Annotated in this window: 45 protein-coding genes; 18 read left to right on the top strand and 27 right to left on the bottom strand. The window is 70.1% G+C overall.

Annotated elements, in window-relative coordinates:
- The first annotated feature begins 88 nt into the window (after positions 1-88).
- Both VFQ84_RS12450 and VFQ84_RS12455 read left to right on the top strand, forming a co-directional pair.
- Positions 89-652 carry an ECF-type sigma factor gene (locus VFQ84_RS12450; RefSeq protein ID WP_034212732.1) on the top strand — a complete coding sequence of 188 codons (564 nt, stop codon included), beginning with the start codon at positions 89-91 and terminating at the stop codon, positions 650-652.
- A gap of 13 nt (positions 653-665) precedes the next feature.
- Positions 666-3,476, top strand: coding sequence for a serine/threonine-protein kinase (locus VFQ84_RS12455; protein ID WP_325131958.1), 2,811 nt, complete (start codon positions 666-668; stop codon positions 3,474-3,476).
- 93 nt (positions 3,477-3,569) lie between these two features.
- On the opposite strand, the gene VFQ84_RS12460 is transcribed toward VFQ84_RS12455, so the two are convergent.
- The 7 genes from VFQ84_RS12460 to VFQ84_RS12490 all read right to left on the bottom strand — a co-directional run bounded on the left by VFQ84_RS12460 (position 3,570) and on the right by VFQ84_RS12490 (position 8,650).
- Positions 3,570-4,277: a hypothetical protein gene (locus VFQ84_RS12460; RefSeq protein WP_325131959.1), complete on the bottom strand. Its 708-nt coding sequence runs from the start codon at positions 4,275-4,277 to the stop codon at positions 3,570-3,572.
- 687 nt (positions 4,278-4,964) lie between these two features.
- Positions 4,965-5,387, bottom strand: a complete 423-nt coding sequence (locus VFQ84_RS12465) for a hypothetical protein (protein WP_325131960.1) — start codon at positions 5,385-5,387, stop codon at positions 4,965-4,967.
- A 41-nt stretch (positions 5,388-5,428) separates the two neighbouring features.
- On the bottom strand, positions 5,429-5,689 hold the full coding sequence (locus tag VFQ84_RS12470) for a hypothetical protein (RefSeq protein ID WP_325131961.1): 261 nt from the start codon (positions 5,687-5,689) through the stop codon (positions 5,429-5,431).
- Positions 5,690-5,740: 51 nt separating this feature from the next.
- The gene (locus VFQ84_RS12475; protein WP_325131962.1) at positions 5,741-6,250 is read right to left on the bottom strand and encodes a hypothetical protein; all 510 of its coding nucleotides are present in this window, start codon (positions 6,248-6,250) and stop codon (positions 5,741-5,743) included.
- A gap of 129 nt (positions 6,251-6,379) precedes the next feature.
- Positions 6,380-7,012 (bottom strand): thymidine kinase, encoded by a 633-nt coding sequence (locus VFQ84_RS12480; protein WP_325131963.1) that lies wholly within the window; start codon positions 7,010-7,012, stop codon positions 6,380-6,382.
- A 77-nt stretch (positions 7,013-7,089) separates the two neighbouring features.
- Positions 7,090-7,839 carry a hypothetical protein gene (locus tag VFQ84_RS12485; RefSeq protein WP_325131964.1) on the bottom strand — a complete coding sequence of 250 codons (750 nt, stop codon included), beginning with the start codon at positions 7,837-7,839 and terminating at the stop codon, positions 7,090-7,092.
- Between the two features lie 67 nt (positions 7,840-7,906).
- Entirely contained in the window at positions 7,907-8,650 is a 744-nt protein-coding gene (locus tag VFQ84_RS12490; RefSeq protein WP_325131999.1) for a pseudouridine synthase, read from the bottom strand.
- 135 nt (positions 8,651-8,785) lie between these two features.
- Between VFQ84_RS12490 and VFQ84_RS12495 the strand changes: the two genes are divergently transcribed.
- Entirely contained in the window at positions 8,786-10,327 is a 1,542-nt protein-coding gene (locus VFQ84_RS12495) for a peptidoglycan DD-metalloendopeptidase family protein (protein ID WP_325131965.1), read from the top strand.
- A 55-nt stretch (positions 10,328-10,382) separates the two neighbouring features.
- On the opposite strand, the gene ubiB is transcribed toward VFQ84_RS12495, so the two are convergent.
- The 6 genes from ubiB to VFQ84_RS12525 form a co-directional block, all read right to left on the bottom strand.
- Positions 10,383-12,068 (bottom strand): ubiquinone biosynthesis regulatory protein kinase UbiB, encoded by a 1,686-nt coding sequence (gene ubiB, locus VFQ84_RS12500; RefSeq protein ID WP_325131966.1) that lies wholly within the window; start codon positions 12,066-12,068, stop codon positions 10,383-10,385.
- Positions 12,065-12,700 (bottom strand): ubiquinone biosynthesis accessory factor UbiJ, encoded by a 636-nt coding sequence (locus VFQ84_RS12505; RefSeq protein ID WP_325131967.1) that lies wholly within the window; start codon positions 12,698-12,700, stop codon positions 12,065-12,067. The genes ubiB and VFQ84_RS12505 overlap by 4 nt, the downstream gene beginning before the upstream one ends.
- A gap of 43 nt (positions 12,701-12,743) precedes the next feature.
- On the bottom strand, positions 12,744-12,899 hold the full coding sequence (locus VFQ84_RS12510; RefSeq protein ID WP_325131968.1) for a DUF1328 domain-containing protein: 156 nt from the start codon (positions 12,897-12,899) through the stop codon (positions 12,744-12,746).
- A 139-nt stretch (positions 12,900-13,038) separates the two neighbouring features.
- Positions 13,039-14,049, bottom strand: coding sequence for a 2-alkyl-3-oxoalkanoate reductase (gene oleD, locus VFQ84_RS12515; RefSeq protein WP_325131969.1), 1,011 nt, complete (start codon positions 14,047-14,049; stop codon positions 13,039-13,041).
- Positions 14,046-15,716: an olefin beta-lactone synthetase gene (oleC, locus tag VFQ84_RS12520; RefSeq protein WP_325131970.1), complete on the bottom strand. Its 1,671-nt coding sequence runs from the start codon at positions 15,714-15,716 to the stop codon at positions 14,046-14,048. The genes oleD and oleC overlap by 4 nt, the downstream gene beginning before the upstream one ends.
- Position 15,717: 1 nt before the next feature.
- On the bottom strand, positions 15,718-16,647 hold the full coding sequence (locus VFQ84_RS12525) for an alpha/beta fold hydrolase (protein WP_325131971.1): 930 nt from the start codon (positions 16,645-16,647) through the stop codon (positions 15,718-15,720).
- An 89-nt stretch (positions 16,648-16,736) separates the two neighbouring features.
- On the opposite strand from VFQ84_RS12525, the gene VFQ84_RS12530 reads away from it, so the two are divergent.
- The 3 genes from VFQ84_RS12530 to VFQ84_RS12540 are packed head-to-tail and all read left to right on the top strand — an operon-like array spanning position 16,737 to position 19,859.
- On the top strand, positions 16,737-17,954 hold the full coding sequence (locus VFQ84_RS12530) for an efflux RND transporter periplasmic adaptor subunit (protein ID WP_325131972.1): 1,218 nt from the start codon (positions 16,737-16,739) through the stop codon (positions 17,952-17,954).
- A gap of 5 nt (positions 17,955-17,959) precedes the next feature.
- On the top strand, positions 17,960-19,162 hold the full coding sequence (locus tag VFQ84_RS12535) for an ABC transporter permease (protein ID WP_325131973.1): 1,203 nt from the start codon (positions 17,960-17,962) through the stop codon (positions 19,160-19,162).
- Positions 19,155-19,859 (top strand): ABC transporter ATP-binding protein, encoded by a 705-nt coding sequence (locus VFQ84_RS12540; protein ID WP_325131974.1) that lies wholly within the window; start codon positions 19,155-19,157, stop codon positions 19,857-19,859. The genes VFQ84_RS12535 and VFQ84_RS12540 overlap by 8 nt, the downstream gene beginning before the upstream one ends.
- Before the next feature lie 29 nt (positions 19,860-19,888).
- On the opposite strand, the gene VFQ84_RS12545 is transcribed toward VFQ84_RS12540, so the two are convergent.
- Together VFQ84_RS12545 and VFQ84_RS12550 are read right to left on the bottom strand one after the other, a co-directional pair.
- Positions 19,889-20,989 carry an NADH:flavin oxidoreductase/NADH oxidase gene (locus tag VFQ84_RS12545; protein WP_325131975.1) on the bottom strand — a complete coding sequence of 367 codons (1,101 nt, stop codon included), beginning with the start codon at positions 20,987-20,989 and terminating at the stop codon, positions 19,889-19,891.
- Positions 20,986-21,978 carry an LLM class flavin-dependent oxidoreductase gene (locus VFQ84_RS12550; protein WP_325131976.1) on the bottom strand — a complete coding sequence of 331 codons (993 nt, stop codon included), beginning with the start codon at positions 21,976-21,978 and terminating at the stop codon, positions 20,986-20,988. The genes VFQ84_RS12545 and VFQ84_RS12550 overlap by 4 nt, the downstream gene beginning before the upstream one ends.
- A 221-nt stretch (positions 21,979-22,199) precedes the next feature.
- Here VFQ84_RS12550 and VFQ84_RS12555 point away from each other — a divergent pair, with 221 nt between their 5' ends.
- A complete protein-coding gene (locus VFQ84_RS12555) occupies positions 22,200-23,567 on the top strand; it encodes a M28 family metallopeptidase (protein WP_325131977.1) in 1,368 nt (455 codons plus the stop codon).
- 63 nt (positions 23,568-23,630) lie between these two features.
- On the opposite strand, the gene VFQ84_RS12560 is transcribed toward VFQ84_RS12555, so the two are convergent.
- A complete protein-coding gene (locus tag VFQ84_RS12560; protein WP_325131978.1) occupies positions 23,631-24,050 on the bottom strand; it encodes an Lrp/AsnC family transcriptional regulator in 420 nt (139 codons plus the stop codon).
- A 131-nt stretch (positions 24,051-24,181) separates the two neighbouring features.
- Between VFQ84_RS12560 and VFQ84_RS12565 the strand changes: the two genes are divergently transcribed.
- The gene (locus VFQ84_RS12565; protein ID WP_325131979.1) at positions 24,182-25,234 is read left to right on the top strand and encodes an ornithine cyclodeaminase; all 1,053 of its coding nucleotides are present in this window, start codon (positions 24,182-24,184) and stop codon (positions 25,232-25,234) included.
- Between the two features lie 59 nt (positions 25,235-25,293).
- Complete coding sequence (locus VFQ84_RS12570) at positions 25,294-26,244, top strand: alpha/beta hydrolase (protein WP_325131980.1); 951 nt, start codon at positions 25,294-25,296, stop codon at positions 26,242-26,244.
- Positions 26,245-26,778: 534 nt separating this feature from the next.
- Here VFQ84_RS12570 and VFQ84_RS12575 read toward each other — a convergent pair.
- The 5 genes from VFQ84_RS12575 to VFQ84_RS12595 all read right to left on the bottom strand — a co-directional run bounded on the left by VFQ84_RS12575 (position 26,779) and on the right by VFQ84_RS12595 (position 32,791).
- A complete protein-coding gene (locus tag VFQ84_RS12575; RefSeq protein WP_325131981.1) occupies positions 26,779-27,102 on the bottom strand; it encodes a hypothetical protein in 324 nt (107 codons plus the stop codon).
- A 416-nt stretch (positions 27,103-27,518) separates the two neighbouring features.
- On the bottom strand, positions 27,519-27,899 hold the full coding sequence (locus VFQ84_RS12580; protein WP_325131982.1) for a DMP19 family protein: 381 nt from the start codon (positions 27,897-27,899) through the stop codon (positions 27,519-27,521).
- A 438-nt stretch (positions 27,900-28,337) separates the two neighbouring features.
- Complete coding sequence (locus tag VFQ84_RS12585) at positions 28,338-29,354, bottom strand: 3-oxoacyl-ACP synthase III (protein WP_034212769.1); 1,017 nt, start codon at positions 29,352-29,354, stop codon at positions 28,338-28,340.
- A 100-nt stretch (positions 29,355-29,454) separates the two neighbouring features.
- Positions 29,455-29,847 carry a DUF4156 domain-containing protein gene (locus tag VFQ84_RS13950; protein ID WP_414637048.1) on the bottom strand — a complete coding sequence of 131 codons (393 nt, stop codon included), beginning with the start codon at positions 29,845-29,847 and terminating at the stop codon, positions 29,455-29,457.
- A 73-nt stretch (positions 29,848-29,920) separates the two neighbouring features.
- Positions 29,921-32,791 carry a pitrilysin family protein gene (locus VFQ84_RS12595; RefSeq protein WP_325131983.1) on the bottom strand — a complete coding sequence of 957 codons (2,871 nt, stop codon included), beginning with the start codon at positions 32,789-32,791 and terminating at the stop codon, positions 29,921-29,923.
- A gap of 101 nt (positions 32,792-32,892) precedes the next feature.
- Here VFQ84_RS12595 and VFQ84_RS12600 point away from each other — a divergent pair, with 101 nt between their 5' ends.
- The 6 genes from VFQ84_RS12600 to VFQ84_RS12625 all read left to right on the top strand — a co-directional run bounded on the left by VFQ84_RS12600 (position 32,893) and on the right by VFQ84_RS12625 (position 39,178).
- Complete coding sequence (locus VFQ84_RS12600; RefSeq protein ID WP_325131984.1) at positions 32,893-33,606, top strand: SDR family oxidoreductase; 714 nt, start codon at positions 32,893-32,895, stop codon at positions 33,604-33,606.
- Entirely contained in the window at positions 33,600-34,376 is a 777-nt protein-coding gene (locus VFQ84_RS12605) for a hypothetical protein (RefSeq protein WP_325131985.1), read from the top strand. The genes VFQ84_RS12600 and VFQ84_RS12605 overlap by 7 nt, the downstream gene beginning before the upstream one ends.
- A gap of 42 nt (positions 34,377-34,418) precedes the next feature.
- On the top strand, positions 34,419-34,889 hold the full coding sequence (locus VFQ84_RS12610; protein WP_325131986.1) for a tRNA (cytidine(34)-2'-O)-methyltransferase: 471 nt from the start codon (positions 34,419-34,421) through the stop codon (positions 34,887-34,889).
- A 124-nt stretch (positions 34,890-35,013) separates the two neighbouring features.
- On the top strand, positions 35,014-35,574 hold the full coding sequence (locus VFQ84_RS12615) for a diffusible signal factor-reguated Ax21 faimly protein (RefSeq protein ID WP_325131987.1): 561 nt from the start codon (positions 35,014-35,016) through the stop codon (positions 35,572-35,574).
- 185 nt (positions 35,575-35,759) lie between these two features.
- Positions 35,760-37,058: an HlyD family secretion protein gene (locus VFQ84_RS12620; RefSeq protein WP_325131988.1), complete on the top strand. Its 1,299-nt coding sequence runs from the start codon at positions 35,760-35,762 to the stop codon at positions 37,056-37,058.
- Positions 37,055-39,178, top strand: a complete 2,124-nt coding sequence (locus VFQ84_RS12625; protein ID WP_325131989.1) for a peptidase domain-containing ABC transporter — start codon at positions 37,055-37,057, stop codon at positions 39,176-39,178. Before VFQ84_RS12620 ends, VFQ84_RS12625 begins: the two co-directional genes overlap by 4 nt.
- On the opposite strand, the gene VFQ84_RS12630 is transcribed toward VFQ84_RS12625, so the two are convergent.
- From VFQ84_RS12630 to VFQ84_RS12655, 6 genes are all read right to left on the bottom strand, one after another.
- Positions 39,140-39,409 (bottom strand): hypothetical protein, encoded by a 270-nt coding sequence (locus VFQ84_RS12630; RefSeq protein ID WP_325131990.1) that lies wholly within the window; start codon positions 39,407-39,409, stop codon positions 39,140-39,142. The two genes, VFQ84_RS12625 and VFQ84_RS12630, sit on opposite strands and share 39 nt — an antisense overlap.
- Before the next feature lie 6 nt (positions 39,410-39,415).
- Entirely contained in the window at positions 39,416-40,441 is a 1,026-nt protein-coding gene (locus VFQ84_RS12635; RefSeq protein WP_325131991.1) for an NAD(P)H-dependent glycerol-3-phosphate dehydrogenase, read from the bottom strand.
- Between the two features lie 16 nt (positions 40,442-40,457).
- Positions 40,458-40,958, bottom strand: a complete 501-nt coding sequence (gene secB / locus VFQ84_RS12640; protein ID WP_325131992.1) for a protein-export chaperone SecB — start codon at positions 40,956-40,958, stop codon at positions 40,458-40,460.
- A 60-nt stretch (positions 40,959-41,018) separates the two neighbouring features.
- Positions 41,019-41,450 carry a rhodanese-like domain-containing protein gene (locus VFQ84_RS12645; protein WP_325131993.1) on the bottom strand — a complete coding sequence of 144 codons (432 nt, stop codon included), beginning with the start codon at positions 41,448-41,450 and terminating at the stop codon, positions 41,019-41,021.
- Between the two features lie 68 nt (positions 41,451-41,518).
- Positions 41,519-41,941 carry a hypothetical protein gene (locus tag VFQ84_RS12650; RefSeq protein WP_325131994.1) on the bottom strand — a complete coding sequence of 141 codons (423 nt, stop codon included), beginning with the start codon at positions 41,939-41,941 and terminating at the stop codon, positions 41,519-41,521.
- Positions 41,942-41,985: 44 nt separating this feature from the next.
- Positions 41,986-42,435, bottom strand: coding sequence for a YiiD C-terminal domain-containing protein (locus tag VFQ84_RS12655; protein ID WP_325131995.1), 450 nt, complete (start codon positions 42,433-42,435; stop codon positions 41,986-41,988).
- 37 nt (positions 42,436-42,472) lie between these two features.
- On the opposite strand from VFQ84_RS12655, the gene VFQ84_RS12660 reads away from it, so the two are divergent.
- From VFQ84_RS12660 to VFQ84_RS12670, 3 genes are read left to right on the top strand one after another with little or no spacing between them, the layout of a single operon-like run.
- On the top strand, positions 42,473-43,252 hold the full coding sequence (locus VFQ84_RS12660) for a uroporphyrinogen-III synthase (protein ID WP_325131996.1): 780 nt from the start codon (positions 42,473-42,475) through the stop codon (positions 43,250-43,252).
- Between the two features lie 41 nt (positions 43,253-43,293).
- On the top strand, positions 43,294-44,292 hold the full coding sequence (locus tag VFQ84_RS12665) for a uroporphyrinogen-III C-methyltransferase (RefSeq protein ID WP_325131997.1): 999 nt from the start codon (positions 43,294-43,296) through the stop codon (positions 44,290-44,292).
- Positions 44,289-45,533 carry a heme biosynthesis protein HemY gene (locus tag VFQ84_RS12670; RefSeq protein ID WP_325131998.1) on the top strand — a complete coding sequence of 415 codons (1,245 nt, stop codon included), beginning with the start codon at positions 44,289-44,291 and terminating at the stop codon, positions 45,531-45,533. Before VFQ84_RS12665 ends, VFQ84_RS12670 begins: the two co-directional genes overlap by 4 nt.
- Positions 45,534-45,554 lie beyond the last annotated feature (21 nt).

The raw sequence follows: 45,554 nt of genomic DNA on the forward strand, positions 1-45,554 counted from the left end.
TTTGTAGGAGCGCCTTCAGGCGCGAAGCCTTTCCGTCCCCGATTGGCTATAGTGTCCCCATCCCGCGCAGACGGGATCCCGGGGAACCATGAACGAAACGGCAGACATCACCCAGTGGCTCAGTGCCGCGCGCGGCGGCGACAAGTCGGCGCTCGACCGGGTGCTGGCCACGCTCTACCGCGAGCTGCACGGCATGGCCCGGCGCCAGCTGGGCGGCCAGCAGCACGGCCACACGCTGGACACCACGGCCCTGGTGCACGAGGCCTACCTCAAGCTGGCCGGCCGCGCCGAGGCCGAGTTCGAGGACCGCGCCCACTTCTTCGCCTACGCCGCCAGCGCCATGCGCTCGGTGGTGGTCGACTACGCCCGCCAGCGCATGGCCGTGAAGCGCGGCGGCGACCTGCACCGCGTCACCGACCTGCCCGAGGACGCCGGCGGCGGCATGCGCCTGGACGAGGACATGCTGGGCCTGGACGTGGCGCTGAACAAACTGCACGACCTCGACCCCCGCCTGGCCCAGGTGGTGGAGATGCGCTATTTCGCCGGCTTGTCCGAGACCGAGATCGCCGGCCTGCTCAAGCGCTCGGAGCGCAGCGTGCGCCGCGACTGGCAGAAGGCCCGCATGTTCCTGCTGGCCGCCCTGCAGGGCTGAGCCCGGGCGACCCGTGGACACCGAGCGCTGGACCACGCTGTCGGCGCTGCTCGACGAGCTGCTGGAACTCGAACCCGGCCTCCGCCACCACCGCCTCGCCGAGATCACCGCCGCCGACCCCTGCCTGGGCAGCGAACTGCAGCGGCTGATGGCGCTCGAGGACGAACGCCCGGACTTCCTGTCGCAGTCGGTGGTGGACGCGGCCGTGTTCTCGCCGCAGCCCGGGCAGAAGATCGGCCCTTACAAGCTCGAGCGCCCGCTGGGCGAAGGCGGCATGGGCCAGGTCTGGCTGGCGCTGCGCGCCGACGGCCTCTACGACCGCCGCGTCGCCCTGAAGCTGCTGCGCCCGGGCCTGGGCGACGCCGGCCTGCGCACCCGCTTCACCCGCGAACGGCAGATCCTGGCGCGGCTGGGCCATGCCCACATCGCGCGCCTGCTCGACGCCGGCGTCAGCAGCGACGGCCAGCCCTACCTGGCGCTGGACTATGTGCAGGGCGAGGCGATCACCGACTACGCGCGCAAGCTGTCGCTGTCGACCGAGGCGCGGCTGCGGCTGTTCCTGCAGGTGTGCGCCGCGGTCAGCCACGCGCACGCCAACCTGGTGGTGCATCGCGACCTCAAGCCCTCGAACATCCTGGTGACCTCGGCCGGCGAGGTCTGCCTGCTCGATTTCGGCATCGCCAAGCTGCTTGATGAATCGGCCAACGGCGACACCGAGATCACCGGCACCGGCACGCGCGCCTTCACCCTGCACTACGCCGCGCCCGAGCAGCTGCGCAACGGCGTCATCACCACCATGACCGACGTGTACTCGTTGGGCGTGGTGCTGTACGAGATGCTGGTGGGCCGCAAACCCTACGACCCGGCGCGCGCCACCGACGCCGCGTTCGAAGAGGCCATCCTGACCGGCGATGCGGTGCGGCCCTCGGCCGCGGCGCTGAAGCTGGCGCGCGAGGCCAGCGCGCCGAACGCGCGTCGGGTGGCGGGGGAGCTGTCGGGCGACCTCGACAACATCCTGCTCAAGGCCCTGGCCAAGGCGCCGGAGGACCGCTACGTCTCGGTCGAGGCGCTGGCCCAGGACCTGCGCCGGCATCTCGGCGGCAAGCCGGTGCTGGCGCGGCCGCAGAGCCTGGGCTATCGCACGGCGAAGTTCATCGGCCGCAATTCAGTGGCGCTGGTGGCGGCGCTGATCGTCGGCGGCCTGCTGCTGGCGGCGCTGGGCTTCGTGACCTGGCAGGCGCAGCGGGCCATCGTCGAGGCCGAGCGCGCGCAGGCGATGCAGGATTTCGTGGTGGCGCTGTTCGAAAACACCGACCAGGCCGGCAACGGCGCCGGGCTGGACGTGCGCACGCTGCTCGACGCCGGCGTGCGCCGCGCCGACACCGAGCTGCTGGGCCAGCCGCAGGCGCGCGCCGAGCTGCTGGGACTGGTGGTGCGCCTGCGCCAGGGGCTGGGCGACGACCGCCAGGCGCTGGAGCTGCTGGACCGGCAGTCGCAGGTGCTGGCCAGCCTGGCCGGCGAGGCGCCGGCGCGGCTGGGCATCGAGGCCGCGGCGATGCGCGGCCGCAGCCTGCGCGCGCTGGGCCAGCCCGAGGTTTGCGTGCGTGCGCTGCTGCCCTGGCTGCCGGTCAGCCAGCAGCAGTCGGCGCGGCAGCCGCGCGAAGTGTCGGAATTCCTGTCGCAGCTGGGCCGCTGCCACCGCCGACTGGGCGGCCGCGACGTCGCCCGCGACCTGTTCGGGCAGGCGCTGGCGCTGCGCGAAGGCCCGGATTCAAAAGCCCTGCAGGCCGAAAGCCAGGCCGACCTGGCCGGCCTGCTGGCGGACGAGGGCCGCTACGCCGAAGCCATCCTCGCCTTGCGCTCGGCGCTGTCGCTGCTGCGCGAAAGCGGCGGCGACCGCAATGCTCTGGGCGTGGAGATCTGGCGTGAGCTGGGCAGCCTGCACCTGGCCATCGGCGATCCGGTCGAAAGCGAGTCGTCCTATCGCCAGGCGATGGAAATCGCGCTCACCCGCTTCGGACCCGGCCATCCGGCCAGCACCGGCGTGCAGCGGCCGCTGGGCGAGCTGTTGGTCCGCAACGGCAAGCTCGAGGAAGCCGAACGCCTGCTGCGCACCGCGCACGAGCGGCTGGTGGCGCGCTTCGGGCCCGAGCACCCGGAAGTGGCGGCCTCGTGGCAGCAGCTCGGCCGGCTGTCCTGGGAACAGGGACGACTGGCGCAGGCGCAGGATGCTTTCCAGCGCAGCCTGCAGCTGCGGCGACGCGGCAACGACCTGGGCCCGCGCTCGTCGGTGCTGTGCGACCTGGCCCAGGTGAGGCTGGCGCTGGGCCAGCCCGACGGCGCCGAACTGCTGGCGCTGGAATGCCAGCAGCTGGCCCTGTCCGGCGACCCGGTGCTGGCCGCGCGCGCCGACCTGCTGCTGGCGCGGGTGGCGATGGATCGCGGCAATTCGGAGGCGGCGCTGTCGCTGCTGGCGTCAGCCGACCAGCGCCTGCTCGCCGCAGGCGTGCCGGCCGGCAGCGAAGAGCAACTGCCGGTCGCCCTGGCCCGCACGCAACTCCTGATCGATGTCGGCAACCTGCCCGGCGCCGAGGCCGCACTCACCCACCTGCGCGACCTGCCGCGCCCCCGCAACGCCCCGGCCGACGCCTGGGACTGGCGCATCGGCGCCCTTCAGGCCCGCCTCTACTGTCGCCAGGGCCGCAGCGGCGACGGCCGCGAACTGCGCCAGCAAATGCTCATCGAAGCCGGCGACGGCCAGCCCGAGCGGCAGCGCTTGGCCGACGAAATCGCGGAGCTGGCGGCGGGGTGTGGGCGGGGCTGATTGGCAACGGCTGAGCTTCAGCCGATGTCGCCAGGACACTCTGGCCAGTGGTTGTCTATGAAGGCTGGGGCGATTCAAGGAAGTGGTAAGACATCAGCCACCGCTCACCTGCTCCAAATCCAGAACCCATTGGCGCAACTCCGCCTTTTCCTTGACAGAGTACGCCCGGGAATTTAGTCCTGGCGGGTATCTGCCTTCGCGGAAGCCTTCGATCATGAAGGCTGCCTCGTCCCCGACAGTAGATTCCAAGCGAATTACTGAGCTAACTTCGAGCGCCACAGGCATACATTTTTCCGTTGAAGAGAGCAGAGCAACAAGACTTGGGAGGTCGCTTTTTTTTACCAAGCCAGGGATCTGCGTCCTAAAAATGTACGGTGCAGTTGCCTCCTCTTTCAAATGACGCAGCAATTTCAACGCGTCACCCTCTTGCGACATTCCTCCAATCAAAAGCTGGCTCACAGCGATAAACAGGGGCAACGAAAAAGAACCTGGCGCGGCCATTTCAATCCTCCTTTCGGTACCACTCTTTATCATCACCATACGCTGGATTCTGATCAGATGGATGATGGTCTGTAATGTCTGATGGCTCCAACCCATGGCCTGCGTCCCAAGGGGGAGGATTTCTATTTCTCTTTGCACTTCACCGAAACGAGAACAGCTGCTCGCATCACGAAATATCCAAGCGTCGTAACGAGAGCCAATCCAACCGAAACGAGAATGACTTGAAGTTCGGTCGCCTGCGGTCCACGAATCAACGTAAGGAACAGCCAATAAAAAAGCAGCAGGGGAAGGAAAACGCACGCCAAATACAGGAGGCTAGGTATCTTGCTTATCCCGCTCATTTCATTTGCCCGTGTTTGGATTAATTTCATCGATCATTCTCTGCTTCTCTTTCTGCATTGCATCGCTCAGTTGGGAAGCTGCTTGCCCCACAGCAGCTTCCACACGAGCCGCGGAGTCAACTGCAAATGACCCAGCAACAATGAGGCAAGCCGCCGCTCCTTCACCTACGGCTGAACCAGCAACATCGCCCAAAACCGACGCCGCCTTAGCCCCCATCGCATTCTCAACCGCATTGCCTGCATGTGCCACCCGTGGGCCTGCCACGGCGCTGGCGACTTGCAACGAAGAGCTCAGCCTTTTGAACTGGCCGCGCGGCGCAGCTGCCTGCCACGGTGGTTACAGGCTATTCAAGCAAGCGAGACCCTATCGCGATAACCACCGCGATTGTGCCGGGCTCAACGTCTTCCGCGCTTGATGGTGAGCTGTTCGGGGGAACCAGGCAATCGCCGCATGACGCCGATTCTGTTCGTAGCTGCTCTCGCGAATGGACCAAGAGATCAAGAGCGTCCACGCGCGCCTTTGACTTACATCCATCTATTGCCGAAGACACATATTCCTTGCACCGCTGCTCAGTGAGCCTGACGAAGGACTGAAAATAGACCGTAGAGCAGCGACGCAAAACTGTCGCTGCCAGTCGATTCGACATCAATTAGACCTCGAAAACATTTCATTGCTGATGTGGATGATGTCCAGCACCAGGCAGCCCTCGTCGCCACGCCGAACCGAGCCAACGACCACGACGGGCTTCGAAACAACGCACAAGCCCTGCGATCCCCTTTGCGCACATTCTTCCAGCCATCCCGACTCAAGCCGCTCGTACTCGGGAACGCCATCCATGCGCCCAAGCTCCAGGATGCTCCCGGAGCCACAAGCAGGGTCCTTCAGAAAGGCGTAATGCATGTGGTCGGTATTCAGAAGCGCCGCCACCTTGATCCGCTTGCCGATGAATTCGTCCTTCGATTCCGAGACCAGGCAAATACTGGTTGCCAACGCGGACTCCGGTGGCTGAGCGGGTCGAGTGGCGCAGCCTGCAATCGAAATGACCAGAAGGGGAAGAAATCGCTTCATTCGGATTCCAAAGAGTGGTTAAGGGTCGCGCCAACCTCGGATCAGTCTGCCCTGCCGGCGCTGAAAATCGCGGCCAGGGCCGTTGCCACGACGAAAAGCAGTGCGCCATGGGCCATGGAAGAATAGGCGAATACGCCGGCAACGCAGAGTGCTACCCCGTAAAGCTTGGCCGTTACGCGCGACAAGGTCCGACCATCGTCAGTCCGGTCCTCGTCGCCAACGGAAACCTTACCGGAAAACATTGCCATGACACCGAAGAAAAAGAGTGCCAGCGCAAAAACCACCTGGGGCCAAGCGTTCATTCCACTGCCCTCCGTACGCGACTGAGCAAAACATCCGCTAGGACGGACATTTCAAGGACGCCTGAGCAATTCGAAGAAAAACCAATTCACGAACCTGGCGTCATCTTCGCGGACGTCCGGCGGCGCCTGGGCCAGCAAGTCGTCTCGCGCGCCGGCCATGAATAGCCCGGACGAGTTCAGGATCAACACAGGCATCCACACGAATGACCGGCAAAGTTCCGGGATGGCATCGGGAATCGCACGGTCGAACGCACCCGCAATTTCCAAACGCGCATCCCGGTCGACCCGACCCTCCAAGGCGTCGCCCTGGTTCGCCCACCCCGCCCGGATCATCGCCGACAGCGTCGTATCGGCATCGTTGGCAATTGCGGACCTGTTGGCGGCCAGGCCGGGCCGAAAGCCCCCGTTGCGGGCGACCCACGCGTCGAGTTGCGACTGCCACGCGGCGAAACACTGATCGTGCGCCTGGAGAGAGGACGCCAACTCCGATGGGTCCGCATCGCCATCCATCGGCCCCACGGAAGCGCATCCCGCGACACCTGCAAGCAGCAGCGCTGCCATCCCTATCCTCATGCCGCTGGGCGCTCCTGCGAGGCAAGCCTTCGCCGGGAGTGTGCCATGGATCCTCGCATCGGACGCTGGCGCGGCCGAGGACCCGCGGGCCGCGACAAAGGCGGCCGCGGGCCTCGGTTACTCGCCGCCCGCCAGGGGCAACTGCGGCTGCTGCAGGTCGATCACGCCTTCGCCGGCCATCACTTTCTTGAACTCGCCGCGGCTGACGGAGACGTAGCGCTCGTTGCCGCCGATCTCGACCTGCGGGCCGTCGGACAAGGCGCGGCCGTGTTCGTCCACGCGCAGCACCATCGTCGCCTTGCGGCCGGTGTGGCAGATGGTCTTGATCTCGACCAGGTTGTCGGCCCAGGCCAGCAGGTACTGGCTGCCTTCGAACAGCTCGCCGCGGAAATCGGTGCGCAGGCCGTAGGCCAGCACCGGCACGTTCAGGCGGTCGACGATCTCGGTGACCTGCCAGACCTGGTTCTTCGACAGGAACTGCGCCTCGTCCACCAGGACGCAATGGAGCGGGCCACGCGCTTCGATGTCGGCACGCACCATGGCCAGCAGGTCGTCGTCGCGGCCGAAGATGGTGCCGCGGGCCTTGAGCCCGATGCGCGAGGCCACCACGCCCTCGCCGAAGCGGTCGTCCAGCCGCGGCGTCAGGATCAGCGTGCGCATGCCGCGCTCGTGGTAGTTGTGCGCGCTTTGCAGCAGCGTCGTGGTCTTGCCGGCGTTCATCGCCGAGTAGTAGAAGTAGAGCTTGGCCAAGGCGGCGTTCCGAAGCGTGCGGAACGCCATTATCGCTGCTCGCGCGGCCCCTTGGCCAAGGGGCCGCGCGCGGGGGCTCAGCGCGGGCTGTCGTCCTCTTCGCCTTCGGCGTCATCCGACGGCGGCGCGCTGAGGTCGCCGGACTGCAGCTCGCCGATCGAGACGGTGCCGGTCGGCGGGCCCTTCCAGTCCTGGTCCTGCGTTTGCCAGTAGCGGCGCGGCTCCCAGTACTTCTCGTCGTAATAGGTGCTGCCGTCGATGGTGCGCGAGCCGCCCGGGGTCGGGATGACGATGGTCAGCGCACCGGTGAAACCGGTGCGGCTGCCGGTGACCTGGCGCTTGGCCAGGCGCATCTTCTGTTCGGCGCGCGGCTTGGCGTACTTGTCGGCGTACTCCAGGAACAGGTCGTCACCGATCGCCAGCGCCTGCTCGCGCTCGGCCTCGCTCAGGTCGTTCCAGAAGGTTTCGCGGCGCAGCAGCATCTGCTTGTAGCCGCGCTCGGCGGCCAGGTCCATCCAGATGTAGGCGGCGGGGCGGTCCATCGGCACGCCTTCGCCCTTCCACAGCATCTCGGCGACCATGCCCTGCGAGGGCTTGTCGGCGTAGCGCGCGGCGCGCTTGAACAGCACGAAGGCCTTTTCGAAGTTGCCTTCGCGGTACTGGCGCAGGCCCGACAGCCGGAAACGCAGGTCCGGATGCGCGGAAAGGAAGGCATCCGAGCTCGTCACCAGCTCGTCGACGGACGCGGCGTCCTGCGCGACGGCCTCCGGCATCGGCGCGGCGGCCGCGAGGGCAAGGGCGAACAGCAGGGCGGGTGCGGCTTTCATTCGGGGCTCCAGGACAGCGTGAAGGGGCAAGGTAGGTGAAGACGCGCGACCGCGCATCGGCCGCAAGTCACACAGACGGCGGCAAGGGGGAATCCATGACATCGGACCAGCCCAGCCGGTCCATCGCCCGCTGCCACTCGGCATCGCCGCCGGCAACGGCCGTCACGCGGCGGCCGTCCACGGGGTGCGGGAAGGACAGCCGGTGCGCGTGAAGGAGCATGCGGTGCACGCCCATCATGCGGAAGGCCTGGTTGTGGCGGCCGTCGCCGTGGCTGGAATCACCGATCAGGTGATGATGGAGATGCTTGAGGTGACGGCGGATCTGGCGGAACCGGCCGGTGCGCGGCGTGCAGCGCAGCAGCGCGTAGCGCGAGGTCGGGTGCTGCGCGCTGGGAATGTCGAGCTCGGCGCGGGCCAGCAAGGCGTAGTCGGTCACCGCCGGCTTCTTCTGCGGCTTGCCGGGGCCGCCGTCCAGCGGGTGGTCGATGACGCCTTCGGCCGGCTCGGGCCAGCCGCGGCACACGGCCAGGTAGTCCTTCTCGAAGGCCTGCGACATCAGCGACTTGCCCAGGGCCGAGGCGCTTTCACGGTCGAAGGCCAGCAGCAGGCAGCCGCTGGTGGCGCGGTCGAGCCGGTGCACGAGGAAGACGGGCCGGCCGAACTGCTCGCGCAGGCGGTCGGCGGCGAAGTCGGTTTCGCCGCGGGCCAGGGCGCTGTCGTGCACCATCAGGCCGGCAGGCTTGTTGACCACCGCGAGCTGCTCGTCGGCGTGGAGGACGGATAACGCGAGCGTCACGGGGGCAAGATCCAGACGGGCGGGGGCGCGATTCTCGCATGGCCGTGGCAGCCCTGCCCCGGCGGGCGCCGCGCGGGCGGGCCCGCTGCGCGCGGTGGAAGCCCTCGGGGCCCTGGCGTAGGCTGGGCGCCTGCACGCCAGGGGATGCGCATGAAGACGACCACGCCTTGCCTGTTCGCCGGCCTCGCCGGCCTGTTGCTGGCCAGCGCCGGCGCGGCGCGTCCGCCCGATGGCGGAGGCCACGTCACCGCCAACCAGATGGCCGACCAGGTCTCGCCCGAGCTCGACCGCCGGTTGGTGGACGAAGTGAACGAGAACATCATCACCCTGCAGCGCAGCGGCAAGCGCGTGGCGCCGGCCACCCAGGCGGTCAGCGGCATGGGCTGGCCCCTCGGCCCGGTCAACGGCGCCGGCACCCAGTGGCACGGCATCTCCAACTTCGTCGACCTCAACGCCGCGTTCCCGAACCAGGTGCTCGATTACACCTGCAGCAACCGCAGCTACGACAACGCGTCCGGCTACAACCACCGCGGCATCGACTACTTCATCTGGCCCTTCCCGTGGACGCTGATGGACGCCGGCGCGGTGGACATCCTGGCGGCGGCGCCCGGCACGCTGGTGGCCAAGGGCGACGGCAACGATGACCGCTCGTGCTCCTTCAACGCGCCCGATACGCCCAATTACGTCGTCATCCAGCACGCCGACGGTTCGGTGGCGCGCTACCTGCACATGAAGAACGGCTCGGTCACGCCGCTGCCGATCGGCGCACCGATCCCGGCCGGCACGCCGCTGGGCAAGGTCGGCAGTTCGGGCGTCTCCACCGGCCCGCACCTGCACCTGGAGTTCCGCGCCAGCAACAGCGTCGGCGCCGCCGTCATCGAACCGCATGCCGGCGCCTGCAACGCCAATCCCAGCATCACCTACGCCGAGACCCGGCCGTACCGGGATCCGCGCATCAACCGCCTATCCACCCACGGTGCGCCGCCGCAGATGGCCAGCTGCCCGGGCACGGTGGACACGCCGAACTTCAAGAACACCTTCGTGCCCGGCGACAGCTTCAGCGTCATGGCCGGGTACCGCGACCAGGTGGCGGGCACCAGCACGCAGTACCGCGTGCTGCGGCCGGACGGCAGCGTGTTCGCGAACTGGAGCCAGACCGCCGCGACCACCTACTCCGGCGCCTGGTGGTACTGGAACCTGCAGCTGCCGGCGAACGCGCCGCTGGGTCTGTGGGCCTTCGAGGCGACGTACGAAGGCCAGGCCACGCGCCACAGTTTCCAGGTCGCCTCCAGCGCCCCGACGGTGGCCACGGCCTTCCCCACCGACCTGTCGGGCAGCTGGTACAACACCGGCACACCCGGCCAGGGCTTCAACCTGGACATGGTCAACGACAGCCGGTTCCTGCTGTATTTCTACGGCTTCCACAACGACGGCGAACAGCAGTGGCTCTATGGCGACTTCGATCCGGGCACGCCGGCCTTCGCCTGGAACCAGCCGGTGACGGTGACGATGTACGTGGTCGAAGGCGGCGGCTTCCAGACCTTCCCGACACCGTCGGGGCGGGCCTGGGGCACGGCGAAGCTGATCTTCGAATCCTGCAAGCGCGCCACCGTCGAACTGGCCGGCGAGAGCGGCACGCAGATCCTTCAGCTGGACAAGCTCAACACCACCCGCGGGCTCGGCTGCCCCTGAACCACGACGCGGTGCCCGGCCACGCCGGGCATCCCTCGCCAGGCCTGGCCCGACCTCAGCGCCGCGGCCAGGCCGCGAGGAAGGCGCCGAAGGCGCCGAGCCCGGCGATGCCCGCGGCGGCGGGAATGCCGAGCAGGCGCGGACCGCCCGCCTCGAGGCCGACCAGCACCGCGGCGACCACCATCAGGCCTGTGCCCAGGATGGCGTACACGGTCTGCCGCTGGCCGGCACGGGAGATGCGCGCGAGCTCCGCGAGGTCTTCGCTGCGCATGTTGATGCTGTGCTGGCCGCGCACCTGCTGGGCCAGGAAGTCGTGCAGCAGCCGCGGCATGTCCGGCGCGTGGGTGATCAGCTCGGGCAGGCGCTTGCGGAACTCGGCGCCCAGCGTGGCCGGGCTGTAGCGCTCGCGCAGGATCTTCTCCAGCACCGGGCGCGCTTCGGCCCAGATGTCGAGCTTGGGGTCGAGCAGGCGGCCGACGCCCTCGATGTTGAGCAGGGTCTTCTGGAGCAGGATGAGCTGGGGCTGGAGCGTGAGCTCGTAGCGCTGGGCGGTCTTGAACAGCTTCACCAGCACCTCGCCCAGCGAGATCTCGCTCAGCGGCCGGGTGAAGTAGGGCTCGCACACGGCGCGGGTGGCGGCCTCGAGCTCGTCGACGCGGATGTGCGAAGGCATCCAGCCAGCCTCGATGTGCAGCTCGGCGATGCGGCGGTAGTCGCGCTGGAAGATCGCCATGAAGTTCTCGGCCAGGTAGTACTGGTCGCGGCGGTCGAGCTGGCCGACGATGCCGTAGTCGATGGCGATGAAACGCGGGTTGGCCTGGCGCGTGGCGTCCACCCAGATGTTCCCGGCGTGGGCATCGGCGTGGAAGAAGTTGTCGCGGAAGACCTGGGTGTAGAACACGCGCACGCCCTTGGCCGCCAGCGCCTTGCGGTCGATGCCGGCGGCGTCGAGCGCGGCGACGTCGTCGGACGGGATGCCGCGCACGCGCTCCATGGTCAGCACGGTCTCGGTGCTGTAGTCCCAGAACACCTCGGGCACGTACAGGTCCTCGCTGCCCAGCCAGGTGCGGCGCATCTGGCTGGCATTGGCGCCTTCGCGCTGCAGGTCCAGTTCGGCGAACAGCGTCGCTTCGATTTCCGACACCACTTCCTGCGCGCGCAATTTCTCGGCGTTGGGATGGTGGCGGTCGGCCAGGCTGGCCAGCGTGCGCAGCAGGTCGATATCGGCCTCGATGCGCTTGCGGATGTCGGGGCGCAGCACCTTCACCACGACCTCGCGGCCGTCGTGGAAGCGCGCCGCGTGCACCTGGGCGATCGAGGCCGAGGCCAGCGGCGTCAGGTCGAACTCGGCGTAGACCTCCGACACCGGCCGGCCCAGCGCGGCTTCGACCAGGGCCCGCGCCGCCTCGCCCGGGAAGGGCGCGACCCGGTCCTGCAGCAGCGTGAGTTCCTCGGCGATGTCGGGCGGCAGCAGGTCGCGGCGGGTCGACAGCACCTGGCCGAACTTGACGAAGATCGGGCCCAGCTCCTGCAGCGCGTGGCGCAGGCGCTGGCCGCGCGGCAGGTCGGCCTCGCCGCGCGCGGGCGTGATCGGCCGCAGCAGCCACAGCCAGCGGCGGAAGGCGGTGTCGCGCAGGAAGTCGTCCAGCCGGTGCCGCAGCAGCACGCGGGCGATGCCCGCCGCGCGCAGCATCGCGGTGACGCCGCGCGAGCCGCCGCGCACCAGGCCGACCGCACTCATGCGCGCTGCCCCGCGTCGAGGCGGGCGAAGCGCGCCAGCAAGCGCTCGGCGCGGTCGCGCAGGTCGTCGACGTCGTCGTGGAACGCGGCCAGTTCGGCCTTGCCGACCAGGTCGCGGGATTCCTCGGTGAGGTAGTCGACGGCATCGCGGCTGAAGCCGCGCGCGAAGTCACCGCCGGCCTTGAGCGCCTCGCCCAGCACGCGCGCCACCTGCGGGCCGATCACCGGACCGAGCAGGTCGGCGAAAGGCTTTTCGAAGTCGGGGTCGAAGCGCTGCGCGAGGTGCTGCAGCGTGCGCGCCAGGTCGGCGTCGCCATTGATGCGCACCTTGCCCACCGGCGGGGCACCGCTGGCGCGCAGGAAGGGCAGCTGCGACAGCACGCCGGACAGCGTGGCGCGGATGCCCAGGTCGGGCTCGTCGGTGGGCGGACCCACCTGCAGCTGGCCCTCGTGCACCTTGATGTCCAGCGCCACCGGCGGCGCTTCCAGCGCCAGCCCGATGCGACGACCGCCGAGGCGCTCCAGCGCCCCGGCGGTGTCGGGATCGAGGGCCACCAGCCGGTTGAGCGCCAGTTCCAGCGCGCGACCGGCCAGGGGCTTGAGGGCTTCGAAGGGGGAGGCGGCAGGCGTCATGCCGCCATTCTAGCCATCCGGCGTGATGCCCGGGGATGGATCGTCAGGTCGCCTTCTTGAGGAAGGACACGACCGCCAGGACCAGGAAGATGACGAACAGGACCTTGGCGATGGTCGCGGCCATGCCGGCCAGGCCGCCGAAACCGAGGACGGCCGCAATGATGGCGACCACGAGGAAGATCAGCGCGTAATGGAGCATGGTTGCTCTCCTGTTATTGGGGGGATGCCTCTGATGGGCCACCCGACCCTAGCCCCCACTGCCTGACCCGCTCGTTAAACCCCGGATCGGGGTCAGGCGCGGTTTAGGTTGGCGTTTTCGCGCCCTCGCCGGTTTTCGATCAGCCCGGCGCGCGGGCCCCGTCGCGCCACCACGCCGCCAGCCGCGCCAGGCCTTCGGCGGTCGGGACGCGCGGCACGTAGCCGAAGTCGCGCCGCGCCGCGGAGATGTCGTACCAGTGCGGCGTCGACAGCTGCTCGGCCAGGAAGCGCGTCATCGGCGGCTCGCCGTCGCGGCGCAGCAGGATCCATGCCGCCTCGAGCACCGCGCCGGCGGCGTAGGCCAGCGGATAGGGCACGCTGCCGGTGACCGGCGCCACGCCCGCGGCCGCCAGCATGTCGTTGACGATCTGGCGCACCGGCCGCGGTTCGCCGTTGGAGATGAAGTAGGCCTTGCCGGCGCAGGCCGCGCCCGGCGCCAGCGCATGGAAGGCATCGAGGTGCGCCTGTGCGGCGTTGTCGATGTAGGTGGTGTCCATGCGGTTGTGGCCGCCGCCGATGAAGCGCAGCCGGCCCGCGTTGGCGCGCTCGACCAGGCGCGGCAGCAGCTGGGTGTCGCCCGGGCCCCAGATCAGGCGCGGACGCAGCGCGACGGTGGCGAGCATGGCGTCGTTGGCCGCCAGCACTTCTTTCTCGGCCACCAGTTTGGTGGCCGGGTACGGCGCCTTGAAGTGCTGGCCGTAGGGCGTGTCCGCCTCGTTGCCGCCCTCCACCGGCGTGCGCCCGCTGTGGGTGACGCTGGGCGTGGAGGTGTACACCAGGCGGCCGATGCCGTGCGCGCGCATCGCCGAAAGCACGTTGCGGGTACCGGTGACGTTGGCGCTGAAATAACTCTCGACGCTGCCCCAGGCCCCGGCCTTGGCGGCGTTGTGGAAGATCGCCTCTTGGCCCGCGAAGGCCGCCCGCACCGCCGCCGCGTCGGCGAGGTCACCGCGCAGCTGGGCCACGCCCATCGCCGCGAGCGCGGGCGAATGGCTGCGCTGGAAGCTGGTGACCTCGTGGCCCTCGGCCTGTAGCGCCCGGCACAGGGCCTGGCCCAGGAAGCCGGCGCCGCCGGTCACGAGCACCTTCATGCGTTCCTCCGCGGCACGCGCGGTTGCTTCGCGGCCCAAGCCGCCAGCTGTTCGCGGCCGATCTTGGCGTTGTGGCGGATGTCGACCGGGAAGCCCGGGTGGATCAGGAAATCGTGGATGCGCGCGGTGTGCACGAAGCCCATGCCGAGCCGATACAGTTCGTCGAGCACGCGCTCGTGCTCGGACATCGGCAGATGCGGCGCCATCTCCACGCACAGCACCGGCCGCTGGTCGCCGCCGTCACCCACGCCGACCAGGGCGGTGCGCGCCACCTCCGGATGGGTGTTGAACACCGGCTCGACCTGTTCGGTGTAGAGGTTGCCCAGGGCGGTGCGCACGCGGTGCGACTTGCGGCCGCAGAACCACAGCCGGCCCTGCGCGTCGAAGCGGCCCAGGTCGCCCATGCGGTGCACCACGCGGGAGCCGCCATCGGGCAGCGCTTCGGCGATCTTGGCCAGCGCGGTGGCCTGCGGACGATTGAAGTATTCGTCGGTGGCGGTGGGGCCGGCGACGGTGATCTCGCCGATCGCCTCGGCATCGAGCACCCGGGCCTGCGACCAGTCGGCGATGGCCTCGTCGGTGATGGCGATGATGCGCACTTCGTTCGGCGCCACCGGGCGCCCGACGCAGGTGCCGGCGCCCTGCTCGGTGGCCTCGCGGGTGGCCTCGAGTTCGCGGCCCTCGATCACGGCGACCGGCAGGCATTCGGTGGCGCCGTAGGGCGTCCAGAACTGGGCGTCCTCCGGCAGCAGCGCGCGGATGCGCGCCACCACGTCGGCCGGCACCGGCGCGCCGGCCGAGGTGACGCGGCGCAGGCCGTCGAGCCTCTCGCCGTGGTCGGCCAGCACCTTCATCAGCGCCGGCGAACCGAACAGCTGGTCGACACCGAAGGCCTTGATCGCATGCAGCAGCTTGCGCGGGTTGGCCCGGGCCGGCCGCGTGGGGTCCATGTCGGGAATGATCGAGCTCAGGCCCAGCGCCGGATCGAACAGCGCGAACGGCGGGAAGGTCGGCATGTCGACGCCGCCGGGCTGGATGCCAAAGGCCTCGCGCAGCAGGTCGATCTGCGCGACGAAATGACGGTGGCGGTACACCACGCCCTTGGGCACGCCGGTGGAGCCGGAGGTGAACAGGATCGCAGCCACGTCCTCGCCGTCGGTGGCGGCCAGCTGCGGGCCCGCGCCGGCGCCCGCGGCTTCGACTTCGGCGAGGGTGGCCCCGCCCCAGCCCCAGCGCCGGCCCACGGTGATGCGCGTGCGCGCCGAGGGCGCCCAGCGCAGCAGCACGCGCGCGAACTGCGCCAGCGGGATGCCGATGAAGGCCTCGGGTCGGGCTTCGTCCAGGCACTGCTTCAGGGCGCGCTTGTCGATGCCCGGGTCCACCAGCACCGGCACGGCGCCGGCCTTGAACAGCGCGAACATCAGCAGGAAGAATTCGGGCGAGGGCCGCACCATCACCACCGCGCGGGTGCCGCGGCCGATGCCGCGCCTGGCCAGGCCGGCGGCGATCGCATCCGAACGCTGGTCCAGGTCGCGGTAGCTCAGCGTCAGGTCGTGGCGGGCGAAGCCGCCGGGACCCCGGCGGCCCGGGCAGCGCATCGCGATGCGGTCAGGCGCCTCGGCCGCCAGCCGCGGCAGCGCGGCGGCGATGTTGCAGGCCGCCGTCATCTCACAGCAGGTTGCGGTCGAGGAAGTCGCGGATGCGCGGCACCAGCAGCTCGTGCTTGTCTTCGAGCACGTAGTGGCCGGCGTCCTCGTAGACCTGCTTCTCGGCGCGCGGCAGCGCCTGCTCGAAGCCCTTCAGGAAATGATGGTCGAACACGAAGTCCTGCAGGCCCCAGCCCAGGTAGGCCGGCCGGTCGGCATAGGACGCCAGGCGCTTGCCGGCCTCTTCCACCACGTCCCAGGCGCGGTCGCCCGGCGCCAGCGGGATGTCCTGCACGAAGCGCAGGGTCGAGATGCGGTTCTTCCAGCTGTCGTAGGGCGCCTCGTAGGCCTTGAGCACGTCGTCCGGCATTTTGCGCACCACGCCCTGGCGGGTGGCGCCGGCGGCGAAGGCGTTGAAGCCGCGGATGGCCAGCGCGCCGAGGTTGTAGTCGCGGCCCAGCTTGAGCTGCCAGGGCAGGGGCTTGCTGGCCGGCAGCGGGAAGGACGCGGTGTTGAGGATGACCAGGCGCTTGATGCGGGCGCCGTGCTTGAGCGCCCAGCCGAAGCCGATCATGCCGCCCCAGTCGTGCACCGCCAGGGTGAGATCGTCGCCGACGCCCAGGTGGGTGAGCAGGCGGTCCAGGTCCTGGATGCGGCTGCGCAGGGTGTAGCTGTAGGCCTTGTCGTCGGGCTTGTCGGACAGGCCCATGCCGATGTGGTCGGGCACGATGCAGCGGTAGTCCTCGCGCAGGCCCAGCACCAGGTGGCGCCAGTAGTAGGACCAGGACGGATTGCCGTGCAGCATGATGACCGGGTCGCCCTCGCCCTCGTCGAGGTAGGACTGGGTCAGCCCGTTCGGATGCACGAAGGCCTTGGGGATGAAGGGGTAGTCCGGGAACGGCCCCTTGGCGAGCACGCGGGCCTGTTCGGCGCTGAGATTGGTCTGGTCCATACCCCCGGATTCTACGCGACCCCGCTTTCCGCCAGCACCCTCACGAAGCAATCGCTATCCTCCCCCCAGCCCCAGCCCCGGAGTCCCCCATGAAGCGCCCCCTCGTCCTCACCGCCCTCGTGCTGGCCGTCCTGGCCGTGGCCTGGACCGGAGTGCAGGCGCTGCGCGGGCCGGTGCTGGACGGCTACGAGGTCACCGCCCGGCCGCTGGTGCAGACCGTGGTCGCGACTGGTCGCGTGGCGGCGGTGTCGCGGGCCCAGGTCGGCAGCCCGGTCACGGGCGTGGTGCTCGAGCGACGGGTGAAGGAGGGCGACGTGGTGCAGCCCGGCGACGTGCTGGCGGTGCTGCGCGCCGATGACCTGGCCGCCGCCGTGCGCGAGGCCGAGGCCGCGCTGTCCCAGCTGCAGCAGTCCACCCGTCCGCAGGCCCAGGCCGCGCTGCGCGAGGCCGAGGCCCGCTTGGCCCAGGCCAGCCGCGAGGCCAGCCGCCGGCGCGACCTGTTCGCCCGCCAGCTGATCGCCCGCGAAGCCCTGGAGCAGGCGCTGCAGGCCGAGACGGCCGCCCGCTCCGCCGCCGAGCAGGCGCGCCTGGCCGCCAGCGCGCTGGCCGCGGGCAACCCGGCCGAGGCGAGCGCCCGGGCCCGGCTGGAAACCGCCCGCGCCCAGCTGGCCAAGACCACCCTGCGGGCCGAGGTCGCCGGCACGGTGCTGACCCGCAACGCCGAACCCGGCGACCTGGTGCAGCCCGGCCGCATCCTGTTCGAGATCGCGCGCACCGGCGACACCGAGATCCTGGTGCCGCTGGACGAGAAGAACCTGGAAGTGCTGGCGCTGGGCCAGTCCGCGACCTGCGTCGCCGACGCCTATCCGTCGCGACCGTTCCCGGCCCGGCTCAGCTTCATCGCGCCCAGCGTCGACCCGCAGCGGGGCTCGGTCGACATCCGGCTGACGGTGTCGCCGGCGCCCGATTTCCTGCGCCAGGACATGACCGTGTCGGTGAACGTCGAAACCGGCCGGCGCGAACAGGCCGTCGTGGTGCCCAACGATGCGCTGGCCGCGGTCAACGGGGATCGCGCCGAACTGTGGCAGGTGGTGGATGGCCGCGCCACGCGCCGCGCGGTGACGCTGGGCCTGCGCGGCCTGGCCATGACCGAGGTCACCGACGGCGTGGCCGCCGGCGACTGGATCCTGGCCGACGCCGCCGCACCGGTGGCCGAAGGCGATCGGGTGCGGGTGGCGGAAACCGCCCTGCCCGCCGCCGGCGCCGATCCCGCGACCAGCAAAGAACTGCCGGCCAAGTTCGACTGACGCCCATGTGGATCGAGTGGACCATCGCCACCAAGTTCCTGCGCGAAGGCAAGGCGCAGAGCACGCTGATCCTGGTCGGCATCGCCGTGGGCGTGGCCGTGATCGTATTCCTGACCGCGCTGATCACCGGCCTGCAGGGCAACATCATCAACCGCACGCTGGGCACCCAGGCGCACATCCGGGTGCAGCCGACCGAGGAAACCAACCGCATCCTCTCGCCCGCCGACGGCACCGTGCAGCTGGTGCTGGAGAACAAGCGCGCCCAGCGCCTGCGCTCGATCAACAACTGGCAGCAGGTGCGCGACGTGCTCGACACCCTGCCGCAGGTGACCGCGGTGTCGCCGGTGATCTCGGGCCCGGCCTTCGCCCGGCGCGGCGAGGCGCTGGAATCGGTGGCGCTGGTCGGCATCGACGCCGCGCGCTACCAGCGCATCATCCCGATCCAGGACGACATCATCGACGGCGTGTTCCGCATCGGCGCCGGCGACACCGTGATCGGCAAGCAGTTGGCGACCGACCTGGGCATCCGGGTCGGCGACAAGCTGCGGCTCGACGGCGGCCAGGGCCGCGAGACCGTGCTCAACGTGGCCGGCATCTTCGAGCTGGGCGTGCGCGAGCTGGACTCGCGCTACGTGTACCTGGACATGAAGCAGGCGCAGTCGCTGCTGGACCTGCCGGGCGCGGCCACCGTCATCGACGTGACCGTGCAGGACATCTTCGCCGCCCGCGAGGTGGCGGCGCGCATCGGGCGCCTGACCGGCCTGAAGTCGGAAAGCTGGATGGAAACCAATGCCCAGCTGATGAACGCGCTGCGCTCGCAGAGCCTGTCGACGCAGATGATCAGCGTGTTCGTGGCGCTGAGCGTGGCGCTGGGCATCGCCAGCGTGCTGTCGGTGAGCGTGGTGCAGCGCACGCGCGAGATCGGCATCCTGCGGGCGATGGGCACCACCCGCCGGCAGATGCTGCAGGTGTTCCTGCTGCAGGGCGCGGTGTTCGGCGCGGCCGGCTCGGTGATCGGCGGGCTGGCGGGCTACGGGCTGGTGGGCGCGTTCAACACCTTCGGGCCCAAGCTCTTCTACATCCCGGTCAGTCCGTGGCTGCTGGTGGCGGCGGCTGCGGTGGCCACGGTGACCGGCATCGTGTCGGCGGCGATCCCCGCGCGGCGCGCGTCGGGCCTGGACCCGGTGGAGGCGATCCGCCATGTCTGAGCACGACGCCGGCCAGGAAGTTCTGCGGCTCGAGGGCCTGAAGAAGAGCTACAACGTCGGCAAGCCGACCGAGGTGGAGGTGCTGCATGGCCTGGACCTGCGGCTGCAGCGCAGCGACTTCGCGGCGCTGGTGGGCGCGTCGGGCTCGGGCAAGAGCACCCTGCTCAACGTGATCGGACTGCTCGATCGCCCCACCGGCGGCGAACTGTTCCTGCTGGGCAAGCCCACCCGCGCCATGGACGACACCGGCCGCACCGCACTGCGCGGCAGCGCGATCGGCTTCGTGTTCCAGTTCCACCACCTGATCCAGGCCTTCACGGCGCTGGAGAACGTGCTGATGCCGCTGATGGTGGCGACCGGCAAGCCGACCGCCGAGCAGCTCGACCGCGGCCGCGCGCTGCTGGCGGAAGTCGGCCTGTCCGGCCTCGAGCACCGCAAGCCCGACCAGCTCTCCGGCGGCCAGCAGCAGCGCGTGGCCGTGGCGCGCGCGCTCATCACGCGCCCCGCGCTGCTGCTGGCCGATGAGCCCACCGGCAACCTCGACAGCAAGTCGGCGGCCGAGGTGTTCGCGCTGTTCCGCCGCTTCAACGAAAAATTCGGCTGCGCGGTGCTGCTGGTGACCCACGACCCGCGCCTGTCGGAGCAGTGCGACCGCACGCTGCTGCTCGAGGACGGCCGGCTCGCGTCGGACGGCTGAGGCGGCGGCGCGGCCAGCGTGCGTCGCGCTTACTTCAACAGGTTGGGAAATTCGCGCGGCTGCGAACGCAGGTACTGCGGCGGCGCGGTGACGCTGGCGCCAAGATGGGCGGCCGCGTGCCAGGGCCAGCGCGGGTCGTAGAGGATGCCGCGGGCGATCGCGACCAGGTCGGCGTCGCCGGCGGCGAGGATGGCTTCGGCCTGGTCGAAGTCGGTGATCAGGCCGACGGCGACGACCGGGATGTCCACCGCCTGCTTCACCGCACGCGCCAGCGGCACCTGGTAGCCCGGACCGACCGGGATGTCCTGGGCCGGGTGCAGGCCGCCGCTGGAAACGTGGATGGCGCTGCAGCCGCGGGCTTCGAGGGCCTTCGAGAACGCCACGGTCTGTTCGATGTCCCAGCCGCCGGGCACCCAGTCGGTGCCCGACAGCCGCACGCTGACTGGACGCTCGGCGGGGAAGGCCGCGCGCACCGCGTCGAAGACTTCCAGCGGGAAGCGCATGCGGTTCTCGAGCGAGCCGCCGTGGTCGTCCTCGCGGGTGTTCGACAGCGGCGACAGGAACTGGTGCAGCAGGTAGCCGTGGGCGGCGTGGATCTGCACCGCGTCGATGCCGAGCCGCGCGGCGCGGCGGGCGGCGTCGGCGAAGGCCTCGCGGATGGCGTCCATGCCGGCGCGATCCAGGGCCACCGGCGCGTGCTGGCTAGCCTTGAACGGCTGCGCCGAGGGCGCCACCGTCTGCCAGCCGTGGGCGTGGTCGGGCGCCAGCTGGCCGCCGCCCTGCCAGGGCAGGTCGGTCGAGGCCTTGCGGCCGGCGTGCGCGAGCTGGATCGCGATCGGCATCTTCGACCAGCGGCGCACGCTGGCCAGCACCTCGCCCATCGCCTGCTCGGTGGCGTCGTTCCACAGGCCGACGTCGGCGTAGGAAATGCGGCCCTCGGGCACCACGGCCGTGGCCTCGATCGTCAGCAGCCCGGCGCCCGACAGCGCCAGCTGCCCGAGGTGGATCGTGTGCCAGTCGGTCATCCGGCCATCCACCGCCGAGTACTGGCACATCGGGGCGATGACGATGCGGTTGGCGAGCGACAGCGCGCCGACGGCGAGGGGTTCGAAGAGTTTGGGCAGGCTCATGCGGTCCAGGCGTCCATGGCGAGTTCGAAGGAGCGCACGCGCGCGGCGTGGTCGAAGATGTTGGCGGTCAGGATCAGTTCGTCGGGACGATGGCGGTCGACGAAGGCCTGCATCGCCGCCTTCACCGTCGCCGGCGCGCCCACCGCGCGGCAGGCCAGGGCGCTGTCGATCATGTGCTTCTCGACCGGCGTGCAGTAGTCGTTGATCGCCGCGCCGCTGTCCAGCGGCGGCGGCACCAGGCCGGGCCGGCCGCGGCGCAGGTTGGTGAAGGCCTGCTGCTGGGTGGTGAACAGGCGCGCGGCCTCTTCGTCGGTATCGGCCACCACCACGTTCAGCGCCAGCATCACGTGCGGCTGGGCCAGCCGCGCCGACGGCGTGAACTCGCGGTGGTAGACCGCCAGCGCCTGGTCCAGCGCGTCGGGCGCGAAGTGCGAGGCGAAGGCATAGGGCAGGCCCAGCGCCGCCGCCAGCCGGGCGCCGAACAGGCTGGAGCCGAGGATCCAGGCTTCGATCGCGACGCCGGCGCCCGGCACGGCCTGCACGGCCTGGCCGGGTACCGCGGGTTCGAAGTAGCGCAGCAGTTCGACCACGTCGGCCGGGAATTCCTCGGCGCCGGCGTAGTAGCGGCGCAGCGCCTGCGCCGCGGCCTGGTCGGTGCCGGGCGCGCGGCCGAGGCCAAGATCGATCCGGTTCGGGAACAGGGTGCCCAGCGTGCCGAAGGCCTCGGCCGCCTGCAGCGGCGAATGATTGGGCAGCATGATGCCGCCCGCGCCGACGCGGATCGTCGACGTGCCGCCGGCGACGTGCCCGACCAGCACGGCCGTGGCGGCGCTGGCGATGCCCGGCATGTTGTGGTGTTCGGCCAGCCAGTAGCGCCGGTAGCCCAGGCGCTCGCCGGCGCGCGCGAGGTCGAGCGCATGCTGGAACGTCCGCGCCGGCGTGCTGCCGACGGTGACCGGCGCCAGGTCGAGGATGGAGAGCGGGATCATGGGCGGGCCTTCGGGAACAAGCCTCTAACTTGGGGGCCCCGGCCGGGGGGTGCAAGGCATTCCGCGCCACGCTGTGTTGCCCCAGCGGGCCGGGGCCGGCGGACGGGTTCGCCGCGGACGGCACGGGACCGGGCCAGGCGCGGCGGCACCGCCTTCTCGTGGGATTGACGGGCCGGGAACGCCGGTTGCGGTACCTTTGCCCGGTCACTCCGGAGATGCCCATGCCCCGCACCCTGATCGCCCTCGCCTGCTTCGCCGCGCTGCCCGCCCTGGCCCAGACCGCCCCGCCGCCGGCGGTGAAGACGGAGCTGTACGCCATCGGCACCGCGCCCTCGCCCGACCGCATCGAAGCCGACATCCGCAAGCTGGTGTCCTTCGGCACCCGCCACACCCTGTCGAGCCAGACCGATCCCAAGCGCGGCATCGGCGCGGCCACGCGCTGGATCCGCGACGAGTTCGAGCGCATTTCGCGCGACTGCGGCGGCTGCCTGGAGGTGCGCGAAGTGCGCGGCACCGTGCAGGGCGAGCCGCGCATCCCCGGTCCGGTGGACGTGGTGAGCGTGATCGCGATCCAGCGCGGCAGTCGCGATCCGAACCGCTACGTGCTGATGAGCGGCGACATCGATTCGCGCGTCACCGACGTGATGGATGCCGAGTCCGACTCGCCGGGCGCGAACGACAACGCCTCGGGCGTGGCCGGCACCCTCGAGGCGGCGCGCGTACTGACGAAATACCAGTTCCCCGCGACGATCGTGTACGCCGCGTTCGCCGGCGAAGAGCAGGGCCTGTTCGGCGGCAAGTTCCTGGCCGAGGAGGCCAAGCGCGACGGCTGGCGCCTCCAGGCGGTGCTCAACAACGACATGATCGGCAACATCTCGGGCATCAACGGCGTCATCGACAACACCACGGCGCGGGTGTTCGCCGAGGGCACGCGCGTCACCGAGACGGCGGAGGAAGCCCGCCAGCGCCGCTTCACCGGCGGCGAGGTCGACTCGCCCACCCGCAACCTCGCACGCTACATCGACCGCATGGCCGACTTCGTGCCCAACCTCGACGTGATGATGGTCTACCGCCTCGACCGCTTCGGCCGCGGCGGCCACCACCGCCCCTTCAACGACCTGGGCTACCCGGCCGTGCGCGTGATGGAAACCAACGAGCATTACGACCGCCAGCACCAGGACCTGCGCACCGAGGACGGCCGCGTCTACGGCGACACCATCGAAGGCGTCGACTTCGACTACGCCGCCAAGCTCACCGCGCTCAACGCCGTCAGCCTGGCCGGCATGGCCTGGGCGCCGCCGCCGCCGGCGGACGTGGCGATCTCGGGCGCGGTGAGCGCCGACACCACGCTCAAGTGGACCCGCCCCAGCGGCCCGCAGGCCGCGGACCTGGCCGGCTACAAGGTCTACTGGCGCCTGACCACCGATGCCCAGTGGACGCACAGCCGCTGGGTCGGCGACGTCAGCGAATACACGCTCAGCAACGTCGTGATCGACAACTACTTCTTCGGCGTCGCGGCCGTGGCCAAGGACGGCACCGAAAGCCCGGTGGTGTTCCCGGGCGCGGCCGGCAGCTTCGGCGGCTACTGACGTCCCGGCTGGACTGGCGTTGCCACCGCGGGGCCAGGTTCCGAACCTTGCCCCGACGTCGTTTCAGCCTCGCAAGGTCTGCAGGTGCACGCTGGTTTCGCTGGCGCTGACGCCTTCGATGCCGCGGATGCGTTCGAGCACGGCCGAGAGCTCGGCCAGGCTGCCCACGCGCAGTTCGGCCAGCAGGTCCCAGCGGCCGTTGGTGTCGTGCAGAGCGGCGACGCCCGGCTCGCCGAGCAGGGCGCGGATCACGCGTTGCTGGTGGCCTTCGACCGCCAACGAGGTCCAGGCGCAGATCTCGTCCGGCGCCGCATCGGGGCGCAGGCGCACGGTGTAGCCGGTGATCACGCCGTCGCGCTCGAGCCGGGCCATCCGGTTGGTGACGGTGCCGCGGGACACGCCGAGGGCCTGGGCCAGGTCGGCGACCGGGGCGCGGGCGTCGTGGCGCAGCTTGGCGAGGAGGCGGTGGTCGAGATCGTCCATTTTTGGCGTTCCGGCAATGGATGCTGTCGTTTTAGCAGGTTTCTGGCGAAAACGTGGCATTTCTGCCGTTTCGCCCTGCCGCCCGGGTCCGGACAATGGACACCACTGACCCACCTTCCCGGAGACCACCCATGGCCATGACCCAGCTCACCACCCAGGACCTCACCCGCATCGTCGCCGCCAACGGCCTGCCGAACCTGCTGGGCCGCCTGGTGGACTACCTGGAAGCCGACTTCCGCCGCTGGCCCGAGTTCGACAAGAGCCCGCGCAGCGCCGCGCATTCGAAGCTGGGCGTGATCGAGCTGATGCCGGTCTCGGACGCCAGGGAATTCAGCTTCAAGTACGTCAACGGCCACCCGGGCAATACCAAGCTGGGCCTGTCGACCGTGGTCGCCTTCGGCGTGCTGGCCGACATGGATACCGGCATGCCGACCGTGATCAGCGAGCTGACCCTGACCACCGCGCTGCGCACGGCCGCCACTTCGGTGATGGCCGCCAAGCTGCTCGCGCGCCCGGATGCCAAGTCGATGGCCTTGATCGGCAACGGTGCCCAGAGCGAGTTCCAGGCGCTGGCCTTCCACCACCTGCTGGGCATCGAGGAAGTGCGCGTGTACGACGTCGACAAGGCCGCCACCGACAAGCTGGTTCGCAACCTGGCCGTGGCCGCCCCGTCCCTGCGGGTGCTGCGCAGCGACAGCGTGGCCCAGGCCGTGCGCGGCGCCGACATCGTCACCACCGTCACCGCCGACAAGGCCAACGCCGACATCCTGACCCCGGGAATGATCGAGCCCGGCATGCACATCAACGGCGTCGGCGGCGACTGCCCCGGCAAGACCGAGCTGGCGCCGGAAGTCGTGGCGATGGCCTCGGTGTTCGTCGAGTTCGACCCGCAGTCGCGCATCGAGGGCGAACTGCAGCAGATGCCGGCCGACTTCCCGGCGACCGAGCTGTGGGAAGTGCTGACGCTCAAGGCCGCCGGCCGCCGCACCGCCGCCGAAGTGACGCTGTTCGACTCGGTCGGCTTCGCGCTCGAGGACTACTCGGCGCTGCGCCTGGTGCGCGACTGCGCCAAGGAGCTGGGCCTGGGACACGAGGCGAACCTGATCCCGGCCCTGCGCGACCCGAAGGACCTGTTCGGCGAACTGGCCGCGGCGCCGGCGATCGCGCGGCTGCAGGCCGCCTGAGGCACCGCCCGCGTTCGCGCTAAGCTGGCCTCGTCTTGATCAGGCGAGGCCAGTTTGCGATGAAACGCCGCACGTTCCTGCGCACCAGCGCGCTGCTGGTCCTGGCCTTGGTCGTCATCGCCCTGGCCTCGGTGTGGGAGCCCGACCGCAGCGTTGAATCGCTGACGGCGAAGTGGGCGCCGCCGCCCTCGCGGTTCATCGCCCTCGACGGCATGCAGGTGCATCTGCGCGACGAGGGCCCGCGCGACGACCCCGCGCCGATCCTGCTGCTGCACGGCACCTCGGCCAGCCTGCACACCTGGGATGGCTGGGTGGCGGTGCTGGCGAAGGACCGCCGCGTCATTCGCGTCGACCTGCCTGGCTTCGGCCTGACCGGACCCGACCCCGCCGACCGCTACGACATCGAGGCCTATACCCGCTTCGTCGTCGACCTGATGGACCAGCTCAAGCTTGGGCGCGTGGTGCTGGCCGGCAACTCCCTGGGCGGCCACATCGCCTGGAAGACCGCCCACGACCACCCCGAGCGCGTGAGCCAGCTCATCCTGGTGGACGCCGCCGGCTATGCCTTCGAACCCGAGTCGATCCCGATCGGCTTCCGCCTCGCCCGCAACCCGCTGTTCGCCCCCTTGCTGACCCGCATCCTGCCGCGCAGCACGGTGGCGGCCAGCCTGCGCGATGTCTACGGCGACCCGACGCGCGTGGATGACGCGCTGGTCGACCGCTACTTCGAACTCACCCTGCGCGCCGGCAACCGCCGCGCGGTGGGCGAGCGCTTCAAGCAGATGAAGTCAGGCGAGCACGAAGGGCAGGTGGCCGAGGTGCGGCAGCCGACCCTGGTCCTGTGGGGCGCAAAGGACCGGCTGATCCCGGTGAAGTTCGGCGAGCGCTTCGCGCGCGAGCTGCCGCAGGGGCGGCTGGTGGTGTTCCCCGGGCTCGGGCATGTGCCGCACGAAGAAGATCCGGTGGCGACGGTGGAGGCGGTGCGGGCGTTTCTGGGTCAGGCCCGCTAGCCACGATGGTTCCCCGCCCGGCGGTCCGCTGACGGCCAGCAGCGGAGATCAGGGATGGGGCAGGTAACACCTTGAGTTAAGCCGCACCAAAGGCGTCGGCTTAAATGATTGGTTAGGTCCTCGGCCAGTTGTAATAGGCCCACCATGCGACAGGTGCGAACACCAGAAGCAATGTGAGTAGGAACCAAAACGCCACATGCAATGGGCGACCCAACAAGACGGAGAGTGGGCTTCTGCGAAAGTCAGCTTCAGTGAGGCTGCCGGCGTCGAAGTCGCTCCGCATCCTAGACCAGCGATACGCGAAGAAGCCCAAGCATGAGGCGCACATGAGCGGAACGCTCGCGTGAATGGAGCTAAGCGCTTCCTCGCGAGTAACGACGTATAGGTAGGAGACTGGCAACGCGATGAGCAGAAACGCCACTCGGGCAAAGCGCGTCCAGCTGAGGCTGAATGATCCAGACATACGTTCCACTGGCCCAAAACCCTAGTTAAGCCGCGCCGAAGGCGTCGGCTTGAATGAATAGTTAGGCCGCGCTACAACCCTAGCCATATTGCAACAGATCCAACTAGCAGGGCTGCCACTACAAGTAGCGAGCGCGGGCGCACCGTTAATGTCGCCCCGCGCGGCTCAGGCACTATCCCGTTCTCAAGTTCCTGAATCAACTCGTGGATCATCTGGATCTGAATTTCTCGGAAACGAGGGTCCTTGGCACGAATGTCGGCATCGTGCAGGAAGTGCCAAACCTCCTCTGGCATATCGACCGCGCAGAATTCTGCGCCAAGTCGTTCGGCGAACGCATCGGCCTCCTGGCGCCAAGCAGGCAACAAGGAGCGGTCGAGCGGAGACGAGTCGCTCAAGCGCCTCAGCTCGCGCGCAATTTCTCTCAGATGGGACGGCTCGCTCACTAGAGGCCAAACACCTAAGTTAAGCCGCGCCGGAGGCGTCGGCGTTGAATGATTCGTTAGGCCCGCGCCAGCCCGGCAGCGACGCCTAGCTTGTAGTACGCAAAGCCGAGAATAGCGGTAACGGCTGCCAAGACTACGGCTCCACCTAACGCGTGCACGAGCCGTGGCGTGTACATCCCCACATACATTACTTCCCCAGGAACCAGCATCCCGGCAAGGGTGAATACGACGACCGCGATTGAGATGCCGGCCATTGAGCCCGCCAGCAAAACCCCTGCTCCGCATAGAACCCGTCCGAACCGAAGTGCTGCGTTCATGGCCTAGCGCCTGAGTTAAGCCGCGCCGAAGGCGTCGGATTGAATAATCAGCTAGCCCCTGATCGAAGCAGCGCCGAATTCGGCCGGATTGGAAGAGACAAAACTGAAGAGCAGTTCAGTCAGGTTGTCCGGATACTCGTAGAACTCAGCATCAAAGTCATCACGCTGCTCGGGTCCGGCAGGAATCGCGCGGCGTACAATATCCGAGCACTTCGTGGCGCCGATGATTTTCAGCGCCTCGGCAGCGAAGGCGACAAGGGCCGGATCCTCGTTCTCGAAGAAGCTCCCAAAGCCGCCGTTGGTGACCTCACTCTCGAGAGCCCAGATGGCCGAGAATACTTGTTGCGGCTGCGACTGCGCGGAGAATTCGACGCGACCGTGATCCGTGCGATCGCTTTCAGACAGTTGAATTAGAAACGCATTCTTGTCCATTCGAGAAAATCCTTGCTGGGCCTGGCTGCCATTTCTACGGACACCAGGGTCTGGCGATACATCCAATCGAGGTGGCGCGATGCAGTCCGCAACGCGCCGAGTGTTGGCGTGCTCAGGTCACCTTTGTCTGGCAACCCACCCGACGGAAAGCCGGAGACGCGCCTACGCTCCAGGGTGCCCGGGGAACCGCCGCCTCTGCGGTCGGGTAGCGGTGGTGGTCAGTTCCGATGTACGCCAAGCGCCGATAGCCGACACTCTCACAAAGCAACCAGAGGGTCCGCAAGACTTTTTCGCTGATGGCAGTGGCTGCTCGAGATGTTGGCTGTCCGTTGCCGCCACTCCCCAAAAACAAAAAGCCCGCCGTGAGGCGGGCTTTCTTGCGAGGGGTTCCCCTCTCCCCGGCCCTCTCCCGCAAGGGGAGAGGGAGACGAGCGGGGGTTACCAGACGACTTCGGCCATCGAGCAGTTCAGGCCGGAGCCGATGCCGAGCAGGGCGACGCGGTCGCCTTTCTTCAGGCGGCCCATTTCGCGCAGCTTGCTCAGCACGATCGGCACCGAGGCCGGGCCGATGTTGCCGTGCTCGTTGAAGATGGTGAGCACCTTCTTCGGGTCGATGCCGAAGGCCTTGATGAAGGCCTGGGTGTGGACCTGGCTGACCTGGTGGATGACGAACTCGTCGAGCTCGTCGACCACCCAGCCCAGGGCCTGGCGGGCTGCGCCGAAGGTAGCGGTGGCCAGCTTCAGGCCTTCGATCAGCAGCATGCGGGTGTCGGTGACCATGCGGTCGAGGTTGCCGCGGCACAGGGTGTTCCACTGCGTGGCGGCCTTGGTGACGCCGCCGCGGTACTTCGGCGCGTCGGGGGTGAGCTCGGCGCGCGAGAGCACCATGGCGGCGGCGCCGCAGCCCAGGGTCAGGGTGGCCAGTTCGTTGCGGAACTGCTCCTCGGTGACGTCGGGGGCGCTCAGGCGCTCGATGGTCTTCTTGTAGGCGAGATTGGCGGTTTCGCCGTCGACGACCAGGGCGTACTCGATCTCGCCGCGCTCGATCATGCGGCTGGCGATGTCCATGCCGTTGAGGAAGGCGAGGCAGGCGTTGGCGACGTCGAAGTTCTGGCAGTTCTCGCCCAGGCCCAGGTTGCCCGAGACGATGGACGCGGTGGACGGCTCGAGGAAGTCGCGGCTGACCGAGGTGTTGACCAGCAGGCCGATCTTCTCGCGCGGCACGCCGGCGTCGGCCAGGGCCTTCTCGGCGGCCAGGGTGGCGGCGTCGGAGGCCTGGGTCTCGTCGTCCCACAGGCGGCGGGCGAAGATGCCGGCGATGTCCTGCAGCACGTCGGTCTTGATGCCCAGCCGGTCCATCGTGGGCTGGAGCTTGGCATTGAGGTCGGCGGAGCTCAGGCGATGCGGGGCATCGATATGGGCGAGGCCGGCGATGGAAACGTGCTGGAACAGCATGGGCAGGGTTCGCCTTGGGGGAAACCCGTCAAAGTTACCTGTTTACAACCGTCCTCTCAACTTCCGCGGGCCCGCGGCGTGAAGAACCGGGACCGGCGCCTCAGTCGGCGATGGGGTAGGTCTCGGCCTCGCCCTCGGCCGCCGGGCGGGTCGACGGGGTGGCCGGGGCCAGGTCCACGCGGCCGCAGCGGAAGGCCAGGAAGCGCTGTTCGCCTTCGGTGGGCTGGTTCTTGGGCTGCACGGTGTCGGCCCCCAGGCTGGGGGCTTCGTTGCGGGCCAGGGTCTCGAGTTCATCGCGGACCCGCAGGTCGTTGCGCTCGTAGGGACCCAGGCGGTCCTTCACCGACACCGACACTTCGCCCCGCTTGGTGCAGGCCGACAGATCCTGGTCGGCGCGGGCGACGCGGATTTCCTTGGCGCCGGGGGCCATCTTCACCCAGGTGCAGGCGGAAACGACGGGGAGCAGCAGCAGGACGCAGAGCAGCTTTCGCACGGGGCAGGCCTCCAAAAGAACACGGGCGGGATTGTCGCCCCGCCCGTGCTGAACCGGCAATGAGTTGGCCGGATTACTTCTTGTCGGCCACCGGGTTGCCGTCGGCGTCGACCACGTGCACCTCGCCGAGGTTGAGCGCACGCACGCCGGCCTCGATCTTGGACAGGTCGCCCACCACCACCCAGGTCAGGGCCTGGGGCTGGATGGCGCTGGCGGCGGCCTGCACCACGGCCGGGGTCAGGGACTCGATCTTGGCGGCGCGCTGGACCACGTAGTCATCGGCGCGGTCGTAGCGGACGATGCCGCCGATGGCGCCGAGCACGGCGTTGGCGGTCTCGTACGAACCCGGCAGGCTGCGGATCTCGGTGGCCTGGATCTTGGCCACTTCCTCCGGCTTGGCCGGCACCTGGCCGGTGGCGTACTCGGCGATCTCGCGCTGGAGCTCGGCGATCGACTCCTGGGTCTTGTCGATCTGCACCGCCGCGAAGGCGATCCACGGACGCTGGCCCAGCGCGGTCTGCACGAAGCTGTAGGAGCCGTAGGCCCAGCCCTTGTCCTCGCGCAGGTTCATGTTCAGGCGCGAGCTGAACTCGCCACCCAGCACGGCGTTGGCGATCTCGAGCTCGGTGGCCTTCTCGTCGCGGGACGAGGGCATCAGCTGGCCGACGTAGACGTTGGCCTGGATCGCGCCCGGCTGGTCGACCAGGAACACGCGCGGCTTGGACGGCAGCGCGACGGTCGGGATGTCCAGGCTGGCCGCGGCCTCGCCCTTGCCCTTCCAGCTGCCCAGGTGCTTCTCGAGCACCGGGGTGATCTCGGCCAGGGTGGTGTCGCCGACGATGACCAGGGTGGCGCCTTCCGGACGCACCCAGCGCTGGTGGAAGGCGACCAGGTCATCGCGGGTGAGCGAGGCGATGGACGCTTCCGTGCCCGAACCGCTGAACGGGATCGCGTACGGGTGGTTGTCGCCGTACATCAGCGGCGGCAGCAGGCGCAGTGCGGCCGCGTTCGGGCGGGCCTTCTCCTGCTTGATGCCGGCGATCCAGCTCTGGCGGACGCGCTCGATTTCCTTCTCCTCGAAGCGCGGCTCGCGCAGCATGGTCGCGAACAGGCCGACCGAGGCGTCCAGGTTCTCCTTGAGCGCCGACAGGTAGGCGCTGCCGCCGTCGAGGGCGGCGCTGGAGCCCAGGTTGGCGCCCAGGGCCTCGGCGCGGTCGCCGAAGGCGAGCGCGTCGTAGTCACCGGCGCCTTCGTCCAGCATGCCCATGGTGAAGCCCGAGGTGCCGAGCTTGCCGCCCAGGTCGGCCGCGTAGCCGCCGTTGAGCAGCAGGTTCATCTGCACCACCGGCAGGCCCGGGCGCTCGGCCAGGATCACCTTGATGCCGTTGCTGAGCTCGGCGCGCTTCAGGGCCGGGAACACCAGGTCCGGGAAGTCCTGGGTGACGGGCACGCCCTTGCTGCGGTCGACGCTGCTCTCGACCGTGGTGTACTTCGGATCGGCGGCCGGGACGGCGGTGGCGGGCGGCGGGGTCACGCTGGGGGCCTCGACGGTGGGGACGCGCTCGCCCGGGGTGACGACGATGGTGTGGTCGCCCTTCGACAGCCAGCGGCGGCCGGTGGCCAGCAGGTCCTTGGCGGACGCGGACTCGAGGGTGGCCAGGCTCTCGCGGAAGCAGCCCGGGTCACCGGCGAACACGGCGCACTCGGCGAGGGCATCGGCCTTGCCGCCGAAGCCGCCGATGCGCTCGATGCCGCGCACGAAGCCGGCCTTGAACACGGTACGGGCCTGCTCGAGCTCGGTGGCGGTCGGGCCCTCGGCGAGGATCTTCGCCATCTCTTCGTCCAGCGCCTTCTCGACGGCGGCCACGTCCACGCCCTGCTTCACGTCGACCTGGATGAAGAACAGGCCACCCAGCAGGCTCGGCCAGGCGCCGGCGGAGACGCTGTCGGCAAGCTTGTCCTCGAACACCAGGCGCTTGTCGAGGCGCGAGCTGCGCGAGCCGCCCAGCACCTGCGCCAGCAGCTGCAGGTGCTCGACGTCGGGCTGGCCGTACTCGGCAGTGTTCCAGGCGCGGTAGACGCGGGCCTGCGGCACGTTGTCGGTGTAGGCGTCGCGGGTGGAGACGCTGCGCGGCGCCGGGTCGACCTTGGGCTGGGCCATCGTCGGGCCGGCCGGGATGTCGCCGAAGTACTTCATCGCCTTCTCGCGGGCGGTGGCGACGTCGATGTCGCCGGCCAGCACCAGCACGGCGTTGTTCGGGCCGTACCAGGTCTTGAAGAAGCGCTTGACGTCATCGAGCGAGGCCGCGCTCAGGTCGGCCATCGAGCCGATGGTGGTCCAGCTGTAGGGGTGGCCTTCCGGATAGCTGGCCTTGAACAGGCGCTCGAAGACCTGGCCGTAGGGCTGGTTCTCGCCCTGCCGCTTTTCGTTCTGGACGACGCCGCGCTGCTCGTCGAGCACTTCCTGGGTGACCGCGCCGAGCAGGTGGCCCATGCGGTCGGACTCCATCCACAGCGCCATGTCGAGCGCGGTGGTCGGGACGTTCTCGAAATAGTTGGTACGGTCGGAATTGGTGGTGCCGTTCTGGTTGGTGGCGCCGACCAGCTCGAACGGACCGAAGAATTCATCCTGGTAGTTCTCGCTGCCCTGGAACATCAGGTGCTCGAACAGGTGCGCGAAACCGGTGCGGCCGGGCAGCTCGTTCTTGGCGCCGACCTGGTACCAGATGTTGACGGCGACGATCGGCGCCTTGCGGTCGGTGTGCACGATCACGCGCAGGCCGTTGGGCAGGGTGAACTGTTCGAACGCGATATCGGCGACCGGTGCGGGCTGGGCCTGTTCCTTGGCGACCGCCTGCGGGGCGTACAGCGGCGAGAGGCTGGCGACGGCGAGGCCGAGGGCCAGGGCAAGCGCGCTGGCGCGCGGGCGGCGGATCGGGGTCATGGGCTACCTTTGTTCGGGACTACCGGCAAATACCGGGGGACCCGAATCCTAGCCTGCCTTGACGGCCCTTACACTAGGCCGAAGGCCATAGTGGAGCCGTCATGAACACTTACCCTTCACGCCGCGCTGTCGTCACGGGCGCCAGTCGCGGCCTCGGCCTCGAGTTCACGCGCCAGCTCCTGGCGCGCGGCGAACGCGTGGTCGCGACCTGCCGACGCCCTGCCTCGGCCGATGCGCTGGCGGCGCTGGCGAAGGCGCATCCGGACCAGCTGCAGGTGGTGGCCCTGTCGGTGGACGACGAGGACAGTCGCCAGGCGTTCGTGCAGGCGCTGGCGGGCATGCACGAGGGACTGGAGCTGCTGGTCAACAACGCCGGCGTGCTCGAGCGCGGCGAACGCTTCGGTGAGCTCCGCGCCGGCGTCATGGCGGACACCTTCGCCACCAACGTCATCGGCCCGATGCTGCTGGCGCAGGCGCTGGCGCCGCGCCTGGCGCGCGGCCAGCGGCCGCGGGTGCTCAACGTCAGCTCCAGGCTCGGCTCGATCGCCTCGACCGCCTCGTTCAACACGCCCAGCTACAACATCAGCAAGGCCGCGCTGAACATGGCCGGCGTGCTGATGGCGCACGCCATGAACCCGATGGGCATCGGCGTCATCAGCGCCAGCCCCGGCTGGGTGCGCACGGCGATGGGCGGCGACGGCGCCGAGCTCACGGTGGAGGAATCGGTGCACAGCCTCCTCAAACTGGTCGACGACGTGCCGGGCCTCCCGGCCGGTGTTTTCCTGGATCGCAACGGAGACACCCTGCCATGGTGATGCGCGCCGCATTGATCGCCTGCCTGCTGGCGCCGCTGCCGGCGCTGGCCTCGCTGACCTTCGAGGAAGGCGTGGCGCGCGAGCCCGACAGCAACCGCGTGCTCTACCTCGAACAGCACCTGGTCCGGCGCGAGGGCAACGAGCCCACCGAGCGCCTGGTGATCTATCGCTGCGGCGACGGCACGCCGTTCGCGCGCAAGCGGGTCGATTACCGCGGCTCGACGGTGGCGCCGGAGTTCGTGTTCGAGGATGCGCGACTGGGCTATGGCGAAGGCCTGCGCCGCCGCACCGGGGTCGAGTCGGTGTGGGTGCGCGAAGGCAAGGGCGAGGCCGAGCGCAGCGCGCCGCTGGACGAGGACGCGCGCCTGGTCGCCGACGCCGGCTTCGACGAGTTCATCCGCGACCACTGGGGCCCGCTGGTGGCGGGCCAGTCGGTGCCGCTGCGGTTCGCGGTACCCTCGCGGCTGCAATCGCTGGGCTTCAAGGTCAACCGCCAGGGCAGCACCGAGTTCGGCGGCGAGCCGGCGGAAACCTTCCGGCTCCGGCTGGGCGGGCTGCTGGGCTGGATCGCGCCCAGCATCGACGTCGCCTACGGCCGCGACAGCCGGCGCCTGCTGCGCTTCGAGGGGCTGAGCAACCTGCGCACCGACGACGGCGAATCGCAGCTGGTCGCGCGCATCGAGTTCCCCACGCCGGCCCGCGCGGCCAGCGAGGCGCAGTGGCAGGCCTTCGCCGGCCAGACGCTGTCGGCCTGCCGCGTCCGGGGCTGAGCCCGGACCCCGCCGGGCCGCCGGCGGCGCGATAATGCCGGGATGATCAACGTCATCCTGTTCGAGCCCGAGATCCCGCCCAATACCGGCAACGTCATTCGCCTGTGCGCGAACACGGGGGCCGCCCTGCACCTGGTCGAGCCGCTGGGCTTCGACTTCGAGGACGCCAAGCTGCGTCGGGCGGGGCTGGACTACCACGAGTTCGCGCAGGTGCAGCGCCACGCCTCGCTGGAAGCCTGCCTGGCGGCGCTGGGCCAGCCGCGGGTGTTCTCGTTCAGTGCCCGTTCCAGCGCGCGTTTCGACCAGGTGCGCTACCAGCCCGGCGACGCGCTGCTGTTCGGGCCCGAGACGCGCGGGCTGCCGGCGGCGGTGATCGAGGCCATTCCCGCGGCCCAGCGCCTGCGTTTGCCCATGCGCGCGGGCCAGCGGAGCCTGAACCTGTCCAACGCGGTGGCGGTCGCGGTGTTCGAGGCCTGGCGCCAACATGAATACGAGGGGGCCGCCGGGGCATGACTGATGGCAGGGCAAGGGCCAAAACAGCCCGCCGTTAATGTTCCGTTACTTTGCGATTTGGATACTGCGCCACAGCCCGACGCGTTCCGACGCCCGGGCGCCCCCACAAAAAAAGGATTCATCCATGAAGCGTTCCCTCATTGCCCTGGCCCTGGTCGCCGTCCTCCCGCTGTCGGCCCAGGCGGATGACAAGCTCAGCTACACCTACGTCGAAGGCGGCTACAACTACGTCGACGCCGACGGCGGTGCCGAGGCCGACGGCTTCGGCGTGCGCGGTTCGTTCGAGTTCGGCGAGTCGGGCTTCTACGGCTTCGGCGGTTACTCGCAGATCGAAGTCGACAACGTCAACGTCGACATCGACAGCACCGAGCTGGGCCTGGGTTACGCCCACGGCCTGTCCGACAACCTGGACCTGATCTCCGAGATCGCCTGGAACGACATCGACGTCGACGGCTTCGGCAGCGAAGACGGCTACCGCGCCTCGATCGGCCTGCGTGGCTCGTTCACCGACAAGTTCGAAGGCCTGGTCAAGGCGAACTACAACGACGGCGACAACGCCGACGGCGACTTCACCGGCACCATCGGCGCCCAGTACAAGTTCACCCAGACCTGGGGTCTGGTCGGCGAAGCCACCTTCGGCGACAACGGTGAGCAGTACCTGGTTGGCCTGCGCGCCAGCTTCTGATCCATCGCTTCAAGTGGTACGAAAAACCCGGCTCCGGCCGGGTTTTTTTTCGCCTGCGGGCCGGGCCCGCCGCGACGGCCACGGCGGCGGCGCGCGCCCGTTAGCCGCGCTGGACAGCGCGGCACCCGGCGCGCACGACGGGCGGAGGGCGCGACCAGACTGGGCACCCCGTGCGAGGTGCCGCCATGACCGTGTCCCTGTTCCGGAAGGAAGCCCTGGCCGCCCGGCAAACGCGCTGGCTGGGCAGCATCACCCTGCACCAGGCGCCGGGGCCATGGCTGTCGACGGCGGTGGCGGTGTTCGCGGCCGCGGCCGTCGTGCTCCTGCTCGCGTTCGGCGAGTACACCCGCCGTTCGCGGGTGGTCGGCCAGCTGGTGCCCAGCCGGGGCATCGCGTCGGTGACGGCGCCGGTCGCCGGGACCCTGGTGCAGGTGCGCGTGGTCGAAGGCCAGTCGGTGCGCGCGGGCGAGGTGCTGGCGGTACTGGCGATGCCGCGCGCCACCCTCGGGAGCGGCGACACCGGGCAGGCGCTGCAGGCCCGCCTGGCCGAGCAGCAGGCCAGCGTGGTCGCTGCCTTCGCCTCGCAGCGACGACAGCTGCAGGCGCAGGCCGCCGGACTGGACGCGCAGGACCGGGACCTGGCGGCGGAGCGGGGCCTGGCCGAAGCCGAGCTCGACACCCGGCGCCAGCAGCATCGGTTGGCGGCGCAGGCGCTGGCGCGCTTGCGCCGGCTGCGTGAGCAGCAGTACGTCACCGAGCTGCAGCTCCAGCAGCAGGCCAGCGGGGTGCTCGAGCAGCTCGCGGCGGTGCAGTCGCTGGAACGGACCGTGCGGTCGCTGCGCCGGCAGCAGGCGCAGCTGCAGCAGGCGCGGGCCGAGCTGCCGCATCGGCTGGCCGCGCTGGAGGCGGGCGAACAGCGCGAGCGGGCCGGCCTGTCGCTCGCCTCGGTGGAAACCCGCGCGCGCACCGAGTCGGTGATCGTGGCGCCGGTCGACGGGACGGTCGGCACGCTGCTGGGCCAGGTCGGCCAGGCGCTCCAGGCCGGACAGCCGGTGCTGGGCCTGCTGCCAGCCGGCAGTCGGCTCGAAGCGCACCTGCTGGTGCCCAGCCGCGCGGCGGGCTTCATCGCCGCCGATGACGCCGTGCTGCTTCGCTACCAGGCCTTCCCGTACCAGGCCTTCGGGCACCACGGTGGCCGCGTGCTGCGGATTTCGCGCAGTGCGATCCCGCCGGGTGAACTGGCGTCGATGCCCGGCATGCCCCGTCCGGGCGAGCCCTACTACCGCATCGTGGTCGAGCTGGCTGAAACGAGCGTACGAGCTTTCGGAAAAAACGAGCCGCTCAAGCCCGGGATGTTAGTGGAAGCGGACATCCTCGGCGAAACGCGGCGCCTCTGGGCCTGGGCCATGGCGCCGCTGTCCGCGATGGCCGGGCCGCTGGCGGGCCCGCCGGACGCGGATCGCGGCGGCGAGGCGGACCGATGAAGCCGATGCTGCAGTCGCAGGCCGCCGAATGCGGGCTGGCCTGCCTGGCGATGATCGCCGACCACCATGGCCATCGGACCGACGTGGCCAGCCTTCGCCGCCGGTTCCCGCTGTCGCTCAAGGGCGCGACGCTGGATCGCCTGGCCGGACTCGCGGGCGCGCTGGGCCTGCAGGCGCGTGCGCTGCGGCTCGAACTCACGGAAATGCCGCAGCTGCAAACGCCCTGCGTCCTGCATTGGGACCTGAACCACTTCGTGGTGTTGGCCAAGGCGGGCGCCTCCGGCATCACGGTGTTCGATCCCGCGTTCGGGGAGCGCCGGCTCAGCTACGCCGAGGCCTCGGCGCATTTCACCGGCGTGGCCCTGGAGCTTTCACCGGGCGCGGGCTTCAAGGCGCAGCCTGCGCCGCCGGCGATCCGGCTGTCGCAGCTCACCGGCACGGTGCGGGGGCTGTGGCCTTCGCTGGCGCGGATCCTGCTGCTGTCCCTGGCGCTGCAGGTGTTCGTGCTGCTCGCGCCCTTCTTCATGCAGTGGGTCGTCGACCAGGCCCTGGTGTCGGCGGACCGGCCGCTGCTGGACTTGCTGGGGCTGGGCTTCGGACTGGCGCTGGTGCTGCAGGTCGCGATCGGCTGGCTGCGCGGCTGGGCGGTGGTCCACCTCTCCACCCGGCTCGGCCTGCAGTGGACCGGCAACGTATTCGCGCACGCCCTGCGCCTGCCGATGGACTACTTCGAGAAGCGCCACCTGGGCGACGTCGTGTCCCGCATGGGCGCGGTGCAGGCGATCCAGCGCACGCTGAGCACCAGTTTCGTCGAGGCGCTGATCGACGGCCTGATGGCGGTGGCGACGCTGGCGATGATGCTGCTCTACAGCGCCAGGCTGACGGCGGTGACGCTGGCGGCGGTGGCGCTTTACCTGGGCCTGCGCGCGATCGCGTTCCGGCCGCTGCGCGCGAGCACCGAGCAGCAGCTGCTGGCTGCGGCACGGCAGCACTCGCACCTGCTCGAATCGCTCCGGGGCATGCAGAGCATCAAGGTGGCCGGCCAGGAAGGGTTTCGCCAGGGCGCGTACCAGAACCTGATGGTCGACACGGTCAACGAGGACGTGCGGCTGGCGCGCCTGGGGCTGGGCTTCAAGACCGCCAGCCAGCTGCTGTTCGGCCTCGAGCGCATCGCGGTGATCTGGATCGGGGCCGGCCTGGCGATGGCTGGGCTGTTCTCGGTCGGCATGCTGGTTGCCTACCTCGCCTACCAGGACCAGTTCGCCCAGCGCGTGGCGGGACTGATCGACAAGTGGATCGAGTTCCGGATGCTGCGCCTGCATGGCGAGCGACTGGCCGACATCGTGCTGACGCCGCCCGAGGACGACCCGGCGTCGGCCTTCGATGCGCTGCCGCCGGCCAACGCCCGGATCGACGTCGAAGGCCTTGGCTTCCGCTACGCGGAGGGCGAGCCCTGGGTGTTCAGGGACTGCAGCTTCACGGTCGGTGACGGCGAGTCCGTCGCCATCGTCGGGCCCTCCGGCTGCGGCAAGACCACGCTGGTCAAACTCCTGCTGGGCCTGCTGCCGCCCACCGAGGGCCGGGTGCGGATAGGTGGCCAGGACATCCGCCAGCTGGGCATGCGCAACTATCGCGCACGGGTGGCGGCGGTGATGCAGGATGACCCGCTGTTCGCCGGCTCCATCGCCGAAAACATCGCCTTCGGCGACCGTGCCGCCGACGCGATGCGGGTCGAGGCCGCGGCGCGGCTGGCGTCGGTGCATGCCGACATCCGCGCGATGCCGATGGGCTACCACAGCCTGATCGGCGACATGGGCACCACCCTGTCGGGCGGCCAGAAGCAGCGGGTACTCCTGGCGCGCGCCCTTTACCGGCGGCCGAAACTGCTCGTCCTCGACGAGGCAACCAGCCACCTGGACGTCGAGCGCGAACGCATCGTCAACGACGCCGTGCGCCGCCTGAAGTTGACCCGGATCATCATCGCCCATCGCCCGGAAACCATCGCCTCGGCGGATCGGGTGCTGGTGATGCAGCAGGGCCGCGGCGTGGTGGAGATGCCGGGCGCGAAAAGCGCGGCAGTCTCAGCGCAGGAAGAAAAGGAACCCGGTACCGCTGGTTAAGGCCAGGAGGAGGGCGGTGCAGAGGAGGGCGGCGCCGGCGGCGGTGCGGGCGGCGGGCGGCTGGGCGTCGTCGCGGGCGGCAGCGCTGGCGGCGCGGAGCAGGGCAGGGGCGCGGCGCCACAGCGGCGTGGCGGCCAGGCCGCGGGCGACGGCGAACTCGGCGAGCAGGTGCAGCAGGGTCGCGGTGAGCACGACGATGGCCAGCAGCAGCACGCCGATCAGGACGACCATCGCGGCTTACTCGAACAGGCCTTCGGGATACTCGGGCTTCTGTTCGCGCGAGAGCAGCATCCGCAGGCCCTCGATCGGGGTGATCTCGCCGTGCAGCACGCGATGCACCAGGTCGGAGATCGGCAGCTCGATGCCGTGGCGCTGCGCCAGGCGCATCACTTCGTCGGCGGTTTGCACCGACTCGACCACCTGGCCGATGGCCGCCACCGCCTCCTGGATCGACTGGCCGCGACCGAGCGCCAGGCCCAGGCGGCGGTTGCGCGACAGGTCGCCGGTGCTGGTCAGCACCAGGTCGCCCAGGCCGGCCAGGCCCATCAGGGTTTCCGCGCGGCCGCCGAGGGCGACGTTGAGGCGCAGCATTTCATTCAGGCCGCGGGTGATCAGGCCGGCGCGCGCGTTCAGGCCCAGCTGCATGCCGTCGGCGATGCCGGTGGCCACCGCCAGCACGTTCTTCATCGCGCCGCCCAGTTCGGCGCCGAGCATGTCGGTGCCGGTGTAGGCGCGGAAGGTGGGGCCGTGCAGCGACTCGGCGACCTGGCGGGTGAACTCTTCGTCGTCAGAATGCACGGTGACGGCGGTGGGCAGGCCCTGCGCCACTTCCTTGGCGAACGAGGGGCCGGTGACCACGGCCAGCGGCACGCCGGGGCCGAGCACGTCGCCGGCGACTTCGTGCAGGAAGCGGCCCGAGCCGGGCTCGAAGCCCTTGGTCGCCCAGGCCACGCCGGCGTGCGCGCGGCGATGCGGCGCCAGCGCGTGCAGGGTCTCGGTGAAGGCGTGGCTGGGCGTGACCACCAGCAGCAGGTCGGCGCCCGCGACCGCCTCGGCCAGGTCGCCGGTGGCGCGCAGGCTTTCGGGCAGGGGGATGCCGGGCAGGTAGCGGGTGTTCTCGTGCTGGCCGTTGATCGACGCGACCTGGGCCGCGTCGCGGCCCCAGATCACGGTCGGGTGGCCGTTGCGCGCGATCAGCGACGCCAGCGCCGTGCCCCAGGACCCGGTCCCGAGCACGGCGATGGCCGGCTTGGCGGTGCTCATGCGCGCCGCGCCGGGATCAGGCGTTGCCGCCCTCGGGGAGCTGCGCGGCCTGGGCCTGCGCCTGCTCGGCGCGACGGCGCAGGCCTTCGGCGTACAGGCCCTCGAAGTTGATCGGCTGCAGGTAGAACGGCGGGAAGCCGCCCTGCGTGACCAGCTCGCTGATGGCCTGGCGCACGTACGGGAACAGGACGTTCGGGCAGTAGGTGCCCAGCATCATGTCCAGGGTGCGCTCGTCGAAGCCGCTCAGGCCGAACAGGCCGGCCTGCTCGATCTCGGCCAGGTAGACGGTCTTGTCTTCGATCTTGCAGGTCAGGGTGATGCCCAGCGCGACTTCGTACACGCCGTCGCCGACGCGGCCGACCTTCTGGTTCAGGTTCAGCTCGAGGTTCGGCTGGCCCTGTTCGTTGAACACCTGCGGCGCGTTCGGCACTTCGAAGGACACGTCCTTGACGTAGATCTTCTGGATGGTGAACTGCGCCTGGTCGGCGCCCGCGGCACCATTGTTCTGCTCGGCCATTACGGCAACTCCAGTGGGAAATCGGTGGGAAAGAGGGGGATTATCGCATGCCGGGCAAGGTCAGGCCTTGCCCTTGGCCAGCGGCAGGCCCGCGCTGGTCCAGGCGCCGATGCCACCATCGAGCACGCTGACCTTCTTGAAGCCGGCCTTGACCAGCTTCTCGGCGGTGCCCGCGGCGGTCACGCCGGCGGCGCAGACCAGCACCACGGGCGACTCCTTGGCCTTGGCCAGCAGCTTGCCCTCGGGATCGATCTGGCTGGGCAGCTGGTGCCGGGAGCCGGTGATGTGGCCCTTCTCGAAGTCGGGCTGCGCGCGCAGGTCGACCACCAGCGCGTTCTCGCGGTTGATCAGGTCGGTGAGCTGGGCGGGGGTGACGCCCTTGAAGCCGCGGAAGAGCCGCATGACCTCGGTGACCACCAGGGCCAGCGTGAGGCCGACGAAGGCGAACGACAGCGTGGGGCTTTGTTGGGCGAACTCGAGCAGGCGTTCCATGGCGGGCGGGCGGTTCCTACGGCGGGGGCGGCATTATGGGCGCCGCCGCGGCCGCGGGCAAAGCCGGCTCAGCGGGTGGCGTCCAGGTCAGGCAGTCCGGACATCAGCCACCAGCGCTTGGCCTCGGCGTCCCAGCGCCAGGTCTGGCGGTCGGTGATGACCTTCTCGACCTGGGTATTGCGGTTGATGACGCGGATCTCAACCACCTGCTCGTAGGTATCCGGGGCCGGCTCGCTGCCCGACTTGACCTCGTAGCCCGAGACCTGGAACTGCTTGTAGCGCTCTTTCTCCAGGTCCGTCAGCGGCTTGGCCTCGAGCACGGCCGGGTCGATGAAGCCCGCGGCGACGTCGAAATCGCTCCAGCGCACGGCACTGACGTAGTGGTACAGGGTCTGGTCGCGCGGGCTGCGCTGCACGGTCTGGCTGGCGCAGGCGGTGAACAGGACCAGCCCGAGGGCCAGCGCGAGGCGGAAGAGGCGTTGGGCGTTCATGCGGCCATTATGCACAACCGCACCCGGGCCGCCGGCGGGCCCGGTCAGGGGGCCCGCAGGGCCGCGAAGCGGCCGCTGAACTCGGCCACGGGGCTGCCGTCGGGGGCCAGCACCCGGGCGACCAGCTGGGCCCGGGCCCGGCCGCGCTCGCGGTAGCTGCGCAGGAAGCCGTCCCAGTCGGTGCCTTCGTCCAGCCAGGCTTCGGCCGCGAGATCGGCCACCAGCGGCTTGAGGTACTTGAGCTGGCTGTCGGCGACGTAGACCTCGGCCTTGATGCCTTCCTCGCCGAGCCGCAGCGTCAGCAGGCCCCAGGCCGCCAGCGTCGCGATCGAGGCCATGCTGCCGCCGAACACCGTGCCCTTGTCGTTGACGTTGGCGGCCAGCGGCGCCTGCAGGCGCAGCACGCGGCCGTCCCAGCCGGCGGAACGGATGCCCATGGCGGCGACGGGCGGCATGTCGCGGTAGCAGGCGTCGAGGGCTTCGAGGGTCTTCATGCGGTGACGGGTCCTGGAGGCTGTGCGAAGCTGGGGCATGGCCAGTCCAAGCCCAGCGCCGGTATTGGCGGGATGGTATGTCATCTCGCTGCGTCCTTCGGGCGCACACGGGCCGGTGCGCCGTGCGGCGGCGGCCCTGGGCGCGCGGGTGTTGCCGATCTCTACGCTGCGGCTGCTGTCGATGGATGCAGGCGTGGCGCTGGACGCCGCCCTGGCCTGCCCGATCCTGGTGTTCACCAGCCCGGCGGCGGTGCGCTTTGCGCGCGCGCAGCGACCGCTGGTGGCGCGGCGCGGGCAAACCTGGCTGGCGGTGGGCAGCGGCACGGCCACCGCGCTGCGGCAGGCCGGCATCCCCGAGGTGCGGATGCCGCCCGACCGCGCCGACTCCGAAGGGCTGCTGGCCCTGCCCGAGCTGCAGTCGCTGGGCGCTCAGTCGGTGGGCCTGGTCACGGCACCCGGCGGCCGCGGGCTGATCGGCGAAACCCTGGCCCAACGCGGGGCGCGGGTGCATTTGGCCGAGGTCTACCGGCGCGAACCCCTCATCCCGCGACCGTCGCGCACCGGCCTGATCGCGGCCCTGCCCGACACCGCCGCCCTGCTGGTGAGCAGCGCCGAAGCCTTCGACGCGCTGTGGTCGCGGCTCGATGACACCAGCCGGGCCACGCTGCGCCGGCGACCGGGCGTGGCCAGCAGTCCGCGGCTGGCGGCCCGGCTGGCCGAGGAGGCCTTCGCGGCCATCGTCATCGCCGACGGCGCGGCGCCGAATGCCCTGCTCGCGGCGCTGGCCGCCGATGTCGCCGGCGGACGCTTCCGGTAGGATTGCGGCAGTTTCCGCGTTATCCCCCGACAGTGGACACCGTGCTCGCACCCGACCCCGATTCTCCTTCCGCCCGTCGCTCGTTCGGCGTCCTGGGCTGGCTGCTGCTGTTGCTGGTCGTGGCTGCGCTGGGCGCGGGCGGCTGGTTCGCCTGGCGATCGCTGCGCACCGCACCGGTGGAGGGGCCCGACCTGAGCCCGGAGGCGCTGGACGCGCGCCTGCTCGACGCCGAACAGGCCGTGGTGACCCTGCGCCGCACCCAGCAGGGCCTCGACCAGCGGCTCACCGACACCACCGCCCGCACCGGCCTGCTGCGCGATGAAGTGTTGGGCGTGGGCCAGCGCGCGGCGATCCTGGAGGACAGCCTGCGCGAGCTCTCGAACCAGGCCCAGGAAGGCCGCGAAGCGCTGCGCCTGGACGAAGCCGAACTGCTGCTCAGCCTCGCCCAGGCCCGCCTGGACGTGGCCGGCGACCTGGCCGGCGCCATTCGCGCAACCGCGATGGCGCGCGAAACGCTCGAGCCGCTGGTCGACCCGCAATACATCAGCCTGCGCCAGACCCTGGGCCAGGAGCTCGCGGCGCTGCGCGCGCTGCCGGCGGATCCGCGCAGCCTGGCCGCCGGTGAACTCGACGCCCTGCAGGCCAGCCTGCCGCGCCTGGCCAGCCGCGCGCCCGGCGCGCCGCCGGCGTCCGGCACCGGCTCGGGCTGGCAGCGCCTGCTCGACGCCATCGTGCAGGTGCGGCCCAGCAGCTCGCAGGACCTGATTTCCCCGTCCGACCGCGCCACCGGCGAGGCCGCGCTTGGCCTCGAACTGGCGCTGGCGCGGATCGCGCTCGACCGCCGCGACCAGGGCGGCTTCCGCGCCGCGCTGGTGCGCATCGACCAGTGGCTGCAGCGCCTTTACGCGGAGGACGCCACCCTGCGCGAACGCCGCGAACGCCTGGCCCGGCTGGGCGAACTGGACCTGGTGCCCGACCTGCCGATGGCGGGCAGCGGCCTGCAGCAGCTGCGCGACCTGCGCCGGGGCGCCGGGTCGTGAACCTCTACCGCAGCCTGCTGTGGTGGCTGGCGCTGGCGGCGTTGGGCGCCCTGGGCTGGACCTGGTTCTCGCAGGACCTGGGCGACGTGGTGGTGCGCTTCCGCGGGCTGACCTACACCACCACGCTGGCCTACTTCGTCATCGGCTGGGCGCTGCTGTGGTTCGCGCTGTGGGCGCTGGCCTGGCTGCTGCGGCTGCCCATCCACGCCTGGCGCCGGCATGCGCGGCAGCTCGCGCGCAACCGTCTGGCCACCGGCCTGGAGGCCCTGCACCAGGGTCGCTGGCAGCGCGCGGAAACGCTGCTGCTCAAGTCGGCCGAAGAGCCGCTGCTGCGCACGCCGGCCCTGATCGGCGCGCGCCGCGCCGCCGATGGCCGCGGCGACGTCGAGGCCGCGGCCCGGCACCAGGCCGCGCTGCTCGCCCAGGACCCGCTGGCCGCGGCGCTGGAACAGGCCACGCGCCTGGCCGCGAACCAGCGCCACGAGGACGTGCTGGCCGCCCTGGCCCCGTTCGCCAATCCGCCGCCGGCGGCCCTGCTGCTGCAGGCGCGGGCGCTGTCGGGCGCCGGGCGCGCGCATGAGGCGCAGGCCCAGCTCAACGTCCTGCGGCGCGAACAGGCGCTGTCGGCCGAAGGCCTGGCCGCGCTGGAGATCGAACTCAGCGCGGCCGCGCTGGCGCAGTCACCGCAGGCCGACGGCCTGGTGCAGCGCTGGAATGCCCTGCCGCAACGCCTGCAGCACGCGCCCGCCGTGGTCGCCGCGTTCGCCATCCGCTCGGCCCAGCTCGGGCTCGAGGACATCGGCGCCGAGGCGGTGGCCGAGGCGCTGGACGCGCAGTGGAATGAAACCGTGGTCGCGATCTACGGGCGCCTGCCCGCGGGCCGCGATCCGCAGCGCCTCGCGCGCGCCGAAGCCTGGCTGGCCGCGCACTCCGCCAGCCCGGGCCTGCTGGTGACGCTGGGCCAGCTGTGCGTGGTGCAGAAATTGTGGGGCAAGGCCGAGGACTTCCTGCACCGCGCCCTGGCGCAGGGCGCCGGCGCCGAGGCCTGGGAACTGCTGGGCCACGCCTGGACCGCCCAGAACGACAGCGCCCGCGCGACGATCGCCTACGCCAACGCCCTGCGCGTGGCCCGCGAGGAAGCCCCGCTGGCCCTGACCGGCCGCAGCCTGCGCGAACAAATCGCCGACGAAGCCGTCCCCGAACTCCGCAACGAGCACGGCATCCCCCTCCTCCCCCCCTGAGATCGAACCAGGTTCATTTAA

The sequence above is a fragment of the Arenimonas sp. genome (assembly GCF_035721105.1).
Taxonomy (GTDB): domain Bacteria; phylum Pseudomonadota; class Gammaproteobacteria; order Xanthomonadales; family Xanthomonadaceae; genus Arenimonas.

Coding starts and splice junctions, on each gene's coding strand:
- VFQ84_RS12615 (WP_325131987.1), top strand. CDS start 35,014: ATGAAGCGTTCCCTCATTGCCCTGGCCCTGGTCGCCGTCCTCCCGCTG.
- VFQ84_RS12625 (WP_325131989.1), top strand. CDS start 37,055: ATGAAGCCGATGCTGCAGTCGCAGGCCGCCGAATGCGGGCTGGCCTGC.
- VFQ84_RS12595 (WP_325131983.1), bottom strand. CDS start 32,791: ATGACCCCGATCCGCCGCCCGCGCGCCAGCGCGCTTGCCCTGGCCCTC.
- VFQ84_RS12495 (WP_325131965.1), top strand. CDS start 8,786: ATGAAGACGACCACGCCTTGCCTGTTCGCCGGCCTCGCCGGCCTGTTG.
- VFQ84_RS12535 (WP_325131973.1), top strand. CDS start 17,960: ATGTGGATCGAGTGGACCATCGCCACCAAGTTCCTGCGCGAAGGCAAG.
- VFQ84_RS12585 (WP_034212769.1), bottom strand. CDS start 29,354: ATGCTGTTCCAGCACGTTTCCATCGCCGGCCTCGCCCATATCGATGCC.
- VFQ84_RS12660 (WP_325131996.1), top strand. CDS start 42,473: ATGGCCAGTCCAAGCCCAGCGCCGGTATTGGCGGGATGGTATGTCATC.
- VFQ84_RS12565 (WP_325131979.1), top strand. CDS start 24,182: ATGGCCATGACCCAGCTCACCACCCAGGACCTCACCCGCATCGTCGCC.
- oleC (WP_325131970.1), bottom strand. CDS start 15,716: ATGACGGCGGCCTGCAACATCGCCGCCGCGCTGCCGCGGCTGGCGGCC.
- VFQ84_RS12650 (WP_325131994.1), bottom strand. CDS start 41,941: ATGAACGCCCAACGCCTCTTCCGCCTCGCGCTGGCCCTCGGGCTGGTC.
- VFQ84_RS12570 (WP_325131980.1), top strand. CDS start 25,294: ATGAAACGCCGCACGTTCCTGCGCACCAGCGCGCTGCTGGTCCTGGCC.
- VFQ84_RS12450 (WP_034212732.1), top strand. CDS start 89: ATGAACGAAACGGCAGACATCACCCAGTGGCTCAGTGCCGCGCGCGGC.
- VFQ84_RS12555 (WP_325131977.1), top strand. CDS start 22,200: ATGCCCCGCACCCTGATCGCCCTCGCCTGCTTCGCCGCGCTGCCCGCC.
- VFQ84_RS12505 (WP_325131967.1), bottom strand. CDS start 12,700: ATGACGCCTGCCGCCTCCCCCTTCGAAGCCCTCAAGCCCCTGGCCGGT.
- VFQ84_RS12475 (WP_325131962.1), bottom strand. CDS start 6,250: ATGGCAGCGCTGCTGCTTGCAGGTGTCGCGGGATGCGCTTCCGTGGGG.
- VFQ84_RS12610 (WP_325131986.1), top strand. CDS start 34,419: ATGATCAACGTCATCCTGTTCGAGCCCGAGATCCCGCCCAATACCGGC.
- VFQ84_RS12655 (WP_325131995.1), bottom strand. CDS start 42,435: ATGAAGACCCTCGAAGCCCTCGACGCCTGCTACCGCGACATGCCGCCC.
- VFQ84_RS12510 (WP_325131968.1), bottom strand. CDS start 12,899: ATGCTCCATTACGCGCTGATCTTCCTCGTGGTCGCCATCATTGCGGCC.
- VFQ84_RS12525 (WP_325131971.1), bottom strand. CDS start 16,647: ATGGACCAGACCAATCTCAGCGCCGAACAGGCCCGCGTGCTCGCCAAG.
- ubiB (WP_325131966.1), bottom strand. CDS start 12,068: ATGAGTGCGGTCGGCCTGGTGCGCGGCGGCTCGCGCGGCGTCACCGCG.
- VFQ84_RS12605 (WP_325131985.1), top strand. CDS start 33,600: ATGGTGATGCGCGCCGCATTGATCGCCTGCCTGCTGGCGCCGCTGCCG.
- VFQ84_RS12635 (WP_325131991.1), bottom strand. CDS start 40,441: ATGAGCACCGCCAAGCCGGCCATCGCCGTGCTCGGGACCGGGTCCTGG.
- VFQ84_RS12580 (WP_325131982.1), bottom strand. CDS start 27,899: ATGGACAAGAATGCGTTTCTAATTCAACTGTCTGAAAGCGATCGCACG.
- VFQ84_RS12600 (WP_325131984.1), top strand. CDS start 32,893: ATGAACACTTACCCTTCACGCCGCGCTGTCGTCACGGGCGCCAGTCGC.
- VFQ84_RS12540 (WP_325131974.1), top strand. CDS start 19,155: ATGTCTGAGCACGACGCCGGCCAGGAAGTTCTGCGGCTCGAGGGCCTG.
- VFQ84_RS12470 (WP_325131961.1), bottom strand. CDS start 5,689: ATGAACGCTTGGCCCCAGGTGGTTTTTGCGCTGGCACTCTTTTTCTTC.
- VFQ84_RS12485 (WP_325131964.1), bottom strand. CDS start 7,839: ATGAAAGCCGCACCCGCCCTGCTGTTCGCCCTTGCCCTCGCGGCCGCC.
- secB (WP_325131992.1), bottom strand. CDS start 40,958: ATGGCCGAGCAGAACAATGGTGCCGCGGGCGCCGACCAGGCGCAGTTC.
- VFQ84_RS12630 (WP_325131990.1), bottom strand. CDS start 39,409: ATGGTCGTCCTGATCGGCGTGCTGCTGCTGGCCATCGTCGTGCTCACC.
- VFQ84_RS12645 (WP_325131993.1), bottom strand. CDS start 41,450: ATGGAACGCCTGCTCGAGTTCGCCCAACAAAGCCCCACGCTGTCGTTC.
- VFQ84_RS12550 (WP_325131976.1), bottom strand. CDS start 21,978: ATGATCCCGCTCTCCATCCTCGACCTGGCGCCGGTCACCGTCGGCAGC.
- VFQ84_RS12465 (WP_325131960.1), bottom strand. CDS start 5,387: ATGAAGCGATTTCTTCCCCTTCTGGTCATTTCGATTGCAGGCTGCGCC.
- VFQ84_RS12530 (WP_325131972.1), top strand. CDS start 16,737: ATGAAGCGCCCCCTCGTCCTCACCGCCCTCGTGCTGGCCGTCCTGGCC.
- oleD (WP_325131969.1), bottom strand. CDS start 14,049: ATGAAGGTGCTCGTGACCGGCGGCGCCGGCTTCCTGGGCCAGGCCCTG.
- VFQ84_RS12560 (WP_325131978.1), bottom strand. CDS start 24,050: ATGGACGATCTCGACCACCGCCTCCTCGCCAAGCTGCGCCACGACGCC.
- VFQ84_RS12545 (WP_325131975.1), bottom strand. CDS start 20,989: ATGAGCCTGCCCAAACTCTTCGAACCCCTCGCCGTCGGCGCGCTGTCG.
- VFQ84_RS12620 (WP_325131988.1), top strand. CDS start 35,760: ATGACCGTGTCCCTGTTCCGGAAGGAAGCCCTGGCCGCCCGGCAAACG.